The following is a 57,671-nucleotide window of genomic DNA, read 5'->3' as shown; positions in this document are numbered from 1 at the left end:
GTATACGAATCTTCCTGCTATTCAATTCTCCGGTCTGAAAGTCGAGTGGGACAGCACCAAACCTCTTGGCGAGAAATATTCCAAAATCACGCTGGTAGATGGTACGCCGATCTACGTGGACGGCAAGTTCAACACAGACCGCACGTTCAAAGTGACGACGAATGATTTCATGGCAACAGGCAGCGGCGATGGCTTTACGGTTTTCGGTGAAGTGAAGGATTGGAAAGATGGCGCCATCATGCTCGATGCTTGGGTCAGTTACGCGAACTCCTTGAAAGCGGCGGGTAAAGAGCTATCCGTTCAGGACGATGGACGCGACGTACGTTTGGATCTTAAATAAAAAGCACTTATCCATTTATTAATCCCATTAACTAATAAAAGAAAGGTCTTTGATCCATCCCTCCCGGGGGAAATCAAAGACCTTTTTGATTATGCCAGCCAAACTCGCATAAGCGACAGCAGCTGGTTTAAATTCAGCGGCTTGCTGATGTAGTCGGAAGCGCCTGCTTGCAGGCAAATATCACGATCCTGCTTCATCGCTTTCGCCGTTATAGCAATAATAGGCAGATGCTCGTTGCGCTCGTCTTTTCTAATCGTACGCATGGCCTCATAGCCATCCATTACGGGCATCATCATATCCATAAGGATGATATCAATCTGCGGCTCCTTCTGCAAAATAGCCAGACATTCCTGCCCATCGTGTGCAATGATGACGGTCATCCCTTCATTTTCAAAAGCGTTGCTTAACACGAAAACATTTCGCACGTCATCGTCAACGACAAGCACAACCTTCCCTCGCAGAAAGTTGGGTTCAGCCAAAGGAAGAGAAAGCTCTTCCAGCATCGCCGGGGTGGCGTCATAGGCTGCTGCGGCTTCCTCCCATGCCGGTTGAAACTCACTGATCCCCGGCTCCAAGGATGGGAGGTAGACCGTGAAAGTGCTTCCAACCCCCTCTTCGCTGCTCATGCCGATGTCCCCGCCAAGCAGTCCCGCCAGTTCGCGAGAAATGGAGAGGCCAAGGCCCGTTCCCCCGTATTTCCGATTGGTCGTGCCGTCAGCTTGCCGGAAGGGTTCGAAAATAAGCGCTTGCTTGTCAAGAGGAATACCGATCCCCGTATCTTTAACCGAAATGGCCAGGACTTCTTGACTAGGGTCAGCGGAAGGCAGCAACTGGGTGACTTGATCCGCTTCACAACGCTTGATACTCACGTGAACACCGCCCTCATGCGTAAACTTAAACGCGTTGGACAACAAGTTTTTCAAAATTTGACTAAGTCGCTGCTCATCCGTGTAAAAGTGCTCCGGTACCGGGAGTTCCAGGTCAATGTTCAAAGTCAGATTGCGCTGTTCAGCCACCTTGGCAAATTGACTTCGAATGAGCTTAGGAAGCTCTCTTATATTTAACGCTCCGATATGGATATCCAACTTGCCGGCTTCCACTTTGGATAAATCGAGAATATCGTCAATAAGCAGCAGCAGATCGGTCCCTGAGGAATGGATCACACGGGCATATTCCTGCTCATCGCTACTCAAGTTCCCCATCTTATTTTCTTGCAGCATTTGGGATAAAATAAGCACGCTGTTAAGCGGGGTACGAAACTCATGCGACATATTAGCCAGAAACTCCGATTTGTATCTGGAGCTTAGCTGCAGCTGAACCGCATGTTCTTCAAGAGCCACCTTGATGCGTTCAAGTTCCTTGGACCTTTCATCCGCACATCGGTTATGCTCCTCTAACTGTTCATTCGTCATGTGCAGCTCTTCCTGCTGGCTTTGGAGCTCCTCCGTCTGAATCTGCAGCTCTTCCGTCATAAGTTGATATTCCCGAAGCAAACGCTCCACTTCAACGCGCGATTGCACACTGTGCACGATGGTTCCGAGAACGTCGAGAATATCTTCAAGAAGCTCCATCTGTTGATGGGTAAACTTATTTAAACTGGCTAATTCCATAACGGCAATAACTTCATGATGATGTAAAATCGGTACAATCAGTACGCTTTGCGCTTTTACAGCGCCGAGTCCGGACGTTATTTTGAGATAATGATCAGGCACATTCATGAAATGGAACATCCGCTTCTCCAGCGCGCATTGACCAACTAGTCCCTCCCCCAAATGAAACCGCTGAATCCCAACCTCATTCTCGTTATCCATCATCATGGCGTAGGCTGCTATTTTCTCCATCGTAACCTTGCCCTTGTGGGTGGATCGGAGGTAAAACAGTCCGAAGGACGCACCGAAAAGCTCAGCGGCTTTACTAATAAAAGAAGAACCTAACGTTTCCATGTCCGATATGCCTTGAAGCATATGAACCACTTCCGCAAGCTTGCGCTGCTGCCATTCGATCTCCTCTTGATTCTCTAGAAGCATATTCGTTGCTTCAGCCAGATCCTTGACCTCATCGTTCATTGTGACTTGGATGCGCTGTGAATAGTCTCTTTTGAAAGAACTTAATTTCAAAATGCTTTTGGTAACCTGCTTAATCGTCCCAACAATCGACTGCGATATCAAGAGTGCAGCTGTTAACGAGAAAATAAGCAGCAGGGTCAGCATAACAAACAAGGATCTCGTGAACATCCGGTTCTGATCGTCCAAGAGCTTGGCCCTATCTTTGGTAAGCGCTATCTCAATATTCCGGAAACGATCGAGCTGAGAGCGGATATCCTCCACATTTTGCTTGCCCAAATAAAAATCATAAGGATTGACGGAATCTGTGCCTGCACTTTGATCTCTTTTTACTATTGGACCCTTTGCCCCATCTAGTTGCATGATCCAGCGTTCTATGGACTTTTTGATTGATTGCAAACTTTGATCCTGGACCGCATTTTCCCGTGTCAGCTGACTCAGTCTCATATAGGATTGCCGCCAGTTTGTCTCTGCATTGTGGTAGGGTTCCAGGTAAGTAGAATCTCCGGTTATCAGATATCCCCGTTGTCCGCTTTCCATGTCCATCACATATTTTTCGATGTTGTTGATTTCACTATGGACGGCAAAATCATGCTCAATGATATAGTTTCTATCCGTTTGCATCGATTTCACTTGATTGATTACTAGCGTAAATACAACACTTATACAAGCGAAAATGAAAATATAGCCAAGCATGATTTTGGATCGGATACCAAACCTCTTCTTTTTCCCCATCCGCGCAGTGTCCTCTCCTTAACGTCGAATTACGCATCTTTACGTATTATACTACTCTCCTAAAAGTTGGGATATGGATTTTTTATACTTTACTACTTTACCAAGTTAATGTATTATTTAACTAAAGTAATTATCTTTGAAGGAGTGATACTTTTGAGCAATCGTACAACAGACCATATCCGTCCACGCGGCGTCCTATCGCGCATGAAGCCTTATTCTCCGGGCAAACCCATTTGGGAAGTCCAGCGGGAATTAGGTATCGACAAGGTGACTAAGCTTGCTTCCAATGAAAATCCGATTGGTCCATCACCTCTCGCAGTCCAAGCCATTCAATCTTATCTGACAGATATTCATCGCTATCCCGATGCGGACACGATTGATCTCTGCAGCGCCATCGCCGGCAAATTGGAGGTTTTGCCCGAGCAAGTGCTTGTCACCAATGGAGCCGATGAGCTCATTACACTCCTATCCGAAACGTTTTTGGAGGAAGGCGACGAAGTCATCGTGCCCTCTCCAACCTTCAGCGAATATGAATTCGGCGCTAATCTGATGGGCGCATCCGTCGTGCAGGTGCCGCTCCGAGAGGATTACCGTTATGAAATCGCGGATCTTTTGGCTGCGGTAACCGAGAAAACGAAGCTGCTCTATATTTGCTCGCCAAATAATCCTACTGGCACCTATATGAAAAAACAGGACCTGCATGCGCTAATGGATAAACTCCCTCCTCATGTACTGGTTATTTTCGATGGGGCCTACAGTCACTTTGTAACCGCAGATGATTATTGCGACGGGCTTGCGCTGGTGCGTCAGGGATATCCGATCATCGTCACCCAAACTTTCTCCAAAATTTACGGCTTAGCCGGCATCCGTGTTGGATACGGCATCGCAGCTGCAAGCATTCTCCGTAATATTCGTCAGGTCAAAGAGCCTTTTAACGTAAACGCCTTAGCACAAGTCGGCGCTACAGCCGCCATTCAGGATGATGCTCATCTTGAAGCGACGCGGGAAATGAATAAACTCGGCAGAGAGCGGCTCTACAGCAGTTTGCAGGAGTTGGGATTCAATTTCACGCGCAGCATGAGTAATTTCGTACTTGTCGAACTTGGCCCTGATGCGAGAGCGATCTATGATCAATTGATGCGAAAAGGCGTTATCCTCCGTTATGCAGGGGCATGGAACCTCCCTAATCATGTGAGGATTTCAATAGGAACTCCTGAAGATCATGAAGCATTCATCAGCGCCCTGCGCGAAGTGCTGCAGGAGTCCAAGGAACAGCCTCTCTTATCCGCTCTGAAAGACTAAACAACTAAACGAGCATCCAACTCATTGTTTGACAACGACAAAATATGCTACAATGCAAAAAATGCAGTTTGTTGGAGGTTCGCTATGCTAAAGGAATTTAAAGATTTTGCTTTTAAAGGAAATATGGTCGATCTAGCGGTGGGGGTTATTATCGGGGGAGCATTCGGGAAAGTCATTACATCCATCGTCAACGATGTGATCATGCCGCCTATCGGGTTGCTGCTGGGCAGAGTGAACTTTAATGAACTTTTCATATCTTTGAATGGCAAACACTACGATACACTTGCTGACGCTGCAGCCGATAAAGGTGCGCCAGTTTTGAAATACGGAGCATTTATTTCTACGTTCTTAGATTTTTTAATTGTTTCTGCCGTCATCTTTATCGTTGTTAAACAATTGTCCAAGTTCCGCAAGAAAGAAGAGCCGAAGGAGAAAGCTCCTACGACCAAATCTTGTCCGCATTGCTTGTCGGATATTCCGGCGCAAGCGACCCGCTGTAAATTTTGTACCTCTGAGCTGTCATCCGGGCCGTCTGTGTCAGGAAGCATTCAGTAGTACATAGGATAAAAGGAGTTAAGCGCTTCTCAGCTGCTTAACTCCTTTTTTGTGCGCAGATCGGCAATCTCGCCCTGCGTAAAAGCATCTCGCTGCAGCAGCTCCAGAAGCTGCGCCGCCGTTGCTTCCGGCGATTGCAGCTCGCCGTCCGCATGCAGCTTCACGAACCGGCTTAGCTGCGGGAAGTCCTCTTCGGATGCAGCGCGAATCTCCCGCTGCATATCCGTATCCACCACCCCCGGTGCGACGGAGATGACCTCCACCGGGTAGGGCTGTTCCATCTGCTCGACGCCAATGCAGCGCGTCAACATATCGAGCCCGGCCTTGGCGGTGCAATACGCCCCCCAGCCGGGGTAGGGCTTCTTCCCCGCGCCCGAGGAGATGTGGACGACCCGCTTCTTGATCGGCAGCGCCTGCGTCTGCCGGATGAAGCTGTTCGTCAGCAGCGTGGGCGCGACGAGATTGACCTGCAGACTCATCTGCAGGTCCTCTTGGCCAGCTCGGCCGATGAACGTCATCGGTTCGAGCTGGCCCGCGTTGTTGATCAGCGTGATGGCATCCGCTCGATCAACCAGGCCAAGGATTCGCTCCATTAGCGAATCCAGGCCGTCGGTTTGCGCCAAGTCGTAAGCATGAAAGGTGTAATCACCTTTCATGCTTAACGCCTCTTGGCGGAGGCTTGGGCTTTCGCCGCGCGACACGCAGTGGACCGCGGCGCCTTGGTGCAGGAGCTGCCTTGCCAGCTCAGCTCCGAGGCCTTTGGAACCTCCCGTGATGATATAGGCAGGCATGGTGACCGGCTCCTTTTTTAGATAAATGTAGGGGGTAAGTTAAGGAACTTTAACAACGAAAGGGACGATAAACACCTTGCCGCCACGCTGAAATTCTCCCCATATTTTGTACACGCCGCTTTTGGGGAATGTCGTCATAAACTGGGCTTCCGGCCCTGTTGATTTCTCGTCCGTCGGATGAACATGCAGGTATTGATCCGCATTCGCGTCCAGAATAACTACGTGACCCACAGCCCCAAGGTACGGCTGCAAATCCTTAATAGGTGCTTTGGAAGCTGCATCCTTAAAGGAATAGGTTAGATTAAGCTCCATTCCTGCCATAAGATGATCGATTTTTAGAGTAACTTCATTGCCATCTATGGTCTTCGTCCATGCCTTCTCCGGTTCAATAGCCACCGGTGGTGCGGAGTCCCCTTGTACTGTCAAGGTGTAGCTTTTGACGGTTTTCTCTTTCCCGGTAGGCAGAAAATCAGCAAAAAGCCTATAATCACCGCCCGAGGGGAACTGTGTGGATACCGTAAAAAGACCCTTTCCTTTGTACTCCGGATGCAGATGCTTGTAATAAGAAAGATCCTTGCTCACCGCAATAAGATGCATCTTTTTCTCATGATTCAGGTCAAAATCATTTATCGGGTTACCGGCACTATCTTGAATCTGAATCGTCAACGTCGTATCTTCTTTCGCTTTCGCCTTCGTCTGCGGAGAAGCTACTTGGAATATTGCCTGAATCTGCTCCGCTGAGCTCCCCGCTTCATGGCCGCCGCCGTGTACCGAGTGATCCGTAGTCTGCGACTTCCCACACCCGCTTAGCACAAGTGCCAGAGACAACACGATAAGACTCGTTATTCTCATTGCACGACATCATAACCTTGCTCTTCTATTGCTTCTTTGATCGCTTCCACAGTCAGCTTGCTCTCGTCGTATTCCACTTCCACTAATTTACCCGCCAAGTTTACTTTGCCTGCCGCTCCAAGCTCTTTCATGGCTTTCTCAACGGTATTCACACAGTGATTACAAGACATACCTTCTACTTTTAAAATAATGCTGGACATTGCATTCACTCCTTCATTTGATTTGATTTTTTATGATTATTTCATGAGGGTATTCATGGTTTTGAGCAGTTCATCGACAACATCCATGTCGCCTTCTTGAATACGTTCGACGACACAACTTTTGAGGTGGCCGGCTAGCAGCAGTTTCCCTACACCATTAAGCGCCGATTGAATCGCGGCAATTTGATGTAGAACGTCATCACAATACGTATCTTTCTCGATCAAACCTTTAACCCCGCGAACTTGACCTTCAATGCGGTTCAACCGCTTCGTTAAATCCGCTTTGAGTTTATCGGAATGATGACTCTTCCGCTCGTGTCCATCCAAGCCGCAGTGGTCTACTTCCGTGTCCATTTCCTTGTTCATTGGGCTCACTCCTTTGAGGGTTGTTCATTACTTATCATACCCCCATCCCGTATATTGTCAATCCTTTGGAACGTCCCTCGCTCGCTTAAAGTTTGACCCTCTGCAGTCGAAGAGCATTCAGCACGACAGAAACGGAACTTAACGCCATCGCGGCCCCTGCTACCCAAGGCTCTAACAAGCCAAAAGCGGCGATCGGGATGCCAATCGTGTTATAACCGAGGGCCCAGAACAGATTTTGCTTAATATTTCGCATCGTCCGTCTGCTCATTTCAATGGCATCTGCAATGGAGTTCAAATCGCCGCGCATCAAGGTGACATCCGCCGCCTCCATGGCTACATCGCTTCCCGTGCCCATCGCCATGCCGATATCGGCCATTGCCAGAGCTGGCGCATCGTTGATGCCATCGCCGACCATCGCGACGCGGAAACCCTGCGCTTGCAGCTTTTTCACCTCTGCCGCTTTCCCTTCCGGCAAAATTTCTGCCAGAACCTGCTTGATGCCAGCTTGCTCGGCTATCGCTTTTGCCGTACGCGCATTGTCGCCTGTGATCATGATGACTCTAATCCCCATTGCTTCCAAACGGGATACGGCTTCCTGCGAAGTTTCCTTTATTGTATCCGCCACAGCAACGAATCCGGCGTACACGCCGTCAAAGGCTGCCAGCATCACGGTTTTGCCGGCTTGTTCTAAACGTTCCATATCCTCGAGCAGCGTTTCGCCAATGTCAACCCCCTTCTCGATTAGCAGTCTTCTTGTACCGATGAGAATTTGGCTGCCTTCGACTTGAGCTTCCAGTCCAAAACCGGGGATAGCTTTAAAACTTGTGGCTTCCGGCAAGGATGGCATGGACGGTAGTATGCCTTGGACGATCGCCTCAGCTAACGGATGTTCCGAACTGCGCTCCGCCGCTCCGACGAAACGGAGGAAGGTGGTCTGGTCCACATGCGTTTGGATATCGGTAAGTTGTGGTTTCCCTTTGGTTACTGTACCCGTCTTATCCAAAACTACAACATCCAGGTGATGAGCGGCTTCCAAATGCTCTCCGCCTTTGAACAAAACGCCTAATTCCGCTGCGCGCCCGGAACCCGCCATAATCGAGGTCGGCGTCGCCAAACCCAATGCGCAAGGGCACGCGATAACTAGGATCGCGATCGTTTTTTCGAGTGCGCCTGCGAAGTTAGACGGATCCAACCAGAAGTACCACAGAACAAAAGCGATAAGTGCAATCCCCACGACAATCGGGACAAAAATTCCCGAAATGACGTCCGCCACACGCTGAATCGGCGCTTTCGATCCCTGCGCTTCTTCAACGACTTTGATGATTTGGGACAACACCGTGTCACGGCCAACCTTAGTCGCCTGCACCCGGAGAACCCCATTCTTATTCAGCGTTGCACCGATCACAGTATCGCCTTCGCGTTTCTCAATTGGCAAGCTTTCACCCGTCAGCATCGACTCATCGACCGAGGAATGGCCTTGCATAACGGTGCCATCCACAGGAATCTTCTCGCCGGGTTTCACGATGACGACATCCCCTGTAACTACCTCTTCCAGCGGGATGCTGATTTCTTGCCCGTCACGGATGACCGAGGCTCTCTTAGCCTGCAAGCCCATAAGCGACTTAATGGCTTCCGAAGTGCGCCCTTTGGCGAGAATTTCGAACCATTTTCCGAGAATGACGAGTGTGATCAGGATGGCGCTAGTCTCGTAATACAGCTCAGGCGCATGGTGATGCTCGCTTTGCCCTGCCCACTGGAACGTCAAATACAAGCTGTAAAAATACGCGGCTGATGTTCCCAGCGACACGAGCACATCCATATTCGCGCTCTTATTGCTGAGCGCTTTGTAGGCACCAATATAGAATTGGCGTCCGATAAGAAACTGGACCGGTGTTGCAAGTACCAGCTGCACCCACGGATTCATGAACAGCTCGGGCACCCAGATCCATGAAGTGAAGGAGAAATGGCCGACCATCGCCCATAACAAAGGGAAAGAAAGTATGGCTGAAATCCACAGCTTACGCTTATGCTTCTGTATCTCTTTGGCGCGATGCTCGCCAGTTTCAACCTGTTCTGTTTTGCGCGCTGCTTCGTATCCTAACTTGGCTACTCGCGCTTGCATATCCTCCGGCGTTACCTCCGAAGGCTGATAGGAAATTCGGGCCGTTTCCATAGCCAGGTTGACGGATGCTTGCGCGACACCGGGCATCTTGCTCAGCCCTTTTTCAATTCTGGTTGCGCATGCGGCGCAAGTCATTCCTGTAATATCAAAATCAACCGTCGCAGTTGCTCCGGTAGGTTGCTGCTGCCCTGCAGATTCGGTGCTCATAGGATTGTCACCTCACAGTGATTGGTATTTGTTTATATTTATATAGTATACCCCCCTACCCTATATTGTCAAGTGGATCCTGTTCTCTCATCACAATATTTTTACCCACTGAACCAATTTTCACTTTACCAACCATTAACCATTTTCAAAAACTAGCGATAATTTCGTTCAGGCCATTCTTACAGGAACTGGAACCCTCTATTTGAGGCTATATGAACTACTCGCCTATCTGAACGGAACTACAGGGTCTAATCTCGGCTTCAATGACACATTTCAGGGTTAAAATGCTCAAATAACGGATCGTAGTTCCCATCATTTGTGGAAAATGGGCATTTCCCGAGGAATAGTGGACTGTAGTTCCCCACCACGTCCGCAAAATAAAAAAGGCCTGACCGGCTAATCACGTCAGGCCTTACTGTTATTTCGTCGCATCAGCTCAGCAAACCCATCCCTAAACTGTTAATCTCCGCTTCTATCTCCCGCCGCAGCAACAACTTATCGCTTTCGTCCATAAACGCGGCTTCCACCCCATTCATCACAAGCCTGACGAGTTCTGGCTCCGTAAAGCCAAAACGATCGGACAGCACGCGGTATTCATTCGTAATGTCCGTTCCGGAGACACTCGGATTATCCGTATTAATGGTGACGAGGAGCCCTTGCTCCAAATATTCACGAATCGGGTAAGCATCCCAGCCGGAAACGGCCTTCGTTTGGATGTTGCTAATCGGGCACATCTCGAGCGGGATGCGGCGGTCTTTGACCAGTTCGAGAATGTCGCTGTTCTCCTTCAGTCTGACACCATGCCCGATGCGCACCGCGCCGAGACTCGTTACCGCTTCGTACACATTCATCGCACCTGCCGCTTCTCCGGCATGGATCGTGACCGGAATGCCGAGTCGGCCTGACTCCGCAAAAACCTCCCGGAACCATTCCGGCGGATAGGATGCCTCATCACCAGCCAAGTCGACGGCGACTACGCCTTTACCAACAAACTTGGCTGCCGCCCGAATCACTTCCAAGTTGCTTTCGCAGGAATGATTTCTCATGCAGATGGCAATGACGCCGGCTTTCACACCAAAATCGCGTTGTCCGCGCTTCATCCCCTCAACTACATAATGTATCGTTTCTTCCACGGTCAAACCGTTATTGCGATGCAATTGCGGTGCAAAACGCACCTCCACGTATTTGCAGTTATGCTCTGCCGATTGCTGAGCAACCTCATAGGCAATCCGCTCCAAAGCTTCACCCGATTGCATAAAACGAGTCGTAAAATCAAATTTACTCAAGTATTCAATAAGGCTGCCGCACTCGTCGTCAACACGCATATGTGGAATCAAATCTTCTTTATTGTACACGGGAAGATCAATGCCTTGATCCAGGGCGAGCTCCAGAATTGTTTCCGGTTTCACACTCCCATCCAAGTGCAAATGAAGATCAACTTTGGGCAGTCGCGTTAGCCAGTCATGCGTCCGATTGTATGCCATCTTCCATCATTCCCTTCTTAATTATGAGTTAGAGCAAGCACTTACGGCTGTACGCCGCTGCAAAGAATTTTATTAACTTTAAAACAATGCGACCTGTATGTCAATATATATAACATAATTTTATCATAACAATATATGTGTTATATTTCATGACATAACTGTAACTTAACCTCTTTTTTCCAAAGAGCAGTATTGTATAGAAAGTTAGCCATTGTCTGCATTAAAATCACGATCATCTACAAGGTATAATCATAAATGTAAGCGCAATCAAAATTGGGAAGGAGGATACCAACGAAGTCTCCCTCATCACAGATCCGCACAATAGCAATAACATTCGACGGACGATCCAAGGAGGTTGTAGAAATGTTTAAAAATGTGAAGCGTCTAATACAAACAGCCTGTTACGTCACACTGGGCTCTCTCCTTCTTTCATCCTTCGGCATCCAAACGCCTACAGCACATGCAGCAGTACCCCGACAAATGGAAAAACTCGACCGGGGACTTGTAGCCGTTAAGGTATCAACCGGTGTACTTGTGAGCTGGAGACTTCTAGGTACTGAGGCAGCCAGTACATCTTTTAACGTATATCGCAACGGTGTGAAGCTCAACGTTTCTCCCATTACAACCAGTACAAACTATCAAGACAACACAGGTACGACAAGTTCAAGCTATACGATTCGTGCGGTCGTAGGCGGTGTCGAGCAAGCGGCATCCGCGGCTGCAACTCCATGGGCAAATAATTATTTGGATGTCCCTCTTCAACGACCGGCAGGCGGCACAACCCCAGACGGTGTCAGCTATACCTACAATGCCAATGATGCGAGTGTCGGCGATTTGGATGGCGATGGACAATATGAAATTGTTTTAAAATGGGACCCTTCTAACTCCAAAGACAACTCGCAGGACGGATACACCGGTGAAGTGTTTGTCGATGCTTATAAGCTCGATGGAACCCGGTTATGGCGAATCTCTATGGGCAAAAACATTCGCGCAGGCGCTCATTATACGCAATTTATGGTCTATGATTTGGACGGGGACGGGAAGGCTGAAATCGCTATGAAAACGGCTGACGGCACAAAGGATGGCACTGGCACCGTCATCGGCAGCTCAACCGCCGACTATCGCAATTCAGTAGGCCGGGTCTTGGCAGGCCCTGAATTCTTAACGATTTTTGCAGGCGCGACAGGTAAAATATTAACGACAACGAGCTATGATCCACCGCGCGGCACGGTTGGAGATTGGGGGGATACGTATGGCAATCGGGTAGACCGCTTCTTGGCGACGATCGCCTATCTGGACGGAGAGAAGCCAAGCCTGGTGATGGCCCGCGGCTATTACACGCGCAGTGTGCTGGTGGCATATAATTGGCGGGGCGGAACGCTTTCCAAATTGTGGACGTTTGACAGCAACAGCTCCGGGAACTCTGCTTATGCCGGCCAAGGCAACCACAATCTGACCGCAGCCGATGTGGATGGAGACGGCAAGGACGAAATCGTATACGGCGCCATGACGGTGGATGATAATGGTGCGAGGAAATATAACACGGCATTAGGCCATGGTGACGCGCTTCATGTAGGTGACCTGGATCCGAATAATCCTGGACTTGAAGTATTTAAGGTGATGGAAAATACGAGCGCAACCTACGGGGCTGCCGTCTGGAATGCGGGTACCGGTGCAATACGTTGGGGTGTGCCCACAGGCGCCGATACCGGAAGAGGCATGGCTGCCGATATTGATCCGAGATATGCCGGTGAAGAGGTCTGGGCAAGCAATGGTGTCGGATTGTACCAAATAGGCGGCACCAAAATCAGTTCTACAGTCCCCTCCTCCATCAACTATGGCATCTGGTGGGACGGAGATGTATCGCGTGAACTGCTCGATCATAATTGGGATGGCACTAATGGGGTAGGCCGAATCGATAAGTGGAATTATACAAGCCTCAATACAACGACTCTTTTAACCGCAACGGGCACTTACTCCAACAACGGGACAAAAGGGAACCCAAGTTTGCAAGCCGACATTTTGGGAGATTGGCGCGAAGAAGTCATCTGGCGGAAGTCGGATAGCTCCGCTCTGCGCATCTATGCTACTCCTTACGAGACTAGCACGCGCCTTTGGACGTTAATGCATGATCCTCTTTATCGATTGGACATTGCCTGGCAGAACGTAGCTTACAATCAACCGCCGCATACGAGCTACTACCTCGGAACAGGCATGGCGTCGCCGACGCAACCGAATATTTACGTAACCCCATAAAATATTAGGCAATAAGGGACTGTCCCCAATGTAGCTTACGCTGCTATGGATTCAGCCCCTTTTTTCAATTCATAGTAAGGAGAATATGTTTTCTATACACCGCCGGTGGCGTGCCATAAAAAGCAGCAAACTGTCGTGAAAAGTAAAAAGGATGGTTAAATCCAACTTCCTCTGCAATTTCCGCGATGGATAAGGAGGTCGTTTCCAGCAGCTTTCTAGACTGGCGGAGGCGGATTTTATTTAACATGTCCATGACGGATTCGCCGGTCTGCATTTTGAACAGATGAGCGAACCTGGATGCTGACAAATTGACTCTCGCCGCCAATTCCGGCACGTTGAACGACTTTTTATAATGTTGAGAAATCAGCTTTACCGTTTCTTCCACACGTGAATCCATCCGCAACTGTTTTTCAAGCGCATTTTTGGATATCAACAGAAGGATTTCCTCCAAGGCATTAACGGCCAATCTTTCCGAAAATAGATGCGATTCTTCGTTGTACTGAATCAGGCTGTTGAAAACCCCGGCAAGGTGATGCCATTCTTTGGCACTATCCACACGGGCGGAGCGAATGCCTTTAATCGTTTCTGGGAGCTGCAGCAGAGCCAACCAATCCTCTTTGGGAACAAAATGGCACCAATTAAACTCCCATATCGTATGTTCCGGTGTTCCATAGTAATGCGGCGTACCAGGGGTAATGAGTGTAATTTCACTTTCGGGGCATTCACAGGTTTCGCTGCCGTTATGAAATAACCCCTTTCCGTGCAACGTCATGGTGAGGTAGAAATCTTTCGTTCCTTTCGACCGCTTCACGCGATAGCCGAACGGCTGGCGGTAGCGGCCCGATACTAGCTTTCCAGGGATCGTCGTGCGATTCTCTTTAGCAGAAAAACACATAAATTCCGACATGGGTTGGATTCCTCCAATTCCTAGATATCAACTAGTCTATCGCACTTTCTTTTCCTTCTGCTGAATGACCTTCAATGCTTCCCGCACACTAAGCGGCGAAAGCTCGGTCTCAGCGACAAAAGCCTTCACAGCCGCAGCGTCCGTCTTTGAATATTCACGCAGCGCCCAGCCGATGGCCTTCCGAATAAAAAACTCCTTCGATTCCGCCATACGCCGAATACAGCTAAGAAGAAGCGGCACGTCTGTGCGCTGCTTATACTTGAGCTGGAACAAAATCGCTGTCCGCTGCAGCCACATATGACTTGATGAGAGCCATTTTTCGACATAGACCGGGATAAGATCGGGATATTTCTGTAGGTGAACACCAATTAAATGGTCAGCAATCGGATCAACGGTGTCCCACCAGGAATTCGTTACAACCATGCGTTCGAGAAAATTAATATGCTCTTTATCCGCATTTTTGCGAAGCTGCATGAGCAGCTGCAGCGCCGTGTAATGGAATTCCCGCTCCGGTAATGCCCAAAGTTCCTCCGCCACTTTCACGCCCTCTGCTCCTTTGGGATAACCATGCTCCTTCCAAAATGCTTTCGTCAAAGCCACGCGCTGCGGATTGCGAATGCCGAGGAAAGGAAATTGGTCGCGCATATAAGCGGACATTGCAGCTGCGTCAACCTCACTGCTGTGCGCTCTCAGCAAGGCCTCCAGCTTGTCCGTGTAAAGTGATGCCATCGTTGACGCGCCTCCTTTTAAACTACAAAGCTCTCGCTTTATTCTAGCAATTCCGCTTTGATTCGGGTATGCTTAAAGCAGAATTTTTATATAGACTACCTATCGGAACGGAGAGGAACACATGACTTACAAGTTAGTAGCATCGGATTTGGACGATACGCTTTTGCGTGATGATTTGACCATTTCCCAGGAAACGATTGACGCTATGCATCAAGCAGTTGCTCAAGGTGTGACGGTAACGATTGCGACAGGCAGAAGCTTTCCCTCTGCAGCCAAAATCGCGAACCAAATCGGGCTCAACGTACCGATCATTACGTATCAAGGCGCTTCGATCAAAAATCTCCTCGACGAGGAAGTCTTGTATGAACGTATGGTGCCTGTGGAGAGCGCCCGCTACCTGCTCGATTATTGCGAAAAGAGAAATCTCCATCTTCAGCTTTACCACGGCGACCAGCTTTATGCAGCTGAGGATAACGATAAAATTAAAAATTATGTGCGACTGTCCAAAACGCCTTATATCATCGGTGACCTGCGCCAATGGATCGACATTCCGCAGCCTAAGCTGCTGATTGTGGACAAGCCGGAGGTTTGCGACCAAATTCGCGAGGAGCTGCTTCCTCTTCTCGGCGACCAGATGCATATTACGAAATCCAAGCCGCACTACTTGGAATTCATGCACAAAGAAGGCACGAAAGGCCACGCCATCGCTTTCCTTGCCAATCATATCGGCTGCACGCTGGATGAGGTCATTGCCCTCGGCGATGCGTGGAACGATCGCGAAATGCTGGAAGTTGCGGGGCTTGGGGTCGCAATGGACAATGCTTTGCCGGAGCTTAAGGAGCTCGCGAATTATGTGACCAAAAGCAATAATGAAGACGGCGTCAGACACGTTATTGAGAAGTTTATTCTGAATGTGTAAGCTACCATAATTACCAGCAGAAAATATAAAAGGCCTATTTGGATGAAAGCGCCCTTTAGGGGGATGGAGAACATCCACGCCGCTAAAATTCAGTGTTACTGAGACACTTGGCGGAGTGAGCAACCTCATAATTGAGTTAAGTTGGTCAGCGATAAACCCTTGAGGAACTACAGGCCGCTATTTTAGCAAATTCAGCCCTTTCCGCGTCCAAGCGGAACTACAAGGCCTTATTTGACCACCTAACTCCGTTTTCTTTAAGAAAACGGTCAAATAGAGGACCACAGTTCCCCTCCGCGCCAAATAGAGACTATTTCGATGAAATAGCGCCCTGTAGTTCTCTGTCAGGTCGAAACCGCTTAAGCGATTGCAGCAATTTCTTGATTGGAGTGCTCAACACAACTCCATAAGGAGTAAGCTTAAAAAACGCTTACCCCAAAACATATAAATTCTTATATTTTAAAAAAAGAGTCCCTAGTCAAGGGTCTCTTTTTTTATTTTTCTGCAATGCTCAAGAAGTATAAATATCCTTCACTGGAAACATTTACGAAAAAGCCCTATTTCGGACATATCCTGTCCCTCCTCCCTATATATTTACTATAGAAATAGCCAATCCCCGGAGGTGCTTCCATTTGGACAATTACCCATTAACGCTGCGCTCCCTCTTCGAACGCTCCCAAACCTTATTCCCCAAAAAAGAGGTTGTTTCCCGAACAAGTACCGGCATTCACCGTTATACGTATGCTGATTTCGGCAGTCGTTCGAAGAGATTGTCCAGCTCACTGCAAGCGTTAGGGGTAAAGCCCGGGGATCGAATTGCTACTTTCGCCTGGAATCATCATTGGCATTTGGAGGCCTATTTCGCCATTCCCTGCATGGAAGCGGTCCTCCACACGGTGAATATTCGCCTCCCGGCCGATCATATCGCCTACATTCTCAATCATGCGGAAGATCGTTTCCTCTTCGTTGATGAGACCTTGCTGCCCATTATAGAAAAAATCCAGGATCAACTGACAACCATCGAGGGCTATATCATCATGACGGATAAAAAAGACCTGCCACCCACTTCTTTACAGCCCGTCTATGGGTATGAGAACATGATAGAGAGCGGTGATCCTCTTTATACCTATCCAGAAAATATGAATGAAAGCGCTCCCGCAGGGATGTGTTATACGTCGGCCACGACGGGAAATCCCAAAGGCGTCGTGTACTCTCACCGTGGGATCTATCTGCACTCGTTGTCCATTGGGTTGGCGGATACGCTAGCTCTTTCGGAACGTGACGCGGTCCTGCCTATCGTCCCGATGTTTCACGTTAACGCCTGGGGGCTCCCCTTCGCCTCCGTCTGGTTCGGCAGTAAGCAGGTGCTTCCCGGACCGGCCCCTACGCCGGATATTCTGCTCCGCTTGATCGCGGACGAAAAGGTCACCATCGCTGCGGGCGTACCTACGGTCTGGACAGCTGCTCTTCAAGCGCAAGAGGCGCTGCAGCTGGATTTATCATCTTTGCGCGCCGCAGTCTGCGGCGGATCTGCTGCCCCGCGCAGCCTCATTGAGAGCTACGAACAACGGCTGAATGTCCCGTTTTATCATGCTTACGGCATGACGGAAACATGTCCGCTCGTTACCGTTGCCCGCCTAAAAAGCTATCAAGAAGAAGCTTCGCTTGATGAACAGTACGCCACACGAGCCACGCAAGGACTGCTGGTACCTGGGCTCGATATGAAAATCATCGGAATGCGAGGCGAAGTGGCTTGGGACGGTAAGGAAATGGGGGAAATTTGGCTGCGAGGGCCCTGGGTAGCGACCGAATACTACAAAGATGCCCGAACTTCTGAGGGCTTCCAAGACGGTTGGTTTCATAGCGGAGATATCGCGGTCATTGATCCTGAAGGTTTCGTAAAACTGGTCGATCGAGCCAAGGATTTGGTCAAAAGCGGCGGGGAATGGATTTCCTCTCTCGACTTGGAAAACGCGTTGATGGCGCACCCGAATGTGTATGAAGCCTGTGTGATCGGCGTGCCTCATCCTAAATGGGGTGAGCGGCCGCTCGCTTGCGTCGTCCTCAAAGATGCTGCCTTGCAAGCGGGGGATAAAAAGGGATTACTGACGTTCATCGAAGACAAATTTGCAAAGTGGTGGATTCCGGATGATGTAGTTTTCCTGCACGAAATCCCCCGTTCCTCGGTTGGTAAATTCATGAAGCGCGAGCTTCGTGAGCAGTATCAAACCTATTTTACAGGAGACTGAACTCGTTCGGCGGATCTGGAAATCTGGATCGAGCAATTCGAAGCTGCTTCTGCTCATTAGCGATGCGGCAATTTCAAGATGAGGGGCAGGATGGATATGTTCGATGCAACTTTATTGAAGGATAAAGTCATTCTCATCACAGGCGGGGGAACTGGCCTTGGCCGTGCTATGGGTGAGCGTTTCCTGGAGTTGGGGGCGCAGCTTGCCATTACTAGCCGACGTGAGGAAGTATTGGCGAAGGCCGCTTCCGAGATGGATGGTGATGTGTTCTATAAAAGCTGTGATGTGCGCGATCCGCAGCAAATCGCGGAAATGGTCTCCGCCGTGGAACAACATTATGGCCGAATCGATGTTCTCATCAACAATGCGGCTGGAAATTTTGCCAGCCCGACTGAAAATTTATCTTCGCGCGCGGTAGATGCGGTGCTGAATATTGTCCTTCACGGCACGTTTTACACGACGCTTGAAGTGGGGAAACGATGGATCGAGCAAGGCACCGGCGGGACGATGCTGAACATCGTCACCTCGTATGCCTCCACGGGCTCGGCCTTCGTTGTGCCGTCGGCGGCCGCGAAGGCCGGCGTGCTCGCTTTGACGCGCTCGCTTGCCGTCGAGTGGGCGCGCCACGGCATCCGGCAAGTCGCGATCGCGCCGGGACTGTTCCCCACCGACGGCGCGTGGAGCCGGCTGGCTCCGACGCCCGAGCTGTCGGAGAAGCTGCTGAACCGCGTACCGCTGCGGCGGGTCGGGGAAAAGGATGAGCTGGCGAACCTCGCAGCTTATCTGATTTCGGACTACGCCGGGTACATCAACGGCGAAGTCGTTACGATCGACGGCGGCGAATGGCTGCAGGGCGCCGGGCAGTTCAATGACCTGCTCGAGGTGACCGACGAGGAGTGGATTAACCTTGCGGATATAACGCGCAAGGGGAAATCGTAGCGGTTCCCACCCAGCTATTGGCCCGCCTAGTCGAATAGATGGCGTTAATTAATCGTAGCACCTCCGAGCGTACGTTGAAAAGCCCCAACCTATAAGGTTAGGGGCTTGAAAGTTATCCACAATGAACCTGATACCCGGAAACTAACTTACTCAGCCAAACTGAATCTCAATCCCCTTCTCGCTCGACTCATAAACCGCGCACAAAATCTTGGTCAATTCCACACCGTCTCGAACAGGTGAAATCAGCTCCTGGCGCCCCAGACAAGCTTGCACGAAATGGTCAATTTCGTTGCGGAAGCCGTCCATGAACTCGAACGAAGGATGATCGATCTGCGGCGTCACGTTGATGATCGTATCATGCTTCTCGCTCACGATGCAGAAGTCCGGCTCGATCTCGGCACCGCCCCGATCGCCAAATATTTTCACAGCGAACTCATTTTTCATCTTCGCATGCAAGGTGAATGAAACGTCGACCATGAGCGACGCACCGTTCTCAAACCGGATAAGCGCGTTCGCCATGTCTTCCACGGTATTCTGAGAGGCATCATAATCCGCTGCCTTATAGAAGGTCAAGTTCTTAATGTTCGAGCGGTTGCCCAGCTTCTCGTAGGTGTTCCCGCTGACCGATTTCACCTTCGGCCGTCCCATCAAGTACCAGCATAAGTCGATGACATGAATGCCGATGTCAAAAAGCGGGCCCCCGCCGGCGCGTTCCTTGTCGGCGAACCAACCGCCGGGATTGCCCAACCGGCGCAAGTACGAAGCCTTGGCGTAGTAAATCTCGCCAAGCTCGCCAGCATCCAAGAAGCGGCGCAGCACCTGCGCATTCGTACCAAAGCGGCGGACGAAGCCGACCATCAGCAGCTTGCCGCTGCGGCGAACCGCCTCCTCGACGCGCAAAGCTTCTTCAACGGTCGTGCAGAGCGGTTTCTCGCATAACACGTGTTTGCCTGCCTCCAAGGCGGCGATGCTCAAAGCGCCATGCGTATTGTTCCACGTGCAGATGCTCACAGCCTCCACCTGCGGATCAGCCAGCATTTCGCGGTAGTCGGTAAAAGCAACCTGCGCACCATATTTTTGGACAGCCGCACGCGCCCGCTCCTCGTTCATATCGACGATACCGTAAAGTTCCACTTCAGGATGTTCCATATATGAGGTCAAATGGGCATCGGAGATGGAGCCGGCACCGATCACCGCTACTTTTAATTTCGTCATGATGTCCTCCCTAAGATGATGAATGGCATTAACCTTTTACAGCACCAGCCGTCATACCCTTCATAATTTGCTCTTGGAACAGCAGGAACACGACAATTGTTGGCAGTACAGCAATGGCAAGCGCGGCCATCGTCAACTCGTAATCGGTCATATAACCTGTAGCAAAAGCGGACAAGCTCAGCGGAACCGTCTTCAACGCAGGTTTGCTGATAAACACGAGCGCAAACGCAAAGTCATTCCAAAACCGCAAAAATCCTAAGATTGCAACTGTCGAAAGCGCCGGTAAGCTAAGCGGCAGCATCATGCGGAAGAAAATTCCCCAGTAGCCTGTGCCGTCGATCAAAGCGGCTTCCTCAATTTCTTTGGGAATGGTGACTAAATAAGCCGCAACAACGAAAATCGCAAGGGGCAGCTCAAAAGCTGCATAAGGCAGAATAAGTGCGCCGTACGTATTCAAAAGACCTACTTTTTTCATGATAATAAATAGTGGAACTAGTGTACTGTGAATCGGAATGAGCATCCCAAGCAGGAATAATCCCATGAAAAACGGCTTTAATTTGAACTCAAACCGCGATAAGACAAAGGCTGCCAGAGCCCCCAACACTAACGTCAGCACGAGAGAAGCAATCGTGACAACCGTAGAATTCCAAAGCGATAGCCCCATCCCGGACACTTTCCAGGCCCGGACGATGTTGTCCCATTTCCAAGTTAGCGGCATTAAAAAGGGCCGTGAATAAAACTCTTCATTGGATTTCAACGCACTCATAAATAACCAAATGAGCGGGTATAACGTGACTAACGCGTACAAACTAAGCAAAATATTAACGACGCCTCGCGTCCAAACTTTCCGTCGCTTACCTCCAGCGGGAAAACCCGTCTGCATCGATACAACCTGCTCCATAGATGTCCCTCCTGAGAGAACTCTCTTCCTTTATTTTAACGATAATCCCGTTTCATCAAACGTTGGCTGCCTACAATCAAGATCAAACTAAGAATAATGATGGCTGTGGAAATCGCGCTTCCGAAGCCAAAACGATATACATTGAAAGTGCTGTTATACATGTAAGAAGCCAGTAGTTCAGTTGAATGCGCCGGACCCCCGCCTGTCATGACGTAGATCAGGTCAAAAGCCTTCAAACTTCCCGAGATACACAGGACGACGGCAACTTTAACGGTATCCCAGATCATAGGCAGCGTGACGGCAAACAATTTGCGAACCGGCCCCACCCCATCAAGCTGCGCAGCATCTTCGATTTCCGGCGAAATATTTTGTAAAGCGGCAATAAACATAATCATATAAGGTCCAATATAATTCCAGATGATCGGCACCATGAGTGCGTACATCGATACTTTCGGATCGGAAAGCCAAGCTTTCTTCCAGCCGTCCAGGCCGACGCCATCGAGCAAGAAGTTCAAAATACCGATTTGCGGGTGATAAATGTAACCCCAGATAATCCCGACAACAACCGAGGAGAGCACCATAGGCATAAAAACGGAAGCACGAATGACACGTTGAAAAAACGTACTCTTCATAAGCAAAAGCGCTAAAATCAAAGCAATCGGCACTTGACCGAACACGGACGCTGCAACGATAAGCATATTGTTTTTGAACGACTTCCAGAAAATTGGATCTTGGAACACTTCTACATAGTTGTCTAATCCGATAAATTTGGCCGCTCCGATCCCTTTCCAGTCGAAAAAGCCATAGTAAGCTGACCAGAAAATCGGTACGATGACAAAAAACAGATAGAGCACTAAGGCTGGAAGAAGCCCTATAGTTATGAATCCTCTGATTCTTGCGGATACGGTCATGACTTCATTTCCCCCCTTGCTAACTTTTTTGAAAAAAGGGCTCCAGCCGAACCTGGCTGGAGTCCTATGGCCATACGTTATTTGCCGACGGCTTTCGCCTGCGCGTCTTGAATTTTCTTGGCGATATCCTCCGGCTTGCCGCCCATGAGGAGCTCTTGAAGACCATTGTTCACAACATCAGCGCTAGCGGAGCTAAGCTTGCCGTCGTATACAGGAGTTTTCTTAACCGTATTCATCATTTTGTACACTTCTGCGAACAAGGAAGATACTTTTGTCGTATCCAAATCTACTTTGTAGGACACAAGCTGATTGCTTTCCAAAATAGCTTTCTGTGCTTCTGGACCAGACAATGCGTAGATCAACTCATAAGCTGCTGCTTTTTGAGCGCCGGTAACTTTCTTGCTCATTCCAAGACCTGTACCTACTACACCGGAAAGTGAGTTTGGATCCCCTTTGCCGTTAGGAACTGATGGCAGAACCGTTACAGCCATGTTAGCCAAAGCTTCTTTGGACGTATTTGCTGCCAGGTTCGGAAGCGCCCAACCACCGTCGATCATCATAGCTGCTTTGCCTTGTGCAAACATTTGTTCCATTTGTGTATTATCGATGGAGTTGAAACCATCTTGGAACGCGCCTGCTTTACCAAGCTGCTGGAGATACGTTAGCGATTGCACGAATTCCGGATCCGTGAACTTCGCTCCGTTCTGATCTACCGCTTTCAAGAACCATTCCGTTCCTGTCACGCGGTCAGCCAGCGAGCTAAGGATACTGGATTGCGCTACCCATGCCGCTTTGTTACCTAGTGCGATCGGCGTTACATTGTTCTTTTTGAACGTGTCCACCAGCTTCATGAGATCATCCCAAGTTTTTGGCGGCTGAACATTATATTTATTAAAGATTTCTTTGTTGTAGTAAAGGATCGACGTTGGGGACAAGGCCATTGGCGCAGCATACGTTTTGCCGCTGATTGAGAAATCATCGAATGATCCTGGCATGAAGCCATTTTTCCATTCGGTTTTGCTATCAAGCAGCTCGTTGATCGGTTGAATCAAGTCGCCACCGACGAATTCCTTCGTCATAACACCAGGCCACATGACAAATAGATCCGGCATTTCATTTGCTGCAGCAACCGTTTTAAGACGCGGACGGTAGCCATCGGGTGGAATCCCCTGAATATCCAACTCCACGTTCGGGTGGTCTTTCTTGAACTTTTCCATATATTCACGCATCAATTTGGCGCGAAGATCTTCACCTGTATAGTTGTGCCAAATCGATAGTTTAACTTTCTCACCAGACTTAGCTGCTGCTTCTGTCGACTTAGGTGCTGCGCTATCTTTGGCTGTATCTGTTGTGCCACCAGCACCGCAACCCGCTAACAGCGCTAATGACATTGTGGCCGCCAATGTAACGATAAATGACTTCTTCATTCGTTGGACCCCCTAAAAGTTTCGTAAAAACCTAATCTGTAGCTCTCTTGTTACAACTTTAGTATAGGGGACATCTGTAAGAGACGGTACGGGAGAGACTTCGGCGCAAGGGGGGACATTTTTCAGTCTTTAAATTTTGTCGACTCCAGTCGAACCCTGTCGATATTCGGATGGGGTTTGCCCGGTATGCTTTTTAAATTGCTGCGTAAAATACTTGATGTCCTCGTATCCTACTCTTCTGGCAATATCGCTGACTTTGGTTTGCGTACTTTGCAGCAGATCTACCGCGCGCTTCATCCTCTCCTGTGTGACGAACTCAATATAGGTGCATCCGGTCTCCCGTTTAAATACTTCGCTAAAATGATTTGGATTGATATGAACAAAACCCGCAACCTGCTGCAGTGAAATCGGCTGATGCAAATTGTCGCGGATATAGGCGATGGACTTGTACACATAAGCATACTTATTCTGATCCAGCCCTTGATGGAACAGGTTCATAATCGCTGTAAGGATTTTGAAAATCTCCTCTTCCGGGCGCCCTTCCCCTTCATAGGAGGGGAGTTTGCTACGCGAAGCCTCTGATGAATTCGCCCGCTCCAACCAGCGGTGGCCCGCGATAATCATCGATTGCAGATAACCCTGAACCGTCATCGGCGTTGCAAAGGCGTCTTCTATCAGCGCGCGCACCCGCTGGTTCACCCAATGCCGCAGGTCCGTCGCATTGCCGCTCATCAGAATAGCCGCAAGCTCAGCTTCCTCCTTCTCGGTAAGCACAGTACGCCCACCGCTTCGCTCCCGAATATCCGCCAATGTGAAAAGACCCTGCGAACCGAGCAGTCCTTGGTACGCAAACACCTCTTTGGCACCCAGGTAGGAATCCTTCAGGCTATCGTAATCCCGCGCAACGGTTCCGAGCGCCGCAAATGCCGTGCATTTCAGCGTTTCGGTTACCCGCTTCAGCGCAGCTTTAAGCCCCGTTTGCTCCATGCCGCTTTCTTCATAACGGACAACAAGCAGCAAGTGCTCCTTGTTCATAAGCGTCACGCACGGAAGCAGCTCGTAGAGGATATTCTGCGCTGCGCCTTGCAGCAGCTCCGTAAGCCCCGCTTCCCATCCCGATACGGAAACGAGCATCACTTGCATCGCCGCGGCCGAACCGGATTCCGGATGAACGTCTACGCCGTTTCTGTGGAACCAGACACGCAGCTGTTCCCTTGCTTCCGCGTCATCGTTCAAGCCCCGTTTTAGCGCTCGATCTAATAACTGATTGCGCAGTGCAGCCTGCTGGAGATTCTCCTGCTTCATCGTTTCCCATTTATCCATCACGTTCTGCTTCGCTTTCAATGCAGCTTTAATAATCTCTTCCGGGCGGCTTGTCTTCAGCAAATAATCGGTCACCCCTTCACGGAGCGCCTGTTGGGCATAGGAGAAATCATCATACCCCGTCAGGATGACGATCTCCGTGTCCGGCAGAAGCGCCTTCACTTCACGGGCAAGCTGAATCCCGTCGATCCCCGGCATACGGATATCCGTCAGCACGATGTGAGGCTTTTCTTCCGCAATCCGCTCTAACGCCTCTTCCCCCGAAGATGCTGCAGGCAGCAGTTCAAGCCCGAGTTCTTTCCAATCGATTACGGTACAAAGACCGGTTCTTATTATCACTTCATCGTCTACAATCAAAATTCTCATGTCGTCAGCTCCCCCGTCCCAAGCGGTATTGAAAATGATATCCGAGTTCCCATACCTAACGTGCTTTCCACAACAAGGCCCGACCCAAGGCCATAATGCAGCAGCAATCGTCTGTGCACATTAATAAGTCCATAAGAGGTCACCGGCAGCTTCGCTTCCTTCGCAACTTCGGTTAGCATTCCCAATTGTTGGTTAGCCGCAACCAGCTGTCCGTGAATGTCGCGCAGCTTCGCTTCGTCCATGCCGATTCCCGTATCTTCTACGACGAATTTCATCTGATTATCGCGCAGTTCCCCATGGACGTAGACATGCCCTTTGGCTTTCTTTTTCTGAATACCATGAATGAGACTGTTCTCAATCAATGGCTGCAGAAGCAGCTTCAGCATCGTTGTTTGCAGCATTTCCGGGACAATAAAAAACTCAATCTCGAACTGATCGGGAAAACGCATGGCCTGGATATAGGCATAATTCTGGGCATGTGAAATTTCCTGCTGAACCGAACAGAACTCTTCGCCCTTATTTAGACTAAAACGCAAGAAATCACTAAGCGCCCCAATCATCTCGGCAATTTGACGATCCTTGTTCATGAGGGCAATCCAGTGGATCGAAGAGAGGGTATTGTACAAAAAATGCGGATTAATTTGCGCCTGAAGGGCCATAATGTCGGCTTCCTTCTTTTTCGCTTCATTCTGCTGCACTTGATCCTTCAGCCTGCCGATCCGTTCGCTCAGCTTATTGTAGCTGTGGACCAGCAGCCCGACTTCGTCGGCGCTTTTCACCTCATAGGTCGGGATCGCCTCGTCGGGGTTCAAATCTTTCAACGATTTGGTCAACCTGGTTAGCGGCTTAGTCACCCATTGCAAGAAATAAAGCACTAATCCCATTGCAAGCATGAGCGCAATCACAATCGTCACCGCGGTAACCGTAAGCACGTAACCATTTTGTTTCTGGTAGATTTCTGTCGGGATGAACCCGACCAATTTCCAGCCTAAACGAGGCATAGAGTTATACAAAACCGTGTGCGGCAATTCGCCTCTCGGTACATTAAGCACGCCATTGGTTTCACCCAGCTTGTCCAAGTTCGGAAACACATCTGCAACCTTCCGAGCCAACCAGCCTGGTTCGCCTCCGGCAATAATTTGATTGTATTGGTCAGTCAGCATGACAAAACCGCTGCTTTCCCAACCTGCATCCGTCAAATAATGCTCAATCTCCGCTTGATCAAGGGAAAAAGCGAGCGTTCCAATCGTTCGGAACGTGCTGACATCCCTGATTGGTCTAACGAGTGTGATCACCCTCTTGGGACCGTCCGTTGTTTGGTTCACATAAAGCGGCGACCACCATTTGGTTGTGGATTTGTAAACGGATTCATACTGTTGTAAAAGCGGATTAAGTCCTGAATTCGTAATCGTCGTTGTGTATAAAACCGGATTGCCGTTTTTCGGCGTAATCGTAATATTGGAAATGTATTTTTTGGAATAGGATAAGTTCCATAAGGTTCCGACGATCAGCGAATAGCTGTTTACATCCCCTTCGGTGTTGCTTAAGTAGGTTTGAATATCTTTTTGGCCAATAAGAAAAATCGACATATTCTCTACGTCTTGAATAACGAAATCCAGCTTGTCCGTTATTTGTTTCAGGGTGTTCATGCCGGCCTGCTTCGCTTTATCTTCCGTCACCGAAGTAGCAATGCGATAGGAAACGGTCCCCATGGAAAGCAGCGGCAATACGACTGCGAGTAAAATAATTAATGACAGTTTGCGTTTCAGGGACTTGGCAAACCAGCGTCTCATGGGCGCCCCTCCTTCCTTTTTACTTTTACATAGTAGCATGTGCAGTGTTTAGACATCTTACTTTTCTTTAGGCAACCAAACTTTTTGTTTGATATTAGAAATTTTTATGTTACCATTTTGCTCAAGACAAGAAAGCAAAACCTAACGAATTGGCACAAATCTGTCTCGACGTATACCCAAAAGGTTGCGAAACGATTTGCGCCTATCTGAATATTTCAAAGTATACCCTCTACAGCTACTTGGAAGAAAGTAAAAGTGCAGCGAAAAGGGAGCGATGTTTGATGGAATCATTGGAAACAACTAAAACATTGGAAGTGTTGGAAAAATTAGAAGGATTAGAAGCAATAGAGACCCCGAGTCTCCTCATCGATGCTGTTCGGATGGATCGAAACATTGAGGCCATGGCTGATGTGGCCCGCATCCATCAAGTGAACCTGCGTCCTCATGCGAAGACGCATAAGATCCCCGCTATCGCGCTGAAGCAGATCGAAGCTGGGGCTGTCGGTATCACGGTGGCGAAAATAGCGGAAGCAGAAGTCATGGCCGCGCACGGCATTCGCAGCATTTTTGTCGCCTACCCGCTTGTCACCGCCAGCAAAATCGAACGCGCCATTCGCCTGAGCGAGCAGATCGAGCTCATTGTTGGTGTCGATAGCTTAGCAGGTGCTCAGCAATTGGAGCACATCGCCAGCCGCCATGGGCACTCCTTGCAGGTTCGGCTGGAAATTGACACAGGCCTGCGCCGTACCGGCGTCTTATACAAACAGGCCGCTGCTCTGGCGGCTGAACTTACTGCCATGCCGCACTTGCGGCTGACCGGCATCTACACCTTCCGCGGCTCCTTGCTTGCCGGCAAGCCGACGCTTGACGTTGCTGCAGCCGGCAAGGAAGAAGGCACATTGATGGCGCAGCTCGCCGAGCGCCTCAGAACGCAGGGCATCGCGATAGCCGATGTCAGCGTGGGTTCAACACCAACCGCTGCTTACGCTGCGGCGGTTGAAGGCGTGACCGAGGTGCGGCCGGGCACTTATGTGTTCCACGACAGGATGCAGGCACGGCTAGGTGCCTGCACTTGGAGGACTGCGCGGGCAGCGTGCTCGTCACCGTCGTCAGCCGCCCCTCGGCTGACCTCGCGATTGTCGACGGCGGCAGCAAAACCTTCGCCACCGACATTCAGCCGGGCACCGAGCCCTTGCAGCTGAAGGGCTTTGGGCACATCCTCGGGCTTGCGGATGCGACACTAGCCCGCTTAACCGAGGAACATGGCATGATTGAGCTAGGACCGCTAGCCCAAGCAGCCAATCTGCAAATAGGCGATAAGCTGCGCATTATTCCCAATCATATTTGCAGCACCGTCAACTTACATAATCATGTGATGATGCAGCGTGGCCATACTTACACTCGTACGCCTGTACTTGCTCGAGGCATGCTGGAGTAAGCTCATCCTTGCGTAAAACAGAAACACATAAAACTGGAGGTTAATCGCATGTCGAACATTGAACAGCGCCTGCAAGAATTAGGGATTACACTCCCTCCATCCCCTGAACCGCGTTTTACCTACATTCCTTGCAATCAAACAGGAAATCTCATCTATTTGTCCGGTCAAGACTGCCGGATTAACGGAGAATTGATGTATGAGGGCAAACTTGGCCGCGAAGTGACGATTGAGCAAGGACAAGCGGCAGCACGCCAAACCATCATTAACTGCTTAGCGGTTATGAAGGGACATCTCGGTGATTTGGACCGGGTCGTTAAAATCGTGAAGATGCTTGCTTTCGTCAACAGCGCACCGGGTTTTGGAGATCAGCCTTATGTGATCAACGGCGCGTCCGATTTGTTAGTCGATGTTTTCGGCGAAAAAGGCAAGCATGCCCGCTCCGCCATCGGCACAAGCGATCTGCCGTTTCACACGCCAGTGGAGATTGAGCTGATCGTTGAAGTGCGGGATTAAGCACTTGGAGATCGAGCTCATCGCTGAAGTGCGAGATTAAACACACTTGGACCTTCCCAGCGCGTGAAGGAATAGGCGACTGGAATATCCTGTTATGGTTAACGCCGAATACGCCTGCTATTTTCCGCGTCCGGTCCCATTTACCGCTACTGAAATGGAATTTCCGGCGCTAATTTTGCCATATCTTGCAGTTTCCAACTTGCACACAGCGATTTAGACGGGGGTTCTCCAGCTATTTCCTCCCACTCGGCAAAAACGGGGCAGATTAATGGTATAAATTCCTTCTATTCCACTCTACACGCCATATAACAAATACAAAACAGGCCTGAGGAAATGTCCTCAGGCCTATTCCGCTTCGCTCACACACGGAATCGAGCAATCAAGCCCTGCAAATCCCCGGCCATGCTGCTCAGCACGGAGGCCGAGGAGACGATCTCCTCCATACTCGCATACTGCCCCTCGATATTGGAGGAGACGTTGCGCGCACCGGAAGCGGTCTGTCCCGCGACTTCGTCAATACCGCGAATCACGTCAACGGCTGCGCTCGTTTTCATGGAGATAGCGGCCGAACTGGCGGCCACTTCCGCAATCTGGCGAGCGACATCGTCCATCGCATCGCTGATGCGCAGGAACGTTGCCTGTGCTACGCCGACAACTTCAAGACCCGTCTCCACCTCTTGGCTTCCCGCCTGGGTGGCGTTCATAACCACACTTGTTTCTTCTTGTATACTCGAAACAAGCTGAGTCACTTCTTCAGCCGCTGCTCCCGTCTGAAAAGCCAGCTTGCGGACTTCGTCGGCGACGACCGCAAAGCCTTTGCCGGCCGCCCCTGCCCGCGCAGCCTCAATAGAGGCATTCAGTGCGAGCATATTCGTTTGTCTCGCAATACCGGCAATGATGGCATTCGCTTGCACGATTTGCTCAGAGCGCTCCCCAAGCCGCTGAACAGATTCTACAAGCACCTTCATCTTTTGAGAGATGGCTTGCATTTGGGTAATCGCCGTCTCAACGGCTGTGTTACCAGCTCCAGCTGCTTCCAAGGCGAGTGAAGACTGCTGGTTGGCCGATTGCGTAACGCCCACGATTTGAATAACCGCTGCTGACATTTCTTCCATGATGGAAACGCCTTGCTGGACACTTCGTACCTGCGCATCCGTCCCCGTCGAAATCTCTTGAATCGTATAAGTGATCCGCTCCGAAGACTCACTAACCTGCTCAGCATTATTGCTTAGCGCATCAGATGCTGCGGCTACATGCTGGGCACTGCTCCCCACTTGGCTAATTAAGCTGTGGAGATTAGCTTTCATCCCATTAAAGGCCATAGCCAAATCCCTTAATTCGTCTCTATTGTTCACGTAGATGCTGCCGGTCGATAAATCGCAGTCCGCAATCCTTTCTGCGGCTCTCACCATAGAACGTATTGGATTCACAATCGTCCGCGATAATAAGAGGCCAATCGCCAGCGCAAATAAGAATGCAGCTATACTAACCCAAATCAACGTTCGAACGGTCGACTGCACGACCTCATGATTGCGTGCCGTATCCATTTCCTGAACGGCTCTTTCCAATTCTTCGATCTTCGCTGCAGACTGCGTTAACGTTTCTGTCGTGGGAATCGCCCACTGCATCGCTTCGGCTTTCGCCAAATCGACATTCCCTTTATCCGCGTATTCCGCCACTTTGTTAACCAGACGCATGAACGTTTGGTTAGAATCCGCCATGGACTGGATCGCGCCCTGCTCGTCCTCATTTTTGGCAAACTCGCTCATTTGTCCAATAATCTCAGATAACCCTGCATTCGTTTCCGTTAAAAACTTCTCTTTCTCTTTCGTCGGATTAAGCACATAACCTAGCAGCAGGCTGTTTTGTAATTGCGTCTTCTCTTTAATCTCCGCAACATGCTGAAGAATCGTTACATGATCGTTCAAAAGCTTGGAATAAGAGCGATCAACTTTATTCAGATAGGTGTAAGACAAGCCGCTAGTCACCGCAACAAGTAATGAAACAATAACGAAGGTTCCTACAATTTTGCCTCTTAAAGAAATTGAAAACCTCTTTTTTTCCGTAGCGGAAATCTTTTTTTCCTGCATACATGGGCCCCCTTTTTGTGTAGCAACCGCTTTCAATTGTCTTCGTAAAATAACAGGCTGCCCCTTTACGCGACAGCCTGCTATCCTTTTTGCTTTATTATTTAGAGTTCATGTATTTACGCATATCGAATGCTACCGCAGCCACGATGATAACACCTTTAATGATTAGCTGCCAGTAAGGGCTGATCCCGATAAACGTCAAACCGTAGTTGATTACGCTGAAAATGAGTACCCCTGCAAGTACGCCGGGAACCGTTCCGATACCACCGGATGTCGATACGCCGCCGACTACGCAAGCTGCGATGGCATCAAGCTCGTACATGTTTCCGTAGTTGTTCGTTGCGCCGCCGGTTCTTGCTGCTTCCAGCACCCCAGCCAATCCGTACAAAGCGCCTGCAATGGAGTAGATGTAAATCAGGTAACGGTTAACGTTAATCCCCGAAACAACTGCAGCATGAATGTTGCCGCCGATGGCGTACATGTATTTACCAAGTTTGGTTTTGTTGAAAACGATCCAGACGATAATCGCTACAGCTACAGCAATAATAACGATATAAGGTAATGAGTACGTGGCATCAGAGCCAATAGAACCTGTTCCTAGTTTACTAAAATCTGGTCTCAAACCACCGATAGGCTGGGACTGATTCGGTTTCATATCGAAGTATAAGGAGTTGGCACCGTATACGGCAACCATCGTTCCTAATGTTGCGATGAAAGGTGGAACCTTCAATTTAGCGACGATAATTCCATTAATGAGACCTACCAAAAGACCAGCCAGAATCGCAATGATAATTGGAACAAGCAGCGGTAAGTGCGGTAGATCCGGGAAAAATCTGCGGCCATAATCCTGCGTTTGCAGCATAGATGCCGAGATAACGGCCGTCAAACCGACAATCCGTCCAGTCGAGAGGTCGGTGCCTCCCGTGATCAAGATGAAGGCAGCACCCAAAGCAATAATGACACGTGTGGATGACTGCAGCAAAATGTCACGTAGAATACTAACGGATAAAAAGCGCGGATCATAAATTGCGATCCCAATAACGAGCACGACTAATACGATGTAGATTGCGTATTTGGTCACGAACCCACTAATGTCTCTAGATTTTAATGTTTCTGTTTTTGTACTCATGGTTTCTTGGCCCCCCATTTATGCCATATGCTGTGCAGCAAGGCGCATGATCTCTTCTTCTGTTGCTTTATTTCCTTCTACGATCCCCGTAAGGCGTCCTTCACACATGACCATGATTCGGTCTGACATCCCAAGAAGCTCGGGCATTTCAGAAGAGATCATGATAATACTTTTCCCCTGCTTCGCAAGGTCAGCAATGATGGAATAAATCTCAAACTTCGCTCCTACGTCAATTCCGCGAGTCGGCTCATCCAGCAGGAGCACGTCCGGCTCCGTAAGCAGCCATCTGGCCAAGAGCACCTTTTGCTGGTTACCACCAGAAAGGTTTTTGATCAATGCATGCATGTTCGGCGTTTTCACCCGAAGCATCTCAATGCTTTTCTCTACTTCGACTTTCCGTTTCGCCTCTTGAATGAATCCGAGCGGGTTCATGTATCGGCCTAAATTCGCAATGACCGTATTCTCAAGCACGGACAATACCGGGAAAATCCCTGTCACGCGGCGCTCTTCCGTAAGCAGCGCGATTTTGTGCTTAATGGCGTCAATCGGCGATTTAAGCTTTACTTGCTTTCCATGGATCGAGATTTGGCCGGATGCAACACCGCGTAGTCCGAACAAAGCTTCCATCAGTTCCGTCCGCTGTGCGCCAACCAAACCGCCCACGCCAAGAATTTCTCCCTTACGAAGGTCGAAAGAAACATTTTTAAAGGATCTTGGGATGACCGAAGTCAGTCCCTCAACACTCATTAATACACCGTTCGGTACATTGCTTCGTTCAGGGAAACGCTCTTTGAGATCACGTCCAACCATCTTCGAGATGATCATATCGGTTGTCAGCTCTGAGGATGGCCACGTCCCAATCTTTGTTCCGTCACGCATAATCGTTACTTCATCCGAGATTTCAAGAATTTCTTCCATTTTATGTGAAATATAGATGATCGAAACGCCACGGCTTTTCAGGTCGCGAATGATGCGAAATAGCTGTTCAACTTCATTTCCTGTTAATGACGAAGTCGGCTCATCCATAACAATGACTTTCGAATTGAAAGAAACGGCTTTGGCAATTTCAATGGACTGCACTTTCGAAACCGACAAGGTGCCAACGAGTGTGTCCGGTTTAATATCCATTTGGAGCTGTTCAAACAACTTTTCTGTATCTCTGCGCATCTTCTTGTGATCCACTAACTTCAATGGCCCAATCCCTTTTTCCGGGAAGCGGCCCAACCAAATGTTCTCCATCACGTTGCGATGAGGAACCGGGTGCAGCTCTTGATGAATCATGGAAATGCCGTTTGCTAACGCATCCTTGGAATTAAGGATGGACACGGTCTCGCCGTTCAGCTTGATCTCTCCGCCATCCGGCTTGTAGATGCCGAATAAGCATTTCATCAACGTCGATTTACCAGCCCCGTTTTCTCCCATTAAAGCATGCACGCTTCCTGGGCGAACTTTCAGGGTAACGTTATCCAGCGCCTTGACGCCGGGGAACTCTTTGGAGATTTGATTCATTTCCAGTAAATACTCATGTAATGTCATGGTAACTCCCCCTACCAGCTCACGATAATCCCCACAAAGTGAAGCCATTGTTCTAAGCCTGTTTCTCTGTATCTTTGCACGGGTTCCAAATAAGAAGGCAAGAGCGGATAACTGCTCTTGCCCGCTTCTATTCGGATTACTTCGCTTCGTTCATGTTCGCTTTTGTAATCTTTTTGTAGGAAATCCAAACATATTTACCGTCTGTTACATCGTAGCCTGTTGTTTCTTTGCTTGGCGTTTGGCCGTTAGCAAGAGCAGTTGCTACGTTCGTTGTTGCAGCACCTTGGTTTTTCGCATCGTTCAGAATCGTTCCGAGCAATGTGCCATCGCTAAGTGCTTGAAGCGCAGGAGCCGTAGCGTCAACGCCTACAACCGGCAAGAATTTATTGTCTTTGAAGTAACCTTTTGCTTTCAAAGCTTCGATAGCGCCAAGAGCCATATCGTCGTTGTTCGCCAGAACAGCTTCGATTTTGTTTTCACTGGAAGCTAGGAAAGCTGCCATTTTTTCTTGGCCTTTTACACGATCCCACATAGCAGTATCTTCTGCTACTTTCTCTACGCCAAGACCAGCATCTGTGATTGCTTGGATGGAGAACTTCGTGCGAAGCTCAGCATCTTGGTGTCCTGGTTCGCCTTTCAGCATCACGTATTGAATTTTACCGTCTTTGTTTTTGTCCGCTTCCGGGTGAGCTTTGAAGTAGTCAACAAGCAATTGGCCTTCCATTGTTCCGGATTGCTCAGCTTTCGCGCCTACATAGTAAACTTTATCCCATTTCTTCATATCGTCAGCCAGCGGCTCACGGTTCAAGAAGACCACCGGTACGTTAGCTGTTTTTGCTTTATCGATGATAACGCCTGCTGCTGTACGGTCAACCGCGTTGATCGCAAGAGCGTTTACTTTTTTCGTGATGAAAAGGTCAACTTTATCATTTTGTGTTGGTTGTGAGTTTTGGCTGTCTACGATATCCACAGTTGCTTTGTCTTTCGCTGCATCAGCGATCGCCGCGCGAACACCGGACATGAATGTATCGTCAAATTTATAAATAGCTACACCGATTGTTGGTTTTTTGCCGTCTGTTTTAGCAGGAGCTGCTGTTGCCGCTGCGCCAGCACTTGCTGCTGGAGCTTGAGATGCTGCTGGTTTTTCTGTTTTAGCGCCACATCCTGTTACGGTTGCAACCAAAGCACTCGCTACTGCAAGGGTAATCAATTTTTTCAAGGTAAGACCCTCCCTAAAAGGTTGTTTTGTTTGTTTATTTACATTTCTAAATATACGGCATGCGGACTACGAAACAAATGCAATATCCTCATATCTTCTATCGAAATTCTCATCACTTTATAAACGGAAATAGCAATTTCTGATTGTCCGACCAAAACATATTATTAAGGTCGATGGCCTTAATCCCGGTATCTACACGGCCCGGAATCTTCTTTCCATGTGAGGCTTCAACCGCATTTTTGACACCTAAATAGCCGATGCTGAACGGGTTTTGAATAATCGTAGCTTGGATAACGCCTTCCTGCAGCAGCTCCAACTCTTCCGATGTGCTGTCAAATGTAATGATTTTCACTTTATCTTGCAGATTCATTCGTTGAATCGCGTCGGCAACACCAATGGAGGAGATTTCATTCAGGGCAACAATCCCGTCCAGATGCGGATACTTCTCAATGATGCCTTGCGTAAGCTGATCCGCCGTCCCCCGGTCTGTCATCGTGTATACCTTGGCAATGACCTTCATGGTCGGATATTTCGATATTTCATTCAGAAGCCCTTGCTCCCGAAGCTCCGTATTGCGCTCTCCTTGTTTAAAACTGACAATCGCGATATTTCCTTTGGGTCCGGCAAGCTTGATTAATTGCTGACCTGCCATTTGACCGGCCTCATAATTGTTGGCGCCTATGAAGCTTCTCGCTTTGCGCGACTCCACTTCAGAGTCGATCGCGACAACAGGAATGCCTCGGCCCTCAGCATCGTCTACAACTCCCGACAATTCCTTATAGTCATTAGCCGCAAGCACGATGGCGTCAGGACCGCTACTAACGGATTGCTCCATTAAGGCGATCTGCCCTTTCACATCCCCTTCATCGTCCGGCGCCCTGAAATCCAAAGTCACATTAAATTCCTTCGCGGCGACCTCCGCTCCCATTTTAACCGTTTTCCAATAGTCCCCGTTCTGGCTTCTTAACACCACTTCCAAATGTTTCTTCTTCTCGGTGGGTGTACTCTCAGTCTCCGTATTGCGCATACAGGAGGACATGGAGAAGGCAGCGGCCAATATGGCGAATATGAGGGGGCCAAGTTTCATTGTTTTATCCATCGCTGATCCTCCCTATTCCTCTTCCAATATGGCTGGAATCCAGATTTTCACGATCGTTCCTTCTTCAAGCTCGCTTTCCACCTTAACGCCATAATCCGCGCCAAAATACAGCTGAATCCGCTCATGCACATTACGCAGACCAACCCCTGAGCCCTTATCGCTTTTTACAGAGCCAATCATAATGTTTTTGAGTGTTTCCTCCGACATCCCAACACCATTGTCCTGGACCTGGAGCTGTATTTTATCGTCTATTTTCCTAGCTGATATGTGAATATGACCTTCGTCCACCATATACTCGATGCCATGATAGAGCGAATTTTCTACAAACGGCTGCAAAATTAACTTTAGCGTTTTATAAGGCAGCACTTCATCATCCACTTCAATGTCATAATCGAACTTGTCTTTATACCTCATCTTTTGGATGATTAAATAGTTCCGGATATGCTCGATCTCATCTGCAATCGTAATGATGTTCTTCCCTTTGCTGAGCGAAATCCGAAAAAACTTGGACAAGGAGGTAATCGTCGTAACAACCTCTTCGTTTTTCCCGTTCCCGACCATCCGAACCACGGAATTGAGCGTATTGTACAAAAAATGCGGATTAATCTGCGATTGCAGCACCTCAAGCTCGTTTTTTCTCTTGATCTCTTGCTCATGAATATTTTGATCCATCAGCTCGCGCACCCTGGAAACCATGAGATTGAACCTTCGTGAAAGCTGCTCCACTTCATCTGCGCCGCGAACATGGATGTACGTGTCAAAATGCCCCTTCTCGACCATTTCCATCGATTTCTTAAGCCGTTTGATGGGCTTGGAAATGCGCGCTGACATGAAAGAGGAGATGAGCAAAATAAAAATAAGAACAATGACCAACAGCCAAATCATAAACGTGCTGATTTCCTTGCGGGTCGTGATCATTTCATCCATATAGGAGACCCCGATAATTTTCCAACCGATATTATTAACGGTCCTAACGACATTAAGCCGGGGTTCCCCCTCGCTGACATCCATATACTTGCCGTAGGAGAATTTGAGCGCCTGCTCCACATTTTCATACTTTAAGCCAATATAAATAAGCTGCTGCTGGGGATGGTACACAATGTTGCCGGCCGAATCATCAATGATGTACACGTAACCTTTTTTACCTAAGGAAACCGTACGGAACACGTCATCCAGCGTTTTAAAATTCACATCCACCAGAAGCACCGCGTCCTCCCACTTCCCGCCATGCTCGATAGTAACTCCTTTACTCATCGAAACAACCCACCGGTACGGATCTTTGAATAGGTTCTGAATATGCGGCAGTGAGAAGGAAAGATGATTCGGATTGTCCAAAGCGGACTTAAACCAGGACTGTTCAATCAGCCTCGTATTTTTGCGCATGCCGGCATTCTGGAGACCCGTAATTAACTCGCCATCCGCAGCAAATAAATTAATGGAGACAATATCCTCGCGCGTGCTTGCGATCGTTTCCAACTGTTCCGTCAGCTTGTCGGAGGGGATGCCGCGGCTTTTGGCAATCTTGGCATCGACCACCTCGAACGTGTCCGCCATGCCTTTTATATAATTTTCCAAGTTAAACTGGACCTGTTCTACAATCTGCTGTGTATTTAAAAAGGCACTTTCTTCCGCCGTCTTGGAGAACTTGTTATAGAGCACCAGTGAAATGATCAGCATAACGGTCACGGTGATGAAAATAAAAGACATCGTAATTGCAAATTGGATGCTTTTCACCCGGATGGTATCGAGCAGCACCTCGTACAAAGCCTTGAATAGAGCTTGTATTTTTCGTATCAAAACTAACCCCCCCGCTCCTTGACCCCTACTGCCCTTTGCTGCTGTTATTGCGGTATTCTTTTGGGGAAACGCCAACATTTTTACGGAACGAAAAGCTGAAATAGTTCGCATCGGCATAACCGACCTTCTCAGCGATCTCCAGCGCCTTCATATCTGTGGAGCGCAGCATCTCCTTCGCCGCCTCCATGCGGATATGGTTCAAATAGTTGACGAAGGTCATTTTGGTTTCTTTTTTGAAAATACTGCTGAAATATCCCGCGCTAATATGCAAATGACTGCATACTTTATTAATCGTAATGTCGCCTTCGTGATAATGATTTTTGGTATAATCCTTGGCCATCTCAACCAAATTCTTGTAGGTATATTGGCGATCCGTAGCGATATGGTTCATCATCGAGGCGCATAACTCGGCAAGCCAGTGCTTAGCTTCTTCCAACGACTTAAACTTATTGATCTCTGTAAAAGGAATGAAGTTGTCGCCGAAAACCTCGTCCACGTTCAAATTCGAATCCTTAGCCGCCTTCAGAATGCAAGTCAGAATTTCCAACAAATAAATCTGATAATCCTTAACGGAAACAGCTCCTTCAATTCCCTGAAAAAGCTCGTCCATCGTCTCCCGGATCTCTTGATTCGTCCCAACCTTGATACAACGCGTCAAAGCGTGCTCTTTCACATCGTCAAACCGTACTTTCTCCACGGTGCGCATCTCCACATCATCAATGGAAATAATGCGGTTATTGCCAAGAATAAGTCGATAATCCAGCGCCAATACAGCGTCTTCATAGGAATAGCTGATTTTGGTCACATCCTTCATGACAGTACCAATACCGACCGTTAAGGTGAACTTCAAATATTTTTCCACACTCTGCCGGACTTCTTCCAGCACCTTCATAGTCTCTTGCAGCGCGAATTCCCTGTTCTCACTCTCCCTTACGGATAACACAACCACATGATCGTCATGCATGAAAACAAGGCCAAGCCGATGTTTATCCACAATCTCTTCCGTGATATTTAATAGGGCGAAGTATTTCAGCGCTTGATCCGGCGAATATTTTAAGGAAACGGACTTGGACAACTCTTCCCGATTCTCCAGCTCCTCTTCAGGAATGAGTACGCCATCGATACTCAAAACAGCAGCGACAAAGCATTGGCCGCCTATTTCAATCCCGTAGTTTGCCGCTTTCTCGTAGACTTCTTCGCGCGGAAGCTTCCGGTTCATGAGCGTTGCCAGGAAATTCTCTTTCAGCACAGGCATACTCTTCCGATAATGCTCCATGAGCAGCTGCACATTCTCCCGATGCGCCACTTCCTCCTGAACTTGTCCTTTCACCTTCAGCAAGGCATTGATAAGCTCCTGCGCGGAAAAAGGCTTCAGCACATACTCATCGATATGCAGCTTAATCGCTTTCTGGGCATACTCAAACTCATCATGCCCTGTGAGAATGATCAGCTTAATGGTCGGAAATCGCTCCCGAATCGCTTCGGCCAGCTGCAGCCCATTCATAAACGGCATCTGAATATCGGTTACGACGACGTCCGGCTGTAATCGCTCTACCATTTCCAGCGCTTCTCTGCCGTTCTCCGCTTTCTCAATGACCTCGAAGCCGATGGCTTCCCAGTCCACCTCGCGAACGACACCTTCACGGACATCCTCTTCATCATCCACTAAAATTAGCTTGTACATCAGGGTCCCCCTAAACATTTACATATAAAGTGCTGATTTGTAAGTAATTAGTAATTAGGCTATTTATCCATATTGTACTAACTGCCTATGGATTACACAACAGGATTAGCAGGCGTTCAGGAAGTAATGGTAAAAATCACCCAGTGTCTGTTAAACTTAAGTAGACAACTCTTATGTCCCGATTTACATATTGTTCACCACATTAATGATTTGGGAGGAACAGCCGTTGGACTTCGCACGAATAGGACAAATCGCTACGCTCATCAAGGAAAATGTAGGTAGAGTCATAGTAGGAAAAGACGAGACGGTCGAGCTGATGGTTATCGCCCTCATCGCTTCCGGGCATGTGCTGCTTGAGGATGTGCCCGGTACCGGGAAAACGCAGCTGGCTAAAGCGCTGGCCCGCTCCCTGGACGGCACGATGAAGCGCATTCAGTTCACACCGGATCTCCTGCCTTCGGATGTTAGCGGCATTAACTTTTACAATCAAAAACTCGGCGAATTCGAATTCCGCCCGGGACCGCTATTCGCTCACATCGTGCTCGCTGATGAAATTAACCGCGCGACGCCGCGCACCCAATCCGCCTTGCTGGAAAGCATGGAGGAGCGCCAAGTAAGCATCGATGGGGAAACGCGCGCGCTCGAAGCGCCGTTCCTCGTGATCGCCACGCAGAACCCCGTCGAGAATCAAGGGACGTTCCCCCTGCCGGAAGCGCAGCTCGACCGCTTCCTGATGAAGCTCTCGCTTGGTTATCCGTCTGCCGCGGAGCAGGTGCAGATTTTAAAGCGCTACCAACAACAGGACCCGCTTGATCAGCTGCAGCCGGCTGTAGGGCGCGCTGAGCTGCTTGAAGCGCAGCGCTTGTTCGTGCAGGTGCGCTTCGAGGGCGAGCTTCTGCAGTACCTCGTGCAGCTCGCGGAAGCTACGCGCACGCATGCGGATGCCGCGCTTGGCGTCTCGCCGCGCGGTGTGCGCGCCTTGATGAAGGCGGCGCAGGTGTACGCGGCGCTGCGCGGCCGCGACTACGTGCTGCCGGACGACATCAAGGCGCTGGCCGGGCCCGTCTGGGCGCACCGCATCCTGCTGCGGACACGGTCGCGCCAGCAGGACCAGCAGGTGCAGACGCTGCTGGCGGGCATTCTTGCGGCGACGCCTGTGCCGACGGAAGTCAAGCTGAGGTAGCGGATGGGTATCTCATGGATCCTCATCATCGCCGGCCTTGTCTACCTTGTCCAACACACCATATTCAACCGTTGGGGGTTTCGCGGTCTTACGATTAAACGAACCTTCAATACAGCACACTGCCATGCTGGTGATCGCATCGAAATGATCGAAACGATTCAGAATCGCAAGCTCGCTCCAGTTCCTTGGCTGCGTTTGGAATCCACGATTCATGCCGGGCTGCATTTTGCCAAGCAAAGCAATCTTGCCGTAAGCAGCGGCGCGATGTTTCAGAACCATCGCAGTCTTTTCAGCCTGATGCCGTATACCCGGATCGTCAGACGCCATCAGGTATACTGCGCACAGCGTGGCTGGTATAAGCTGGAGACCGTATCCGCATCCATCGGGGATCTTGTCGGCATGCATGCGGCAACGAAGAGCCAGCGCACGGATTTGGAGCTCCTCGTGTATCCGCGCTTGGTAAGCCGGGATGACATCCCGCTTCTTTCCAGCCGCTGGCAAGGAGATGTTACGGTGAAGCGCTGGATAATGCCCGATCCGTTCCTCGTCTCGGGTGTGCGCGAGTATCGTTACGGCGATACGATGAACAGCATCCATTGGAAAGCCACCGCCCGAAGCCAGCGACTGCAGGTCTACAATCGGGAATTCACAGCGGACCCGAGGCTGCTCATCATCGTCAATACCCAAATAACCGCAACCATGTGGGATGCTGTTAGCGATCCGGAGCTGGTTGAGAAAGGCTTATCGTACGCCGCCACGTTGGCCGAATATGCGATTAGCCAAGGAATACCTGTTGGCTTCGGGTATAACGGTTCTCTCGCCCAGCAGCCCGGTGTCACGGTACACGTTCCTCCGGCCGGCGGTCACCCGCATCTGGAATATCTGTTCGAAACAATGGCGAAGCTAACCGTTTCCTACACCCGCTCCTGCAGTGATTTTCTGGATGAGTGCACTTTGCAGGAAGGGAGCGCCCTGGATATTATTCTGCTGACTGCATTCGTATCCGATGCCATTGAAGATAGCATTCAGCGACTTGAAGCGCAGGGACATACCGTCTTTATCGTTCCCTTACAGCATGGGCTATTAACCCTTCATGAAAAGGAGGCGAGTCCATCCGATGTCAACACCGCTTCAGGGGCAAGCTCAGCAAGTTAATCAGATTAGAAATTCTTTTCTTCGAATCTTCGGAAATTCTCTTTTGTTCGCGGGAGCTGAACTTATTCTATTCTCGCCCCTTGTCGTGACTGCGCACCTTTATTTGTCAGAGATATCTCTCTGGCCGTTGATCGTGCAGCTCATGCTTGTTTTCGTGGCAGGCAGCTTATTGGGGCGCATATCTTGGCTATCTCGCACGCTTTATGAGCTTCTGGGATGTGCACTAGCCGGCTTTGCAGCAGCCTATCTGTTCCAAGGGAACAACTGGCACAGCTGGACTTGTGCCGCTATCGGCATGCTGCTCGCCTATCGCGGTATTCGCTGTACGAAAGACGGCTGGCCTGCCATCTTCCCGGGAGCCTCGTTTGCAGTTGCAGGCGCCGTGTACTTCATCGGTGTACCGATCATGGGACATCAGACCTCCTTCCAGCCTTATATGGGCTGGTTGAATGGCCTAGGCTTCGTCTCGCTCATCATCTTTTTCTTTGCTATGCAGCGAACAGGCCTGCTAACAGCGACCCTTGCCAGCGATGAGCGAGCCGCCTCTTCCTCGTTATCGGAAACCGTGAAGCGCTCGAGCCGAATTTGGTTAACGGTATTAATTGCCCTTATCTTCGTCGTTGCTTACTTCCAGCAGCTTCGACAAGGCATCGTTGCCGGTTTACGCGCTGCCATCGCATGGCTCGTGTCTCTCCTGCAATCCGGTCCGCCGCCGGAAACGCTGCCTGAGCCCAGTCCGTCCGCACCGCCGCCGCTCCTACCTCCGGCTGAAGCGAAAGAACCGAGCTGGTTGGACGCCCTGTTTCACTATATTCAGGTTATCTTCGGATATCTCATCGTTATCGCGCTGATTGTTCTTGCCGTTTATGTGATTGTAACCAAGCTCCTGCCTGTGGTGAATGCCTTCTTAAGACGTTTAATGAACCGTTCTCTCAGCAGCAAGCAAGATGGGGAATCCGAGGGCTTTATTGATGAAAAAGAAGCGCTTGTCGATTGGAAAGGGCTTCCACGCCTGTGGTGGCAGCAAGTGAGGAAAGGAAGAAACAAGGAGAGAAGCCATGCGAAGAAATGGGCGCTTTTACCGAACAATCGGGAGCGCGTCCGTTATCTTTACCGCCTCTTGATCGAGCGGGCCGCTCAGAACGGGTATACGTATAAGGATGCTCTAACTCCTAATGAAACGGAAAAAGATTTAAGTTTAGGAAAGCAGCTTTCACCAGAAACCGTTCATGCCATTACAACGGCCTATAATCAAGTGCGGTACGGTGAAACCGACGTCTCCGACGCTCAGCTGGGTCAAGTGCTGCAAGCGGTCGAGCCCAGCCTTCGCAATCACTTAAAATAGCCAAATCGGCCTAATTTGTAAACCAAAAAGAGGCTGTGCCGCGTTCAACGGCATGGCCTCTTTGACTTTTTTATGGAAAATCGTCACATTTCGGCTCTCCGCCGCATATGCATAATTGTTTGAATACAAGTGATGAGGTGGTTTTGAGATGTTAGCATTAAAAACGAGCTGTGAAAGAGAAGAAGTCGTTCAAACTTTGTGTGACATGGGCTTGGATCAAATTGCAAGATGGATCATGGTATTGCCTGAAGACCGGTGGGAAAACATGTTTCTCTCAACATGGCCAACACTTGCGAAAAAATGCGGCTACAACAGGTAAGCTGCTTTTACATAAACATACGAAACGACCAACATGGCCTACGCTCTGTGCGCTTCTTGCATAGGGCGTTTTTTTTCGCTATTTGTTCGAGGACCATCTCTGCAGCTTACTAAAGCAACGCATAATTTGACACATTCTGTACAAAAATGCCACATTCAAGCGCTTTCATAGCAGGAATCTTGCAGGATGTAAGCGAATGATATGAGATTAGCATGAATTTATAAAGGAGGGACAGATTGTGAAGCCCGTCACAGTCAAAGATTTAGTCGAGCGCTTCTCGCTCGAAGTACTTGCCGGACACTCGGAACTGCACCGTCCGATTACCAAAACAAAGGCGCATCGCCCCGGCCTTGAGTTTGTCGGCTATTTCGAGTATTTCCCGCAAGAGCACGTACAGCTCTTAGGTCGGAAAGAAATTACATACTTGCACAAGCTCACCGAAACAGAAAGAAATCTGCACATCGGTAATATTGTCAAATATCATCCGCCTTGTTTTGTCGTCACGAGAAACCAGGAAGGCTTGAAATATTTAACGAAATATTGCGAAGAAGAGCGCATTCCCCTACTCCGTACAGCTGCAGCCACAAGTAAATTCCAGGATCTCGTTGATTTATATCTCAGCAAATCCTTGGCGCAAGAGATGGCGATTCACGGCGTCTGCGTCAATGTATCGGGGATCGGCATCTTGCTTCGTGGCAAATCCGGTGTTGGCAAAAGCGAAACCGCCCACACCTTGATCCGCCGTGGGCACCGCCTCGTGGCCGATGATATCGTGGTGCTGAAAAAAATCAGCCCCGAGACCCTGCTGGGCACGCACAACGGAAAAACGAAGGAATTCCTTGCGCTGCGCAGCATCGGGCTTATTAACGTGTCGCGTCTCTATGGCCGCAAAGCGTTCCAAGATGAAACACGGATCGTGCTCGACATCGAGCTGACCAAGTGGCAGGAGCATGCGCTCAATAACGATCTGGAGCTTGAGCCTGCTTTCACGGAATATATGGATATTCGAATTCCGCATATTGAAATTCAACTGCAGCCTGGACGCGACGTTGCCGGACTAGTTGAGGCTGCGGCGAACAGCTGGTATTTGCGCCAGCAGGGATACAGTGCAGCTGAAGAATTCATGCAGCGTCTGCAGAGCGACTAAAAGCCCTAAGACCGTCCCAAAACACCCCCCTATGCCGAAAGGTGTTAGTGGAGGTGTTTTCTTATGCGCAAAAGAATACCATTTATTATTATTTCTATTACGCTGGTGGCTTTGTTGGTTTGCGGGTGGACAGCCTACGCATCAACTTCAACTAACTCTGCCATCTCTACTTCAGTAGGCGGCACTTTCAAATCTGCCAGTTCAGAGGCCGTCACTGTCACTACGGATACAGGGGACCAAACGGTACCCTTAGCGAAATCTGTGTGGGTTTTCAAAAATGATCAAAAAGCTCAGCTTGCCGACTTACACGCAGGGGATCAGATCGAGTTAATCCTTAATAGCAAGCAGCAAGCTGCCTATGTCAAAGCATCGTCTTCCGTTGCAAATGAGCCAACGCCGTCCCCGGCTGCATCTGCGGCTCCTGTTGTGCCGACACAGAGTCCCGCTGCAACGGTTGTGCCTACGCAGACGCCAACACCTACGTCGGCAGCTCCTACGCCGGAATCCAGTACGAAGCCAGCCTCGGTGGATAAAAACAGTTATCCAGACCTGCAGGGCTTCGATCTTAATGTTGACGGCAAGCATTTCAAGCTGCACATCGGGCAATCCAAGGATGATAAAGGGACAACGTATGATCTCAGCGTTAAGCCTGAAGATTCCGGCATGATTCACCTTAAAGGGGAGGAAGCTGCCCAGTGGATCCAGAATCTGCTCGGTTCGATCGACCTCAAATCATCCGATGCCGAGCAGAATATTGCAGGGCTGCTTGCCCAGCACTATAACTTGGACGCGAATAAACTGAATGTCCATATGAAAACCAAATGGCAACCGCAGCCTCAACAGCCGCAGCAGGTTCAAAAGAAACCTGGCGATGATCATGGCGACAATCAAGACGATAAGCGCAAAGATGAGCCAAAAAAAGGGCCAAAAGCTAAAGATGATCACAAAGATGAGCGTAAAGATAAGGATAAGCAACGTGGCAACAGCCAGCACGACGAATAATAAGAAAGCCGCCAGTCTCCCCACGGAGCTGGCGGCTTTTTTTGATAGGATACTTCGTATCGCTTACGCTGAAACGTGAGCACTGAATCGAATAGATGGAAAAATGTAGTTACTTCGCGCAAAGTAGATGAATCGCAGAAAATAGCTGGAGGAATCGGCGTAACCATCGGTAGCATTACGAAGCATTAATCCTACCCTTTTCCATGCCCGTGCTCTTTGCCCGGTCCTTTGTCAGGACCTTTATCCGGCTTCTTATCCGGTCCTTTACCCTGCCCCTTGTCAGGCCCTTTGCCGGTCTCCTTCTCCGGTTTATCCGCCGGTTCCTCCGCCCCCACAACGGGCATATCAAACAGAACAACAGGAGCTTGAGCTAGCGCCCGCCCCATCATCTCACGAAATAAAACAGCCGGTACAGCCCCGCCGGAAGTCGTTAAGTAATGGGTTTTGTCCGTGCGGTCATAACCGACCCAAACGGCGGCCGTCAGCTCTGGTGTATACCCCACGAACCAGGCGTCCTTAGCGCTGCCGCTGCTTATCCCCTCGAACTCCTTCGTCTGCGGCAGCTGTGTGGTACCCGATTTCCCGGCAACAGGGCGGTTCATCGCGGCATTTTTCCCTGTCCCTTCCCTTACAGCGACTTGGAGCATCGAGGTCATGGCATAAGCTGTCTCAGGCTTCATGGCCTGTACACTCTGCGGTGCAGCTTGTATGAGCAAATGACCTGTGCTGGTCTCTATTTTCGTGATGGTGTGCGCTTCGTGATAATTCCCTTTAGCGGCGAACGCACTGAAGCCCTGCGCCATTTGGAGCGGTGAGACCCCCTCCGACAGTCCACCCAGCGCGATGCTGAGCTGACGGTCTTGAGCGGGCAGCGTGATGCCCAGCGACTTGGCAAATTGCAGTCCGCGGTCAATGCCAACTTCATGCAGCAGCCACACGGCCGGCACGTTCCAGGAAGACACGATCGCCTCCTGCATCGTTACCTGCCCGCGCGATTGATGATCCCAGTCTTGAGGCTGATACCCATCAATGTTGAGCGGCCCATCGTATAGCGTGGAATATGGCTGATACCCTTGCTCCAGCGCAGGACCGTAAACGACAATCGGCTTAAAAGTCGATCCCGGCTGCCGCTTCAGCTGCGTAGCATGACTGAAACCTCGGAAGACGCTTTCTCCCCGGCCCCCTGCCAAAGCGCGGATACCGCCAGTCCGTTGGTCTATAATGACTGCTCCGCTCTGGATGAGCTGATCCGGCTTGCTTTCGGGAAAGAGACTGTCATCCTTATAAACTTCCGTTACCGCATTTTGCACGATAGGATCTAGCTCTGTTGTGATGCGTAGGCCGCCTGTTAGCAGCTGCTCTTCCGTGAAACCGTATAGGCGAACGGCTTCACTAATAACCGCATCGACATAAGCGGGATATTTGCCTTTCAGATCATTGCTTTTATCCGACTTCATCACACCGATCGGTGCCGCCTTTGCACTTTCGTACGCCTGCGGCGTAATCTTGCCTTCATCGCGCATTAATACCAGCACCGTGTTCCTGCGCTCAAGTGCGTGCGCTTCGTCCTGAAAAGGCGAGTACAGGCTCGGCGCCTTCGGCAGCGCGGCAAGCACCGCTGCTTCCGGCAGCGTTAAGTCTTGTACATTTTTATTAAAATAGGTCCTAGCCGCCCCTTGAACCCCCCAGCTGCCCTCTCCAAAATAAATACTGTTCAAATACATCTCCAGAATTTCATCTTTGCTGTAGGTCGTATCAATTTTAATTGCGTACGCTGCCTCGCGTAATTTTCTCCCCAGAGTTTTGTCGGCATTGAGAAAAAGATTCCGTGCCAGCTGCTGAGTAATCGTACTTGCGCCTTCCGAATAGCTGCCTCGCACCACATCGCGGGCTACTGCGCGGAAAATAGATTGAAGATCAATGCCGGTATGCTCATAAAATCTCCGATCCTCCACAGCCACAACGGCATCCGTAAGCACCTTGGGCATCTGCGATATCGGTACCGGGTCGATTTTTGAAGAAGACAACTGCGCCGCCGGTTTGCCGTTTTTATCAAGCACGAGCGTAGCCTCGGGCAGCGGCTGATTTAATTTCGACACATCGAGCCCGCGAATGTATGAATAACAAGCTGCGAATACGGCTACACCGCCAGCCGTCAGCGTGACCAGGCTTATTAGCCAGAACCTCTTGCTTGTCCACAATCGTTTAATCATCTTACCTTCCCCCTTATGTTCGCTATAGATATTCGTCCTCTGTCCAGAGTTAGCGACGCATAAGTGAGTCCAATTCATGTCAATTTTGAGCAACAAAAAACGCGCCCTCCCCTTACGGAGAAAACGCGTTTATTTACTAGGCGATCGAGGTCGGCGCTCCAAAAACAGAAGTATACCCGCTAATCCCGCTCAGGATCCGCTCGGCCTCTTCATCCTTCATGGCACCGTAACGTTCGACGGCGTCCACGATTTTCGGGAACAAATGAACGTCCCCTGCGCTAGCGAACCCGCAAATGCCAGGGAACGACAGCACAAAATGCACACAGGCATCAATCACCTGCTGCTGATCAAACGGCTCGTACCACGTCGCATAAGGACGCTCCTGCCCTTCAGCCCACGGCGCCTTGGCGATGGCTTTAATGACCCGCACCGCCACTTGCTGCTTGCCCGCCTCTTCCATCAATGCATCGAAAGCCTCGCGATACTCCGGCAAGCTGTACATATAATAATTCAGCGGAAGCAGCACCGTAGCGAAGGGAAATCTATGTAACGCTTCCAAATGAACTTTAGGCGCATCATGCCCATGTCCCGTAATGCCAATTTCCTTCACGATGCCCTCGGCCTTTGCTTCCAAAGCCGCTTCCAAGGCACCGCCCTTTTCTGTGCAGCGGTCCAACTCTTCCATCGAACCCACGGCATGCAGCTGAAGCAAGTCAACGGAATCCACTTTCATTCGTTCCAAAGAACGGTAAATTTCTTCCTTCGCTTCCTTTTTCGATCTTTGCCCTGTTTTCGTAGCTAGAAAAATCTCTCCGCGCACTTGGCTAATGGTAGGCCCCATGCGCAATTCAGCATCGCCATAGCTGGCGGCTGTATCGAAATGGTTCACCCCATGCTGCAGGGCATAAGCAATTGACGCATCCGCTTCCTCCTGCTTGACATTGCCGAGACTTGCGGCTCCAAACATAACGACTGAGCTTTCGTAATTCAAACGACCTATGGTTCGTTTCAACATGGATGAAGCGCCCCTTCCTTAGTGTTCTTGCTCTCTATAACCATATCATTTCCAGAACCAAGAATACAATCACCTTCCTCACATAGGCAAAAAAGCTCCCGGATGCAAGCATCCAAGAGCTTCAATCAGCAACTCCAATTAATAGGTTGCTCCTTGCAGAAACTTCACTCTCTCGCCCATAGGAGGAATTTCGTTCCCGTCCACGATCACTTCTATGACAACCGGCTCTCCATGGGATAACCATTCACTTACATGTTTACTCTGCAATTGGTCCAGCGATGTAATCTCAGCATGGCGCAGTCCAAGGGATCTCGCGATTCCTGCGATGCTTACGCGTTCTTGTGAGAAATCATCGAGGCAGCGTTTGTACTGCAGCATGTGTCCATGATAAACCATACCCAAGCGGGCATTATTGATGACGACAAAAAGAATCGGAAGCTGATACTCTTTCGCTGTCAGTACTTCCAAACCATGCATGAAGAAGCAGCCGTCGCCTGTTATGCAAATCGTTGGTCTGCTAGGCTCTGCTAGTTGAGCGCCGATAACTCCGCCAAGTCCGGAGCCCATGCCTCCGAAATTAATGTCGATATCGAACGCTTGCCCGCTTTCGATCAACACATTTTGAATCGAGTAGGTCATGAATTCCCCAATATCCAGGAAGAAGCGTGCATCTTTCGGTGCTGCAGCACTTAGTCCGCGGATGGCTGAGCGTGTATTCCACTTTTCCTCGCCAAGCTCGGAGGCTGCTGCTGCAGCCTCTGCCAAGCCAGCGAAAGCATCGCTGACAGCTGCTTCATCCTTCTGTCCATCTGCGGACAGCTGTTCAAGCAGCTCCGCGATAACCAACTTGATTTCGCCATGTACCGGGTAATCCGTCTCATACACTTTCCCTAGCTCATTAGCGTCATAATCGATGTGAATCAGCTCACGGCCTGCAACCAAACGCGGCTCCCAGTTGCTTGTCGCCAGCTCGCCAAGGCTTGACCCAATGATCAGCAGCACTTCGTGGTTGCCGCCATTCAAATACTCGCTTGCCTTCCAGTTAGCCGAAAGGCCATATCCCCCTAGCGACAGCGGGTGATTCTCAGGGAACGCTCCCTTACCGCGAGGTGTGGTCGCAACGCCCCAACCCAGCGTTTCAGCAAATTGCACGATGCTGTCCGATGCTGTTTTTGCTCCATTTCCGAGCAGAATAGCTCCCTTGGAGCCTGCGGCCTTTATTCGCTGTGCAGCAGCTTTGGAAGCCGCCGAATCTATAACGGGCTGCTCCACGGCAGGCAGCACCGGAAGTTCTCTTTCCCCGATATCCTTCATCTGGATATCGATCGGAATCGCCAGATGAACCGGCCCCGGCACACCGCTAATCGCTGTATGATAAGCTTCTGCCAGAATCTCCGGCAGTTCATGCGGATCCAGCACCGTGCGGCTCATCTTCGTGATAGAGGCAAAGATCGGCTCCGCATACAATTCTTGCGCGCCGCCCTTGCCCAGCTTCGTCGAAGGAACCGAGCCCGTTATGAAAATAACGGGCAGCTTCTGTTTCCAGGCATTTGCAGCCGGCGTTACCAGATTCGTCGCTCCTGGGCCGCTAGAAGCTACACATAGTGAAGGAATACCGGTAATTCTCGTATAAGAACCCGCCATATAACCGGAGCTGTTCTCATGTTTGGCTACTATCGGTTTAAGCTCTGGGATATCCAGCAGGGCATCATAAATAGCATTGATCGAACCCGCCGGAATACCGAATACATACTTTACTCCTTGCTGCACAAGAAATCTCAATCCTACTTCAATCGCCCGCATCTTCGTTACTCCTTTCCAATAGGTAATGTAAATTTAAATGCCGAACCTTGACCTTCACTGCTTTCGAACCAAATGCGTCCGCCGTGCAGCTCGATCAGTTGTTTGGAAATCGCAAGACCAAGGCCTGTCCCATTGATTTGATTATTCGCCTGATAGAACTTGGTAAAGATATTTTTCTGCTTTTCAAAAGGAATCCCGATCCCGTTATCCTGCACTTCAACCGTAAGCAAGCTATCCTCGAATTTCGTTTTTATCGTAATTACACCCAGTGGAGGCGTAAATTTGATCGCATTGGATAGTAAATTAAGCAGAATTTGCAGAATGCGTTGTTTATCCACTCGGACGACGGTATCCTTATCCACTTCGGTTTCAACAACCAGGATCAATTTCTTTTTATTAATAAGCGACTGCACGATATGGACCGATTCCTTAACAATTTCATTGAAATCCGCTTCGGTGTAAAGGAGCTCAAATTTCCCGTTTTCCATTTTGGCAAAATCGAGCAGTTCATTCACTTGATCCAGCAATCGGTCGATGGACTTAGCCGCAATATCCAGCAAATCCTTCTGCGAATCGTTGAGATCGCCAAGAATGCCTTTTCCAAGAATATCAACGGACCCTTTAACCGCTGTAATCGGCGTACGCAGCTCATGCGAGAGTGTCGCTATGAAATCGCTTTTGAGCTCGTTCAAGTGCTCCAATTCCCGCACAAGACCCTCTAACTTGAAGTTAGCCTGCTGCAGCTCTATGGAGCGCTCGTGCACAGAATGGTCCAGTGTTTCGGTATGCTGCGCATTGGATAATGCCGTTGCCGTCGCATCCGAGATGGATTGGCAGAACTCCAGAATGCTGGCTTCATACTTGCGCTGCTTCCCGATCGACGGGATTGCCACGACGCCGTATACCGAGCCTTTGGCTACCAACGGGAATACCATGATACTTTTGATGTCAAAAGAAACGAACGCTTTATGATTAGGCCGCGGATCTGCGTAAACATCCTCGATGGCTGCCGCTTTTTTCTCCGTGATGACTTCATACAACAGCCGATCGTTTTCGATCGTTAATTTGACCTCGCGATGTTTCACCTTCCATTCATCCATCGTCACATTCTCTGAGGACAACTGATAAGGCTCAATCGTATGTTCTTTTTCATTGTATAAATGAATTCCGATATCTTTCGATCCGCTTGCTTTGCGCATATAGTAGAAAAACGTGTTCAGAACATCTTTAACGGATAACGATTCGGACAATGCTTTCGTCGCATCAAGAAGAAGCTGCTGCTTTTCCATAAGCAGTTGACGCTGCTCAAACATCCGGATATTGCGAATGGCTACACTGGCCATATTAACAAAGGCTTCCGTGACTTCCATCTGCTCTGGCGTAATATTCATCGGTTTACCGAAATCATGAACGAAGACTAGACCAAACACCTCATTATCGACGATGACCGGAATACCGAGGATGGATTTAATTTTCAGCAACTGTCTTTTGGACTGATCCAAACGCAGATCTATACTCGTGTCAGAAATATAGTCGCTGGATTGATTTCGTAAAATATCTCTTACAAATTCATCCTCTTTCGGATCAATTAACAATTCCGTGATATCAACAGGTAATTTATTGCCTTTATATCCTTTGAACGTACCGTCGGGCTGCTTTAGGAAAAAACCAACCAGATCTGCTTGCGTAATCTCGCCGGCGATCGCATCTACGAAAACCTGCAAAATTTCCGACAGCTCAAACTGTGAATTGATAACTTTTGTCATTTGAAACAATTTCTGAAAACTCATAAGCTCCATGACCATGCTTTCCTCATTCTCCTTTGTCTAACGAATCTTTATTTGATGTCTTCCACTGTTTTTGGCTCCGAGTAGTGCGGCATCCGCTTGTGTAATAATTTGCTCAAAACAGGTCGGATCGAAATTATTGGTTAATCCAATACTTACGGAAAACTCTTGCATCTTATTAGGTGCCAAGCTAACCTTTAAACTATCTACATCCTTAATAATGCTATTGGCTATTTCAACACAATTCGCTTCATTATGGAGCAGAACCAAATATTCATCCCCGCCATAACGAAACGCTAAATCGTGATCGCTTGAAACCTTAGACTGTATGATTGCAGCAACTTCCCGCAATACTTGATCGCCAACCAAATGGCCGAAATTATCGTTAATATCTTTGAAATAGTCCATATCCACCATCATAGCAGCCTGGAATTTCTTAGTTCCCTCACTGATCATCCGGATCGTAATATCTAAATAAGCTCGATTATATAGACCTGTTAATGCGTCTACGTAGACCAATTTGGCCAGTTGTTTATTGTCTTTCTTCAAGTTCTTAATCTTGGCTTTTTGATGAAGGGCGATCTCAACTTTCCGTTCCAGCACATCCAGATCAAAAGGCTTTGTTAAATAATCAACCGCTCCTAGGCGCAATCCCTGTAAAATGTCTTCTTTCTGCGCATTGGCCGATAAGAAAATAATGGGTGTGTCAAAATCAGGCTCTGAAATCAAGCTTTTACATATTTCAAACCCTGTAATTTCCGGCATCATCACATCGAGCAAAATCAGATCAGGCATCACTTCTTTGACCATCGCCTGCGCTTCTGTACCATCTTCAACGGTAAAAATTTCATAATGTAACGAATTCAAAAATATACGCAGTATATTTAAGTTATGAGGTTCATCATCGATGATAAGAATACGACCGCTCATTCATTTATCCCATCTTTCATTACGATAATAGTTTTGAGTCCACTAACCATTCATTTGCATTTGCTCATCGATGATGCTTAAGAAGATCCGTACCAATTTCTCGTCAAATTGTTTGCCCGCATGAGTAAGCAGCTGCTCTCTTACCTCATGAACGTGAAGCGAGTTCCGGTAAACTCTCGTGGATGTCATCGCGTCGAACGCATCGGCGATACTTACAATCCGTACGAGATAAGGGATGTCCGATCCGCTCAATTGATCCGGGTACCCCCGTCCATCCATCCGCTCGTGATGCCACCTGACCATCGGCAATAGATGTTCCACATCCTGCAGTTCCTTCAGCAATTCAAACCCAATCACAGGATGTTGGCGTATGACATTAAACTCTTCGTCCGTTAAACGGCCGGGCTTCATGAGAATATGATCGGGAATAGCTAATTTCCCTACATCGTGAAGCAAAGCGCCCAGTTTCAAAGTTTCCAACTCGGTTTCGCTGACGCCGGCCTTCGCGCCAAGCAGCGTAGAATAGAAAGCAACATTATAGCAATGATCAACTGTAAAACTGTCTTTCACCCTTAATGTATTAAAAAGACTTTCGTAAGCCTGCTGCTTAAGCACCTGCTTGCGGAATTGAATTTTTTTAATCAACTGCTCCATATGTAATTTGATGAGATTGCATAACTGCAATTGATCGTCTTTCAACTGAATATCCGAAGGAAATGAGAATAGTAGGGCACCGTACGAAGGGCCGTGCTTTATGTGGAATCCATAAATACATTCGTATCTGGATTTTAGAAGGTGATCGCGAAGCATTCCATCTGCCTCATACACCGACAAACGGGAACCTTCTGGCATTTGGGAAAAAAATTGTGTGTGAAGGACTATGTACTTTAGCTGCTCCATGACTGCTGTACTAATATTTACGGAATAAGAAGCTGGGGTAATCTGATGTTTCTCATCCATTAGAAAAAGAGAGATATGTTCACAGCCTATTGATTTTTTGGCGATATCATTCAATTGGCCGATCGATTCGAAGATGGAATCAGAATTTATCACATTCTTGAAAAACAATGAATTCTGCATAGATGTTACCTCTTATTCTTCTCAAGTAGACTGCCCCGACATTTTAATTAGTACTAGTTCTTCTTGTTAAGGAGAATCTCCTCTATTATAAATAATTTTTTCCATAATTTTAATATTTTTTTACTAGAAAAGTTATAATTTCACACGTTATGGGTGTTACGAGAGAGAGATTCGTCGATTTGTGTCAAAGCAAATAGGGCGTCATTTCGCAAACTGGATGGGACTTTCGACACATGATGTCACTACCCTCTATGATGTAGTATGTAACAACACTTTTTCCATGGTAAAGTATGGATATTAAGGGAATGGCGCTGATGGATATTTTGATGTATATTTCATGTATATTAAAAGAGAGAAGTGAATGGGATGGCGATCTATATCGCGTTATTGCGTGGCATTAATGTGGGTGGAAAAAATATCATCAAAATGGCTGAGCTTCGAAAAACATTAGAGCAAATCGGGCTGCTTCGTGTTCAGACCTATATTCAGAGCGGCAATGTATTGTTCGAATCGGATGCGGATGAAGAATCGCTGCGCCAGTTGATCGAGAGTGAGATTAACCGCGTCTTTCATATCTCTTTAGCCGTGATTTTGAGAACTGCGGAGGAACTGAATGTCATAGCCGCCAATTGCCCGTACACAGCCGACGAAATCTCCGAAGCGGAATCTATGTCCGATGCCGAAAGCCTTTACGTAGCCTTCCTGCCTAAGGAGCCGTCCAAAGAAAGCTTAACACGTCTTGAGGTGTTCCAAACCGAGGATGACCAGCTGCGAGCAAAAGGAAGAGAAATCTATCTGCTGTACCGACACAGCATTCTAAAATCCAAGCTCGCCAATAACCTGCCGAAGCTTGATGTTCCTGCTACCGTGCGCAATTGGAAAACGCTAAGTAAGCTTGTTGCCCTAGCCAATGATATGGCTGCTTCCACGCAACGATAACACAGAAAACATAAAAAGAAGTATAATCTCCCAGTCTATCAACTGATCGATTATACTTCTTTTGTTTGATCGGGACGACACGATTTGAACATGCGACCCCCTGCTCCCAAAGCAGGTGCTCTACCAAGCTGAGCTACGTCCCGATACTGCTATGTATGTTAAATGTAAAAATGGCGCGCCCTGAGAGATTCGAACTCCCGACCTTTTGATTCGTAGTCAAATACTCTATCCAGCTGAGCTAAGGGCGCTTAATATATGGAGCGGAAGACGGGGATCGAACCCGCGACCCTCGCCTTGGCAAGGCGATGCTCTACCGCTGAGCCACTTCCGCAAGTAGGTGTTTCATGCCGCTTCTTTAAAAGCGACAAGTAGTAATATAACAGGATTCTTTACAAAAAGCAAATAATTTGTTTAATTATTTATCACCAGTTTTTACCTGTGGTTTTTTATGTGAAGAGGAGGGAATATGTGGAAGCATCTTTCTTTGATCAGAACGTCAAAGTTGCACAAGGTATCATCTTCGAAGAAAAGCTGGCGGTATACACGGAGCATGAATTTCATATGCATGCCGCTTTGGAGGTCAGTATAGCACTTGATAGTACAATGAAATATCCCATTGGCGACGAGTGGTATTATGCCGATCCTGGCGATATCCTTTTGCTGCGCCCGTTCGAACCGCACTGGAACTTGACCCGGGAGGAAGGGAAACCTAGCCGTTGGGTCATGCTTCTCTTCTCACCTGATTACGTTGCCTTCATTCCGGGCGGATACAGCTTGTTAGTCCCTTTTTATACGATGAACACGTCCCAGGTAATCCCCGCAGCATCGCCTTACGCACAGTCGATCATACGGCTTGCTAAGGAGGCCCTGCAGGAGCAGAAGCAAGATCAGCCAGGGTGGGAGCTCCAGCAGATGACGTTGTTCATTCAAATCCTTGTCCAAATTCAAAGGTACTACCATTCATTAGAGCAATCGTTTGCGGCTCCCTCCCTATCCGGCGTCATAGCAGCCATAGAGCATCTCATCACCCACTGGTCTGAGGAAGTGGACGTAGATTTGCTTATTCAAAGATCAGATCTAAAGAAGACCTGGTTCTATACTAAATTCAGAGAATTGACAGGCTCTTCTCCTAATGAATTTGTCATTCGACTTCGGCTTCAGTATGCAGCTCATATACTGATGCATACGCATGAATCCATTACAGATATTGCCCTCGCCTGCGGCTTCAGCACCCCTAGCTACTTCAACAAAGTGTTCAAGGAACATCGGGGGATGACACCAAGCGTATACCGCAGACAGGCAGCAACATCATCCAGTATTAGAGTTAAGGTTGATTAAAAGATGACTTTATCCTTTGACGTATCCGGATAAAAGGACACGGTCCTCAAGCCGTTTGCCCGACTGGGCGTACCGGCAGCTAGCCGCTGCGACTTGGAAGGCATAGGCGCGTCTAGGCTTATCCGTGTGATTCTTCTTGCTGTGGTGCAGCGTCTCACGATGGAAGAACACAGCATCGCCTGGGGCTAATGGTGGACAAGGCACACCATTCTCTGGCTCTGCAGCGCGCTTATGACCAGGCTCTGTATTGATATTGGGCTGCCGCCCAAGTAAATGTGATCCCGGGGCCAGCCACAAGCCTGCGTTCTCTTGACTGATATCATCAAGTGCAATAAAACCATTGAGCATATGACCGAGAATATGTGTGTACTGATTATCTTGATGCCACTCCAATCCATTGCCATGGGGAGCTACGACCGCGTACATCCCCATCCACAGTTTGACTTGATCCCCTAGAATTTGCTCTAAAAAGCTTACAATATCCGGACTCGTCAAAAACCTCGTGGTCTCAGGATATAGTTCCTGCTCCGCGGCAATATCGATGATGGCTTTACTTTTCCATTCGCCTGTCCCTTTTTCGTTAGCAAAGGCAGCATTCTCTTCATTGATCGCATCAACCATTTCTTTTGTAAGAAAGCCTCGAGCATAAAAGAACCCTTCTCGATAAAACTGCTCGACCATCTCCTGCGTCAATACAAACCTTGTGACTTGTGTCATATGCCTTAACCTCCTTTGTGGATATGACCTTATTGTAAATGAGAAAGACGCTTCATTACTTCCAATCGCGAGGCGAATACTAGCAATTTTGTTCACTTATCTACACAAAGAACGCACAAAAAGCAAAAAGGATTAAGTTAATGATAACTTAATCCTTTTTGCTAGGTATGCGCGTAGAGGGACTTGAACCCCCACGGTCGCCCGCTAGATCCTAAGTCTAGTGCGTCTGCCAATTCCGCCATAC

At 49.0% G+C, this 57,671-nt stretch carries 47 protein-coding genes and 3 tRNA genes (1 of these 50 running past the window's edge); 18 read left to right on the top strand and 32 right to left on the bottom strand.

Annotation, left to right across the window (positions count from 1 at the left end; translation table 11 throughout):
• A protein-coding gene (locus AC3WTJ_RS37035; protein ID WP_492526736.1) for a 5'-nucleotidase C-terminal domain-containing protein crosses the window boundary here: on the top strand, positions 1-340 show its final stretch. The gene continues 1,808 nt to the left of window position 1, outside the view; 340 of the gene's 2,148 nt are visible here — the last part of the coding sequence; the start codon falls outside the window, past its left edge; its stop codon occupies positions 338-340.
• A gap of 89 nt (positions 341-429) precedes the next feature.
• On the opposite strand, the gene AC3WTJ_RS37030 is transcribed toward AC3WTJ_RS37035, so the two are convergent.
• Positions 430-3,138 carry an ATP-binding protein gene (locus AC3WTJ_RS37030; protein ID WP_492526734.1) on the bottom strand — a complete coding sequence of 903 codons (2,709 nt, stop codon included), beginning with the start codon at positions 3,136-3,138 and terminating at the stop codon, positions 430-432.
• A 204-nt stretch (positions 3,139-3,342) separates the two neighbouring features.
• Between AC3WTJ_RS37030 and hisC the strand changes: the two genes are divergently transcribed.
• Both hisC and mscL read left to right on the top strand, forming a co-directional pair.
• Complete coding sequence (hisC, locus tag AC3WTJ_RS37025; protein WP_492526748.1) at positions 3,343-4,440, top strand: histidinol-phosphate transaminase; 1,098 nt, start codon at positions 3,343-3,345, stop codon at positions 4,438-4,440.
• Between the two features lie 84 nt (positions 4,441-4,524).
• On the top strand, positions 4,525-4,995 hold the full coding sequence (gene mscL / locus AC3WTJ_RS37020; protein WP_492526732.1) for a large conductance mechanosensitive channel protein MscL: 471 nt from the start codon (positions 4,525-4,527) through the stop codon (positions 4,993-4,995).
• Between the two features lie 29 nt (positions 4,996-5,024).
• Here the strand turns inward: mscL and AC3WTJ_RS37015 are convergent, their stop codons facing one another.
• The 6 genes from AC3WTJ_RS37015 to add form a co-directional block, all read right to left on the bottom strand.
• A complete protein-coding gene (locus AC3WTJ_RS37015; RefSeq protein ID WP_492526730.1) occupies positions 5,025-5,786 on the bottom strand; it encodes a (S)-benzoin forming benzil reductase in 762 nt (253 codons plus the stop codon).
• A gap of 39 nt (positions 5,787-5,825) precedes the next feature.
• Positions 5,826-6,638, bottom strand: a complete 813-nt coding sequence (locus AC3WTJ_RS37010; protein ID WP_492526728.1) for a DUF8832 domain-containing protein — start codon at positions 6,636-6,638, stop codon at positions 5,826-5,828.
• Complete coding sequence (locus tag AC3WTJ_RS37005; RefSeq protein WP_492526726.1) at positions 6,635-6,838, bottom strand: copper ion binding protein; 204 nt, start codon at positions 6,836-6,838, stop codon at positions 6,635-6,637. The genes AC3WTJ_RS37010 and AC3WTJ_RS37005 overlap by 4 nt, the downstream gene beginning before the upstream one ends.
• Before the next feature lie 36 nt (positions 6,839-6,874).
• Positions 6,875-7,204 carry a metal-sensitive transcriptional regulator gene (locus AC3WTJ_RS37000; RefSeq protein WP_174806853.1) on the bottom strand — a complete coding sequence of 110 codons (330 nt, stop codon included), beginning with the start codon at positions 7,202-7,204 and terminating at the stop codon, positions 6,875-6,877.
• An 85-nt stretch (positions 7,205-7,289) separates the two neighbouring features.
• The gene (locus AC3WTJ_RS36995) at positions 7,290-9,533 is read right to left on the bottom strand and encodes a heavy metal translocating P-type ATPase (protein ID WP_492526724.1); all 2,244 of its coding nucleotides are present in this window, start codon (positions 9,531-9,533) and stop codon (positions 7,290-7,292) included.
• A gap of 431 nt (positions 9,534-9,964) precedes the next feature.
• Positions 9,965-11,017 carry an adenosine deaminase gene (add, locus tag AC3WTJ_RS36990; protein WP_492526722.1) on the bottom strand — a complete coding sequence of 351 codons (1,053 nt, stop codon included), beginning with the start codon at positions 11,015-11,017 and terminating at the stop codon, positions 9,965-9,967.
• 363 nt (positions 11,018-11,380) lie between these two features.
• On the opposite strand from add, the gene AC3WTJ_RS36985 reads away from it, so the two are divergent.
• Complete coding sequence (locus tag AC3WTJ_RS36985) at positions 11,381-13,273, top strand: rhamnogalacturonan lyase (protein ID WP_492526720.1); 1,893 nt, start codon at positions 11,381-11,383, stop codon at positions 13,271-13,273.
• A 64-nt stretch (positions 13,274-13,337) separates the two neighbouring features.
• On the opposite strand, the gene AC3WTJ_RS36980 is transcribed toward AC3WTJ_RS36985, so the two are convergent.
• Together AC3WTJ_RS36980 and AC3WTJ_RS36975 are read right to left on the bottom strand one after the other, a co-directional pair.
• Positions 13,338-14,180 (bottom strand): helix-turn-helix domain-containing protein, encoded by an 843-nt coding sequence (locus AC3WTJ_RS36980; RefSeq protein WP_492526718.1) that lies wholly within the window; start codon positions 14,178-14,180, stop codon positions 13,338-13,340.
• Between the two features lie 36 nt (positions 14,181-14,216).
• On the bottom strand, positions 14,217-14,909 hold the full coding sequence (locus AC3WTJ_RS36975; RefSeq protein ID WP_492526716.1) for a DNA alkylation repair protein: 693 nt from the start codon (positions 14,907-14,909) through the stop codon (positions 14,217-14,219).
• Between the two features lie 121 nt (positions 14,910-15,030).
• Here AC3WTJ_RS36975 and AC3WTJ_RS36970 point away from each other — a divergent pair, with 121 nt between their 5' ends.
• The 3 genes from AC3WTJ_RS36970 to AC3WTJ_RS36960 all read left to right on the top strand — a co-directional run bounded on the left by AC3WTJ_RS36970 (position 15,031) and on the right by AC3WTJ_RS36960 (position 19,013).
• Entirely contained in the window at positions 15,031-15,828 is a 798-nt protein-coding gene (locus AC3WTJ_RS36970) for a Cof-type HAD-IIB family hydrolase (protein WP_407870536.1), read from the top strand.
• A 629-nt stretch (positions 15,829-16,457) separates the two neighbouring features.
• Positions 16,458-18,074, top strand: coding sequence for a long-chain fatty acid--CoA ligase (locus AC3WTJ_RS36965; RefSeq protein WP_492526714.1), 1,617 nt, complete (start codon positions 16,458-16,460; stop codon positions 18,072-18,074).
• 96 nt (positions 18,075-18,170) lie between these two features.
• A complete protein-coding gene (locus tag AC3WTJ_RS36960) occupies positions 18,171-19,013 on the top strand; it encodes an SDR family oxidoreductase (RefSeq protein ID WP_492526746.1) in 843 nt (280 codons plus the stop codon).
• 150 nt (positions 19,014-19,163) lie between these two features.
• On the opposite strand, the gene AC3WTJ_RS36955 is transcribed toward AC3WTJ_RS36960, so the two are convergent.
• From AC3WTJ_RS36955 to AC3WTJ_RS36930, 6 genes are all read right to left on the bottom strand, one after another.
• Positions 19,164-20,228, bottom strand: a complete 1,065-nt coding sequence (locus AC3WTJ_RS36955) for a Gfo/Idh/MocA family protein (protein WP_492526712.1) — start codon at positions 20,226-20,228, stop codon at positions 19,164-19,166.
• A gap of 28 nt (positions 20,229-20,256) precedes the next feature.
• Entirely contained in the window at positions 20,257-21,129 is an 873-nt protein-coding gene (locus tag AC3WTJ_RS36950; RefSeq protein ID WP_127458202.1) for a carbohydrate ABC transporter permease, read from the bottom strand.
• A gap of 35 nt (positions 21,130-21,164) precedes the next feature.
• On the bottom strand, positions 21,165-22,040 hold the full coding sequence (locus AC3WTJ_RS36945) for a carbohydrate ABC transporter permease (protein WP_127458203.1): 876 nt from the start codon (positions 22,038-22,040) through the stop codon (positions 21,165-21,167).
• A gap of 77 nt (positions 22,041-22,117) precedes the next feature.
• The gene (locus AC3WTJ_RS36940; protein ID WP_492526710.1) at positions 22,118-23,467 is read right to left on the bottom strand and encodes an extracellular solute-binding protein; all 1,350 of its coding nucleotides are present in this window, start codon (positions 23,465-23,467) and stop codon (positions 22,118-22,120) included.
• Positions 23,468-23,596: 129 nt separating this feature from the next.
• The gene (locus AC3WTJ_RS36935; RefSeq protein WP_492526708.1) at positions 23,597-25,156 is read right to left on the bottom strand and encodes a response regulator; all 1,560 of its coding nucleotides are present in this window, start codon (positions 25,154-25,156) and stop codon (positions 23,597-23,599) included.
• Entirely contained in the window at positions 25,153-26,949 is a 1,797-nt protein-coding gene (locus tag AC3WTJ_RS36930) for a cache domain-containing sensor histidine kinase (RefSeq protein WP_492526706.1), read from the bottom strand. Before AC3WTJ_RS36930 ends, AC3WTJ_RS36935 begins: the two co-directional genes overlap by 4 nt.
• A gap of 281 nt (positions 26,950-27,230) precedes the next feature.
• Here AC3WTJ_RS36930 and AC3WTJ_RS36925 point away from each other — a divergent pair, with 281 nt between their 5' ends.
• The 3 genes from AC3WTJ_RS36925 to AC3WTJ_RS36915 are packed head-to-tail and all read left to right on the top strand — an operon-like array spanning position 27,231 to position 28,900.
• Complete coding sequence (locus AC3WTJ_RS36925) at positions 27,231-28,151, top strand: alanine racemase (RefSeq protein WP_492526704.1); 921 nt, start codon at positions 27,231-27,233, stop codon at positions 28,149-28,151.
• Positions 28,043-28,387, top strand: a complete 345-nt coding sequence (locus AC3WTJ_RS36920) for a hypothetical protein (protein ID WP_492526702.1) — start codon at positions 28,043-28,045, stop codon at positions 28,385-28,387. The genes AC3WTJ_RS36925 and AC3WTJ_RS36920 overlap by 109 nt, the downstream gene beginning before the upstream one ends.
• 48 nt (positions 28,388-28,435) lie before the next feature.
• The gene (locus AC3WTJ_RS36915) at positions 28,436-28,900 is read left to right on the top strand and encodes a RidA family protein (protein WP_492526700.1); all 465 of its coding nucleotides are present in this window, start codon (positions 28,436-28,438) and stop codon (positions 28,898-28,900) included.
• A gap of 359 nt (positions 28,901-29,259) precedes the next feature.
• Here the strand turns inward: AC3WTJ_RS36915 and AC3WTJ_RS36910 are convergent, their stop codons facing one another.
• From AC3WTJ_RS36910 to AC3WTJ_RS36880, 7 genes are all read right to left on the bottom strand, one after another.
• A complete protein-coding gene (locus tag AC3WTJ_RS36910) occupies positions 29,260-30,990 on the bottom strand; it encodes a methyl-accepting chemotaxis protein (RefSeq protein ID WP_492526698.1) in 1,731 nt (576 codons plus the stop codon).
• A gap of 97 nt (positions 30,991-31,087) precedes the next feature.
• Positions 31,088-32,119 carry a galactose/methyl galactoside ABC transporter permease MglC gene (gene mglC, locus AC3WTJ_RS36905; RefSeq protein WP_407870527.1) on the bottom strand — a complete coding sequence of 344 codons (1,032 nt, stop codon included), beginning with the start codon at positions 32,117-32,119 and terminating at the stop codon, positions 31,088-31,090.
• 18 nt (positions 32,120-32,137) lie between these two features.
• Positions 32,138-33,655 carry a sugar ABC transporter ATP-binding protein gene (locus tag AC3WTJ_RS36900; RefSeq protein ID WP_157325961.1) on the bottom strand — a complete coding sequence of 506 codons (1,518 nt, stop codon included), beginning with the start codon at positions 33,653-33,655 and terminating at the stop codon, positions 32,138-32,140.
• A 136-nt stretch (positions 33,656-33,791) separates the two neighbouring features.
• Positions 33,792-34,874: a galactose ABC transporter substrate-binding protein gene (locus AC3WTJ_RS36895; protein ID WP_492526696.1), complete on the bottom strand. Its 1,083-nt coding sequence runs from the start codon at positions 34,872-34,874 to the stop codon at positions 33,792-33,794.
• 112 nt (positions 34,875-34,986) lie between these two features.
• Positions 34,987-35,973, bottom strand: coding sequence for a substrate-binding domain-containing protein (locus tag AC3WTJ_RS36890; RefSeq protein ID WP_492526694.1), 987 nt, complete (start codon positions 35,971-35,973; stop codon positions 34,987-34,989).
• Positions 35,974-35,985: 12 nt separating this feature from the next.
• A complete protein-coding gene (locus tag AC3WTJ_RS36885) occupies positions 35,986-37,680 on the bottom strand; it encodes a cache domain-containing sensor histidine kinase (protein ID WP_492526744.1) in 1,695 nt (564 codons plus the stop codon).
• Positions 37,681-37,795: 115 nt separating this feature from the next.
• Positions 37,796-39,454, bottom strand: a complete 1,659-nt coding sequence (locus AC3WTJ_RS36880) for a response regulator (RefSeq protein WP_492526692.1) — start codon at positions 39,452-39,454, stop codon at positions 37,796-37,798.
• A gap of 226 nt (positions 39,455-39,680) precedes the next feature.
• Between AC3WTJ_RS36880 and AC3WTJ_RS36875 the strand changes: the two genes are divergently transcribed.
• The 6 genes from AC3WTJ_RS36875 to AC3WTJ_RS36850 all read left to right on the top strand — a co-directional run bounded on the left by AC3WTJ_RS36875 (position 39,681) and on the right by AC3WTJ_RS36850 (position 45,605).
• The gene (locus AC3WTJ_RS36875; protein ID WP_492526690.1) at positions 39,681-40,637 is read left to right on the top strand and encodes an AAA family ATPase; all 957 of its coding nucleotides are present in this window, start codon (positions 39,681-39,683) and stop codon (positions 40,635-40,637) included.
• A gap of 3 nt (positions 40,638-40,640) precedes the next feature.
• Entirely contained in the window at positions 40,641-41,792 is a 1,152-nt protein-coding gene (locus tag AC3WTJ_RS36870) for a DUF58 domain-containing protein (RefSeq protein ID WP_492526688.1), read from the top strand.
• Positions 41,755-43,137, top strand: coding sequence for a DUF4129 domain-containing protein (locus AC3WTJ_RS36865; protein ID WP_492526686.1), 1,383 nt, complete (start codon positions 41,755-41,757; stop codon positions 43,135-43,137). Before AC3WTJ_RS36870 ends, AC3WTJ_RS36865 begins: the two co-directional genes overlap by 38 nt.
• A gap of 148 nt (positions 43,138-43,285) precedes the next feature.
• Positions 43,286-43,456, top strand: a complete 171-nt coding sequence (locus tag AC3WTJ_RS36860; RefSeq protein ID WP_157325949.1) for a hypothetical protein — start codon at positions 43,286-43,288, stop codon at positions 43,454-43,456.
• A gap of 238 nt (positions 43,457-43,694) precedes the next feature.
• Positions 43,695-44,603, top strand: coding sequence for an HPr(Ser) kinase/phosphatase (gene hprK, locus AC3WTJ_RS36855; protein ID WP_181646654.1), 909 nt, complete (start codon positions 43,695-43,697; stop codon positions 44,601-44,603).
• 63 nt (positions 44,604-44,666) lie between these two features.
• Positions 44,667-45,605 (top strand): hypothetical protein, encoded by a 939-nt coding sequence (locus AC3WTJ_RS36850; RefSeq protein WP_492526683.1) that lies wholly within the window; start codon positions 44,667-44,669, stop codon positions 45,603-45,605.
• A 191-nt stretch (positions 45,606-45,796) separates the two neighbouring features.
• Here the strand turns inward: AC3WTJ_RS36850 and AC3WTJ_RS36845 are convergent, their stop codons facing one another.
• The 6 genes from AC3WTJ_RS36845 to AC3WTJ_RS36820 all read right to left on the bottom strand — a co-directional run bounded on the left by AC3WTJ_RS36845 (position 45,797) and on the right by AC3WTJ_RS36820 (position 54,433).
• Complete coding sequence (locus AC3WTJ_RS36845) at positions 45,797-47,818, bottom strand: transglycosylase domain-containing protein (RefSeq protein WP_492526681.1); 2,022 nt, start codon at positions 47,816-47,818, stop codon at positions 45,797-45,799.
• A 136-nt stretch (positions 47,819-47,954) separates the two neighbouring features.
• Complete coding sequence (locus AC3WTJ_RS36840; RefSeq protein ID WP_127458587.1) at positions 47,955-48,833, bottom strand: aldo/keto reductase; 879 nt, start codon at positions 48,831-48,833, stop codon at positions 47,955-47,957.
• Positions 48,834-48,971: 138 nt separating this feature from the next.
• Entirely contained in the window at positions 48,972-50,636 is a 1,665-nt protein-coding gene (locus tag AC3WTJ_RS36835) for a thiamine pyrophosphate-binding protein (protein WP_492526679.1), read from the bottom strand.
• Positions 50,637-50,641: 5 nt separating this feature from the next.
• Positions 50,642-52,441 (bottom strand): sensor histidine kinase, encoded by a 1,800-nt coding sequence (locus AC3WTJ_RS36830; protein ID WP_127458589.1) that lies wholly within the window; start codon positions 52,439-52,441, stop codon positions 50,642-50,644.
• A gap of 21 nt (positions 52,442-52,462) precedes the next feature.
• Positions 52,463-53,353: a GGDEF domain-containing response regulator gene (locus AC3WTJ_RS36825; protein WP_157319448.1), complete on the bottom strand. Its 891-nt coding sequence runs from the start codon at positions 53,351-53,353 to the stop codon at positions 52,463-52,465.
• A gap of 42 nt (positions 53,354-53,395) precedes the next feature.
• Positions 53,396-54,433: an HD-GYP domain-containing protein gene (locus AC3WTJ_RS36820; RefSeq protein WP_407870517.1), complete on the bottom strand. Its 1,038-nt coding sequence runs from the start codon at positions 54,431-54,433 to the stop codon at positions 53,396-53,398.
• Positions 54,434-54,799: 366 nt separating this feature from the next.
• Here AC3WTJ_RS36820 and AC3WTJ_RS36815 point away from each other — a divergent pair, with 366 nt between their 5' ends.
• Positions 54,800-55,372 carry a DUF1697 domain-containing protein gene (locus AC3WTJ_RS36815; protein ID WP_492526676.1) on the top strand — a complete coding sequence of 191 codons (573 nt, stop codon included), beginning with the start codon at positions 54,800-54,802 and terminating at the stop codon, positions 55,370-55,372.
• 69 nt (positions 55,373-55,441) lie between these two features.
• Here AC3WTJ_RS36815 and AC3WTJ_RS36810 read toward each other — a convergent pair.
• The 3 genes from AC3WTJ_RS36810 to AC3WTJ_RS36800 form a co-directional block, all read right to left on the bottom strand.
• Positions 55,442-55,515 (bottom strand) — tRNA-Pro (locus tag AC3WTJ_RS36810).
• 28 nt (positions 55,516-55,543) lie between these two features.
• Positions 55,544-55,620, bottom strand: a tRNA-Arg gene (locus tag AC3WTJ_RS36805).
• A gap of 8 nt (positions 55,621-55,628) precedes the next feature.
• Positions 55,629-55,703, bottom strand: a tRNA-Gly gene (locus tag AC3WTJ_RS36800).
• 137 nt (positions 55,704-55,840) lie between these two features.
• Between AC3WTJ_RS36800 and AC3WTJ_RS36795 the strand changes: the two genes are divergently transcribed.
• Positions 55,841-56,710 carry an AraC family transcriptional regulator gene (locus AC3WTJ_RS36795; RefSeq protein ID WP_492526674.1) on the top strand — a complete coding sequence of 290 codons (870 nt, stop codon included), beginning with the start codon at positions 55,841-55,843 and terminating at the stop codon, positions 56,708-56,710.
• Positions 56,711-56,719: 9 nt separating this feature from the next.
• Here the strand turns inward: AC3WTJ_RS36795 and AC3WTJ_RS36790 are convergent, their stop codons facing one another.
• On the bottom strand, positions 56,720-57,427 hold the full coding sequence (locus tag AC3WTJ_RS36790) for a phytanoyl-CoA dioxygenase family protein (protein ID WP_492526672.1): 708 nt from the start codon (positions 57,425-57,427) through the stop codon (positions 56,720-56,722).
• Positions 57,428-57,671: the final 244 nt, after the last annotated feature.

This window comes from Paenibacillus sp. FW101-FHT12H11, from assembly GCF_058790355.1.
The sequence above is the reverse complement of the archived record's forward strand: the minus strand, read 5'-3'. Positions and strand labels throughout refer to the sequence as shown.

Excerpts from the sequence above, each read along its gene's own strand:
- AC3WTJ_RS37030 (WP_492526734.1), bottom strand. The coding sequence starts at position 3,138 with ATGGGGAAAAAGAAGAGGTTTGGTATCCGATCCAAAATCATGCTTGGC.
- hisC (WP_492526748.1), top strand. The coding sequence starts at position 3,343 with ATGAAGCCTTATTCTCCGGGCAAACCCATTTGGGAAGTCCAGCGGGAA.
- mscL (WP_492526732.1), top strand. The coding sequence starts at position 4,525 with ATGCTAAAGGAATTTAAAGATTTTGCTTTTAAAGGAAATATGGTCGAT.
- AC3WTJ_RS37015 (WP_492526730.1), bottom strand. The coding sequence starts at position 5,786 with ATGCCTGCCTATATCATCACGGGAGGTTCCAAAGGCCTCGGAGCTGAG.
- AC3WTJ_RS37010 (WP_492526728.1), bottom strand. The coding sequence starts at position 6,638 with ATGAGAATAACGAGTCTTATCGTGTTGTCTCTGGCACTTGTGCTAAGC.
- AC3WTJ_RS37005 (WP_492526726.1), bottom strand. The coding sequence starts at position 6,838 with ATGTCCAGCATTATTTTAAAAGTAGAAGGTATGTCTTGTAATCACTGT.
- AC3WTJ_RS37000 (WP_174806853.1), bottom strand. The coding sequence starts at position 7,204 with ATGAACAAGGAAATGGACACGGAAGTAGACCACTGCGGCTTGGATGGA.
- AC3WTJ_RS36995 (WP_492526724.1), bottom strand. The coding sequence starts at position 9,533 with ATGAGCACCGAATCTGCAGGGCAGCAGCAACCTACCGGAGCAACTGCG.
- add (WP_492526722.1), bottom strand. The coding sequence starts at position 11,017 with ATGGCATACAATCGGACGCATGACTGGCTAACGCGACTGCCCAAAGTT.
- AC3WTJ_RS36985 (WP_492526720.1), top strand. The coding sequence starts at position 11,381 with ATGTTTAAAAATGTGAAGCGTCTAATACAAACAGCCTGTTACGTCACA.
- AC3WTJ_RS36980 (WP_492526718.1), bottom strand. The coding sequence starts at position 14,180 with ATGTCGGAATTTATGTGTTTTTCTGCTAAAGAGAATCGCACGACGATC.
- AC3WTJ_RS36975 (WP_492526716.1), bottom strand. The coding sequence starts at position 14,909 with ATGGCATCACTTTACACGGACAAGCTGGAGGCCTTGCTGAGAGCGCAC.
- AC3WTJ_RS36970 (WP_407870536.1), top strand. The coding sequence starts at position 15,031 with ATGACTTACAAGTTAGTAGCATCGGATTTGGACGATACGCTTTTGCGT.
- AC3WTJ_RS36960 (WP_492526746.1), top strand. The coding sequence starts at position 18,171 with ATGTTCGATGCAACTTTATTGAAGGATAAAGTCATTCTCATCACAGGC.
- AC3WTJ_RS36955 (WP_492526712.1), bottom strand. The coding sequence starts at position 20,228 with ATGACGAAATTAAAAGTAGCGGTGATCGGTGCCGGCTCCATCTCCGAT.
- AC3WTJ_RS36950 (WP_127458202.1), bottom strand. The coding sequence starts at position 21,129 with ATGGAGCAGGTTGTATCGATGCAGACGGGTTTTCCCGCTGGAGGTAAG.
- AC3WTJ_RS36945 (WP_127458203.1), bottom strand. The coding sequence starts at position 22,040 with ATGACCGTATCCGCAAGAATCAGAGGATTCATAACTATAGGGCTTCTT.
- AC3WTJ_RS36940 (WP_492526710.1), bottom strand. The coding sequence starts at position 23,467 with ATGAAGAAGTCATTTATCGTTACATTGGCGGCCACAATGTCATTAGCG.
- AC3WTJ_RS36935 (WP_492526708.1), bottom strand. The coding sequence starts at position 25,156 with ATGAGAATTTTGATTGTAGACGATGAAGTGATAATAAGAACCGGTCTT.
- AC3WTJ_RS36930 (WP_492526706.1), bottom strand. The coding sequence starts at position 26,949 with ATGAGACGCTGGTTTGCCAAGTCCCTGAAACGCAAACTGTCATTAATT.
- AC3WTJ_RS36925 (WP_492526704.1), top strand. The coding sequence starts at position 27,231 with ATGGAATCATTGGAAACAACTAAAACATTGGAAGTGTTGGAAAAATTA.
- AC3WTJ_RS36915 (WP_492526700.1), top strand. The coding sequence starts at position 28,436 with ATGTCGAACATTGAACAGCGCCTGCAAGAATTAGGGATTACACTCCCT.
- AC3WTJ_RS36910 (WP_492526698.1), bottom strand. The coding sequence starts at position 30,990 with ATGCAGGAAAAAAAGATTTCCGCTACGGAAAAAAAGAGGTTTTCAATT.
- mglC (WP_407870527.1), bottom strand. The coding sequence starts at position 32,119 with ATGAGTACAAAAACAGAAACATTAAAATCTAGAGACATTAGTGGGTTC.
- AC3WTJ_RS36900 (WP_157325961.1), bottom strand. The coding sequence starts at position 33,655 with ATGACATTACATGAGTATTTACTGGAAATGAATCAAATCTCCAAAGAG.
- AC3WTJ_RS36890 (WP_492526694.1), bottom strand. The coding sequence starts at position 35,973 with ATGGATAAAACAATGAAACTTGGCCCCCTCATATTCGCCATATTGGCC.
- AC3WTJ_RS36885 (WP_492526744.1), bottom strand. The coding sequence starts at position 37,680 with ATGTCTTTTATTTTCATCACCGTGACCGTTATGCTGATCATTTCACTG.
- AC3WTJ_RS36880 (WP_492526692.1), bottom strand. The coding sequence starts at position 39,454 with ATGTACAAGCTAATTTTAGTGGATGATGAAGAGGATGTCCGTGAAGGT.
- AC3WTJ_RS36870 (WP_492526688.1), top strand. The coding sequence starts at position 40,641 with ATGGGTATCTCATGGATCCTCATCATCGCCGGCCTTGTCTACCTTGTC.
- AC3WTJ_RS36865 (WP_492526686.1), top strand. The coding sequence starts at position 41,755 with ATGTCAACACCGCTTCAGGGGCAAGCTCAGCAAGTTAATCAGATTAGA.
- AC3WTJ_RS36860 (WP_157325949.1), top strand. The coding sequence starts at position 43,286 with ATGTTAGCATTAAAAACGAGCTGTGAAAGAGAAGAAGTCGTTCAAACT.
- AC3WTJ_RS36850 (WP_492526683.1), top strand. The coding sequence starts at position 44,667 with ATGCGCAAAAGAATACCATTTATTATTATTTCTATTACGCTGGTGGCT.
- AC3WTJ_RS36845 (WP_492526681.1), bottom strand. The coding sequence starts at position 47,818 with ATGATTAAACGATTGTGGACAAGCAAGAGGTTCTGGCTAATAAGCCTG.
- AC3WTJ_RS36840 (WP_127458587.1), bottom strand. The coding sequence starts at position 48,833 with ATGTTGAAACGAACCATAGGTCGTTTGAATTACGAAAGCTCAGTCGTT.
- AC3WTJ_RS36835 (WP_492526679.1), bottom strand. The coding sequence starts at position 50,636 with ATGCGGGCGATTGAAGTAGGATTGAGATTTCTTGTGCAGCAAGGAGTA.
- AC3WTJ_RS36830 (WP_127458589.1), bottom strand. The coding sequence starts at position 52,441 with ATGGTCATGGAGCTTATGAGTTTTCAGAAATTGTTTCAAATGACAAAA.
- AC3WTJ_RS36825 (WP_157319448.1), bottom strand. The coding sequence starts at position 53,353 with ATGAGCGGTCGTATTCTTATCATCGATGATGAACCTCATAACTTAAAT.
- AC3WTJ_RS36820 (WP_407870517.1), bottom strand. The coding sequence starts at position 54,433 with ATGCAGAATTCATTGTTTTTCAAGAATGTGATAAATTCTGATTCCATC.
- AC3WTJ_RS36815 (WP_492526676.1), top strand. The coding sequence starts at position 54,800 with ATGGCGATCTATATCGCGTTATTGCGTGGCATTAATGTGGGTGGAAAA.
- AC3WTJ_RS36790 (WP_492526672.1), bottom strand. The coding sequence starts at position 57,427 with ATGACACAAGTCACAAGGTTTGTATTGACGCAGGAGATGGTCGAGCAG.